This window comes from bacterium, assembly GCA_035505375.1.
Taxonomy (GTDB): domain Bacteria; phylum Hydrothermota; class Tepidihabitantia; order Tepidihabitantales; family Tepidihabitantaceae; genus UBA2258.
Genome location: DATJQV010000068.1, coordinates 1 through 53,153, shown reverse-complemented (window position 1 = coordinate 53,153; position 53,153 = coordinate 1). Strand labels below are relative to the sequence as shown.

The following is a 53,153-nucleotide window of genomic DNA, read 5'->3' as shown; positions in this document are numbered from 1 at the left end:
TCAATCGCGCTGATGTACGTCGAATCCCCGCTGTATCTCGCGCAGTAGATACGGTTCGAATCCGGGCTACAGGCCAGCGCGGTGGGGTAGCCCCCAACCTGCACGTCAGTGACCAGGCTGTCACGCTCACAATCTACCACGGCGATGGTCGAGTCGATCCAGGCGCGGGCCCAGTAGAGACGGTCCATCGCGGGGTTATAGACGATTGCGGCCGCGCCGTCCACGTTCATCGGCAGCGCCGCCTCAAAGCTGTCGCGCGCGCAATTCACGACCAGAAGCGCGCGCCCATCGGATAGCGAGGCGCTGCAGAAGAGCTTGTTCGAGCCCGACGTGTAGACCGGCTGCCCCAGCCCCCACGCCGGTGTGAATATCCTCCGTTCCAGGCTGTCCGTTGAACAGTTGATGACGGTGATCAGCCCGCTTTCCTCGTCGGAGCAATACAACTTGTCCATCGGCTCAGCGTAGCACCCCAGGGTGGGAGCAGGGTCCATCGGGACGGCCTCTACGGGCTCACAGCTTGCCGGGTCGACCACTGTAACATCTGCGGATGTCCGGCCGCGGATGTAGACGCGGTCATGCTGGGGGTCGAAGCAAGCCGGGTCCGGGTCGTCGGCATCACCGATCAGCGCAACCGAGCCGACTATGGTATCGCCGCTGCCGGACATGACCAGGATGGAGGTGTAGTAATCGGGAAAGCAGAATACCCGGTTGTCGACCGAGTCGAATAGAAATGACCTCGGTTCGCCGGAGGCCGGGCCGAGCGATGCAAGAACCGCATCCGTATGGGAGTCGATGATGTGGATGTAGCCGTCACAGTCGCCGATGTACACCTTGTTCGAAACCGGGTTGTAGCCCAAAGCGATCGGCCACGTGGTGAGGTTTATGAGCCCGAGCAGGGTATCCGGTCCGGCGTCGAAGATTGCGACTTTTGTACTCTCAAAGACCGCGCAGTAGAGCTTGTTGCTGATCGAACTGTAAGTTGGTGCGACGGGATAGTCGCCAACCGTCAGGGACTTGAGCAGACTGTCGCCGGGACCGTCTATCACAGCAATCGTACCAGTCTCGAATGACGAGACATAGACTTTGTTACCGGCCGGATTGCAGCAGATCGAAGAGAACGGGTACTCGTTCCACCCGACCCAGATACGGGCTCTCACTGAATTGGTGTTGCAGTCAACCACGGCCAGAGTGTCGAGATTGGAACCCGTCAGGCAGTACACCTTGTTCGCTGTGGGGTTGTAGCACACTTTGTAGGGATAGCTGCCGACCCGCACACGCGACATGACGTGGTTTGTGACCGGGTCGATGACCGTCAAGGAGTCGTCTCCGGAACCCATGTAAACCCTGTTGTCATGCGAGTCATAGGCCATGAATAACGGGGATTTCAGGTCCATCCGCGCCATGCGAACGTTGGTCGCAGCATCAATGACGATGATTCCGTCTTCACCGGCAGCGTACACGAAGTCGGTGTTTGGCACATAGTAGATGGCCGCCGGCCTTGTGCTGCCGAACGAGTCCGCGAATCCGATCGTCTTCTCCAACCACTGGCCGCTGACCACCGACAGGCAGCAGCACAAGGCCAACAATGTGGCCACGGGTCGCACGGCCCAAATGTGTAAGGAAATGGTTCGAGCCAAAGAACGTCGAACACGATCAAGTGACATTCTGCACCTCCGGCCGGAAGTAACCCATGCAGACTGGCGCCGATCGGGCTTCGCGGCGGTGTAACCTTGGCTCCGCCGCACTCGGCGTCGCTATCGGAATTATAGTCTGCACGGGGCGAAGTCAAGTAAAATCACACGCGGCCGGGCGCGGCTTCGCCAGAGGCTTGTGCGTGCGTGCCCCCTGGTAGATTGACTCCGCGTCCGGCGGGCACTAGACTTGACCATGGCAAAAAAGAACATCGAGGGCATCTGGGACGATGTCCGTCTGTGGATGACCGACGCTACCAAGACCGCACTCAAGGAAGCCGAGGACCTCACTCGCCGCGGCCGGCTGAAGATGGAATTGGTACGCCTGAGCCACGAGATCGAGAAGAAGATGGCCGACTTGGGCGTGAAAGTGTACTCCCGCTACTCGAAGACCCCGGACGCGCCCATCGCAGTCGATGATGAGTTACGAGGGCTGATGCGGGATATCGCGAAGATCGAGTCTGAAATAACCAAGAGCCAGCAGGAGTACGAGGCGGAAAAAAAGAACTAGGACAATTCAGAAAGCTGAATCCAGAAACCAGAATTCAGAATTCCCGGAGGCCGGAGTTTTGGCTCTTGGCTCTTGGCTCTTGGCTTTTAGCTTCTAGCTTTTGCTTTGTAGCCTGCGGGCCTTGTGGTCCGCTATTTCTTTCCGCTGCGCCCCGGCTCTTCGAGTGGGATGCCTTTCGCGCACAACGGACAGGCGGAAGGCTCGTACGTCGCCACCTGCTGGCAGAATGCCCCGAGCAGCGGCACGCCGAAGTCGACACTGGCGCTGCGGTCCACAAACACTCCGACACCCACGACCTTCGCTCCGCTCGGCTCAACGGCGGCCAGTGTCTCCTTGATTGACCCGCCAGTGGTCATCACGTCATCGACCACCAACACGCGGTCATCAGGACCGACGCGGAACCCGCGGCCGATCTTCCTGCCCACTTCTGCTTTCTCGGCGATGATGCACCGGCACCCAAGCTGCCGGGCGACTTCATAGGCGATAATCACGCCGCCGGTCGTGGGCCCGCACACGACGGTCACGCTGTCCTTGCGGAACCGGTCCGCGACCACCTTGGCAAACGCCTCGCAGACCGGAGGCTGTTCGAGAATCCTGAACTTCTCGAAGTACTTGTCCGAGTGCTTCCCGGACGTCAGTAGAAAGTGCCCCTCGCGCAGAACACCATACTTCTTGAGCATCTCTCCGAGGTCTTGCGCCACCTATCCTCCCGTCTGCTTTCTGATGTCGGCAATGACGAACCGGGTCACCCTCACCCTTCCCTCCCCCTCAAGGGGGAGGGAACAGAAGGGAGGGGGACAGACTGTTGCATTGCTCATGCGAAGGTCAATGATTGCCAACGGCTAATTGTTCTCTTATCTCGGCGATTGCCGCGACCGGGTCCGGTGCTTCATATATCGGCCTACCCACAACAATGTAGTCCGCACCGGCCTGCGCCGCCTCGGCAGGCGTCAGCGTCCGCGCCTGGTCATCCTTCGTCCCTCGTCCCCCGCCCCCCGCCCCCATCCGGATTCCCGGCGTCACGACGACGAAGTCCTTGCCACACGCCTCCTTGACGACTCCGATCTCCTGAGGCGAGGCGACCACGCCGCCGCAGCCTGACTCTTTAGCAAGCAGTGCCAGGCTGCGGACACGGTCGGTGACCGCCTGCTTCTTGCCGCTTATCTTCTCAAGCGCCACGTCATCGAGGCTCGTCAGCACGGTCACCCCAAGCACAAGCGGCTTCGTGCCTTTGGCCTTGTCGGCCGCGCTCGCAGCCGCGGACAGCATCTCCGGCCCGCCCATGGTGTGGACCGTGAGCATCGAAACCCCGAGTTCGGACGCCGCCTCGACCGCCTTGCCCACGACGGTCGGGATGTCCGAGTATTTCAGGTCGAGGAATACCCGGCACCCGTCGAGAACGAAGTCGCGCACGACAGCCGGCCCCGAAGTCGTGAACATGTCCATACCGATCTTGTACACGTCGACCTTGTCGCCGATGCGGTCGCGCAATGCGACAGCGCCGATGCGGTCAACATTCATCGCCAGCACAATCTTGGTCAACTCTGCCTCCTTGCTCGACCTACGACCTTGTCCCAGTTGCTCAGCCGGTTCTTCTGGGCGTACACCTTGAGGCCGGTCCAGACATCTAACGCCGCTTCAGGATTGACCAGGTTCGCAGTACCGACCTGTACCATCCGCGCGCCGGCGCTCAGGTAGTCGAGCGCATCGGTCGCATCCATGATACCGCCACAGCCGATAACCGGTATCTTCACTGCGGCCGACACTCTGTCGACGCAGAACAGCGCGAAGGGCTTAAGCGCGGGCCCGGAAACTCCGCCGGTTCTACCACCGAGGAAAGGCCTGCCGTTCCCGTCCAGGGCCAGTCCGAACAACGTGTTGATCAGGGTAACTCCGTCTGCACCGGATGCCTCGGCTGCCTTCGCGGTCTCTACCGGGTCCACGAAGTTGGCGGTCAGCTTGACGATAATAGTCTTTGCGGTCCGCTTACGCACGAGCGCAGTAATCGCCTCGACCACTCCCGGCCGCTGCCCGAAGATGGCACCGCCCTCTTTGACGTTCGGGCAGGAGACGTTCAACTCGAGAGCGTCCACTGGTTCTGAATCTAACCTCGCCGCCAGTTCGCCGTACTCGCCCACCGTGAATCCGGCGATATTGACGACAACCCGGCACCGCAGCTTCGCCGTCCGCGGCACCACGTCGGTGCAGAACTTCTCCACACCGGGATTCTCAAGCCCCACCGAGTTCAGAATGCCTCCCGGAAACTCGAAGATTCTCGGCGGCGGGTTTCCTATTCTGGGCTGGAGGGTTATTGCTTTCGTCACGACACCGCCGAGTCGGTTCGCAACTGCGGGGAACTTAAGGCCAAACTCGAACGTCCCGGACGCGGCCAGCACCGGGTTCGCGAACGTGGTCTTCCCGACGATAACCTGTGGGTTCACAGGACGACCTCATTCAGCCGGACGACCGGCCCCTCTTCGCAGAACCGTACATGCCCGCCGCCCTTCTTCGGCAGCGCGCAGCAATAGCAGATTCCCGTGCCGCAGCCCATCCGTTCCTCGACATAGCCCCAGACCGGAATCGGGTCAAGTCGCCTCACCAGGTCAGCGAGCATCGGCCTCGGACCACAGGCGAAGACCGTCAGCCGCTCACCGCTGGCCGCTAACCGCCTTCCGCCATCTTGACCTTTGCCCTTTGCATCTCGCACCTTGACCTGTTCCTGGGCCAGTTCCGTCACCGTGCCATGGAATCCCGCGCTGCCATCGTCGGTCGCAAGGCTGACCGGAAGCCCCAACGCGCGGAACTCCCTGACCAGCAGCAACTCGGCCTTGGCGCGCGCTCCGAGCACCACCTGCAGTCGGTTCGCCTTGCTCATCTTGCGTGCGAGGAAAAGCAGCGGCGCAGACCCGATTCCACCGCCGCAGAGTAGAACATCCTTGCTGTGCAATTCCGGCGCGGATCGGCCCAGCGGCCCGAGCACATCCAGCTCGTCGCCCACCCGCACGCGGGCAAGCATCGCCGTCCCGCGCCCGACCACTCGGAAAACAAGTCGGACTTGGTTCCGTTCGACATCGCAGACCGATATCGGCCTCATCAGCAACGGGTCGGGACCGGGCGAGACTCGAACGTTCAGGAATTGCCCTGCCCTGACTCGACGGGCGATTTCCGGAGCCTCCAGCCAGAGCGAGATGACGCCCGCGCACAACTCGCGAGCGTCGGTAATCCGGCTTTGCGTGGGTCTCAATGCAACTCGAATTCTGCTCTCCGGTCCAGCCCGTACTCTTCCGGCATGGTGGAAATCGGCCGTTTCTTTCCGTCGCTGCGAACGCTGATTCGGCCGGAATCGACCCCGGCCGCTACAAGGAAGTCCCGCACCGCCTGCGCCCGCTTCAAACCGAGCTTCTGGTTGTAGTCTTCGCTCGCCCTCGGGTCGCAGTTGCCCACAATCACTGCCTTAACATCGGGATGTGCTTTGAGCGAATCAGCATCGGCTTTGAGTCGCGCCGAGTCAGCGGCCTGTACACGCCACGAGTCAGTCTCGAAGTGCGCCATCTCAAGTTGCAGTCTGGCAGAGGGCTTCGGTTCATGAACCACCGGCGGGTTAGCCGGCTTGGTCGTGTCCGTCTTCGGTGCAGACGGCACCGTATCCCCGGGAACACGCGCCCCGATTCCGGGCGTCGGGCCGGACGGCGGCGGCTTCACGCGTGCCTGCATCGTGTCTCTCTTCTGCGACTCTGCGCCCGCCGGCTTCTCTCCGCCTGTCCCCTTCAACGCTTCCGGAGTACCGGGCTTCACGCCGGGCATCTCGCCCGGGCCTTGCGGGCCACTGCCGTGGCCGGGCCGCTCGGGAACATGTCCCGGTGCACGATTGCCGTGCGGCGCCTTTGCGAGCCCTTGTCTCGCTGCGAAGTCACCCGTGTCCGCGGGCAGCGACTCCGACGGCAACGGCGGTAAACCTGGCACCTTGGCGGTCTCTGCCGGCGGAAGCGGCGGCGCCATTGCTGTTGTTTCCGGCTTGACTTCGGGCTTCTTCTCACGCACGGGCACCGGTAAGCCGAGCCAGCGCCGCGACTCATCCGCGTACTCGGTCTCGGAATACTCGGATATCTCCTCTTTGGCCAGCGAATCGGCGCCGGCCGTGTCGCTCTTGACATTCCTCATTATCCACGCCTTGGCGAAGAGCGCCTTCGCTCCCCAGTCCGTGCCCGGAAACGAATCGTGGACCTTCTGGTACAGGTCTATCGCCTTGTCGTACTCGCCGAGGTTCAGATTGTTCACCTCGGCCACGAGGAACATCGCCTCAGCCGGCGTCAGTGAATCTCCACCGACCTTCTTGCCGGTGGTGCGTGCGGCCAGGGCGTCGAGCAACGCCAGTCGTTTGACCGCCAGCACACCGTAGTCTGAATCCACGCGCCGGGTCTTGGCCGTGTCGTAATACGCGCGCGCCGCGTCGAACTGCCCGGCTTCCTCGCGGCTCTTGCCGATGCGAAACGCGGCCTCGGCCCCGAGGTCAGTTGAGCCTTTTACCTTAAGCCACGTTGCCAGGGCGTCGGACTGCCTGCCGCTCTGATTCAGCGCCTTCCCGAGCAGCAGGTTCGCCTCGTCGTCCAGGTCCGAATACCGGCCGAGGACGTCGTTGACCTCGACAATCGCCTCATCGTACTTGCCCTGCTCGTACCGGCAGCCTGCTATCTTCAGCTTGGCCAGCGCCCGCTCCTTCGGGTCCACGCTCGTCCTGGCAAAGGCCGCATACCATTTCTCAGCGTCGGCGTACCGCTTCCGCGCGAACGAAACGTCGGCCAGCAGCTTCACCGCGGAAATGTGTAAATCGGACTTAGGGAATCGCTCGATGAACGCCGCGAGCGAGTCGGCTCCGCGTTCCAGCTCGCTTCGGTCGACGAACGACTTCGCCAGGTTGTACGCGGCTTGGTCGGCGAGTTTCGGGTACTTCTGCTTCACCGCGTCAAGCGCCAGACGGGCGGTTCCGAACTGCTTGTCGGCGAGCAACGACAGTCCCCGGTACAGCTCGCCCCGGGGCAGGAAAGCGGAATTCGGGAAAGCAAGGCTCAACTGGTCAAACTCCCGAATCGCCTTCTCATACTGGCCCTCTTCGTAGTAGCTCAAACCGACGAGGAGAAGCGCTTGGTCCACCCATTGCGACTTAGGCCAGCGCTTGATGACCAGGGCCGACTTCTCAATCGCCTTGTCGAACTTCGTCTTGGCCTGCGCGTCCTGATTCTGTCCCTTGAGCTTCATGCCCTCGCGGTAGGCGGCCTCGGCATTGTAGAAGGTGTTGTAGTACGCGCAGCCCGCACCTAGCAGCACAGCTACCACAAACAGGCAGGCGATAGGCCGGATGTGTTGGGAACGGATCAAGCTAGTCTCCATTTATCTTAATGCTCGGCAGTGCCTGCTGTCAAGATAGCAAGAGAAGCGATGACATGCAACTTCGCACCGCCGGGCACCACTACGGACTGCTGCCACACCACCCGTCGCTCGAACGCGAGTCACTTTCTCTCTTGCTTACGCCGCGGCCGGCTGGCATAATGTTAGGCTGGATTTCTGGACCCACGTCTTGGCAAGACTAAAAGGAGTCTCAAATTGAGTACTGGTTTTGACCGGCAGGCCGCGACCGTGAAAGCCGAGTTGAAGCGGATGCTAGACACCGGCTGCAGCTTCGCGGACGCGCGGCTCTATGACGAGGACCGCTCCGAGCGTCTCACACTCTACGACGGGAACCTCGAGACGAACTATGATGCGAACGAACGCGGCATCGGCATCCGCACGTTATACAAAGGCGCATGGGGCTTTGCCGCCACCGCCGACCTGGGGGCAATTCCGGCGTGCTTCGAAAAGGCCTTCGCCAACGCCAAGGCCGCGACGATGCTGCCCGGATTCCCTAAGGACATGGGGCAGGCCCAGCCTGCCAAAGGGAAGTACCGGCCGCCGGTCAAGCAAGACCCGTTCGATGTGCCGACTTCCGAGAAACTCGCCCTGCTCTCCGGCATCGATGCCACGCTGAACGACAAGACGGTGGCCCACCGCTACGTCACGGCCGGTTTTCAGCGCCGCAAGATCCTCTATTGGAACTCGGAAGGCACCGAGGTCGACCGCTGGCAGCTCAACACCTTCGGATCCATGATGGTTATGGCACCCGACCCGCAGGGCCGTACCCAGCGCCGCTCGATGGAGCTTTTCTGCAACGGCGAAGGCACCCGCGGCTGGGAGTGGATTGCCGACCCCGACATGTTCGGTGCCCACGCCGAGCGCATCCGCAGTGAGTTGTCCGAGATCGTCGCTGCCGACCCGCTGCCTCCGGCAAAGCGGGATGTCATCCTCCTGCCCGGCCAGGGGTATCTGCAGACACACGAAACCATCGGACACGCCCTGGAACTCGACCGCATTCTGGGCTACGAGCTGTCGTTTGCCGGCGGCTCACACGTCCGGCTGGAGCACATCGGGAAGCTCCGCTACGGTTCGGACAAACTGAACGCCCGGGCCGGCATGACGCCCAATTCGCCCGGCACATTCGGCTTCGACGACGAGGGCTCGCCCCAACGCGACTACTACCTCATAAAGAACGGCATCCTCGTGAACGTCCTCTCCTCCCGCACCGACCTGGCCGAGGCCAACGCCAAGGCCGGCCATACCGTCATCAATGAATCCGGCACCGCGGCCCGCGCCTGCGCATTCTACCGTCCGCCCATCGACCGCATGACCAACATCAACATCGACGCCGGTGACGACGGCACGCTCGAAGACATCATCGCCGCGACCGAGGACGGCGTGATACTGGACGTGCCGGTCTCGTGGTCCATCGGGTCGAACCGCGAGCACTTCCACTTCGGCACCGAGATCGCCTGGGAGGTGAAGAACGGCAAGAAGACGAAGGTCTACAAGAACCCGACCTACCACGGCCATACACTCGAGTTCTGGAACTCGCTCGACAAGGTCGGATCCAAGTCGACCTGGTGCCTTGAGCAGGTGCCGAACTGCGGCAAAGGCGAGCCCAACCAGATAATGGAGCTCGGCCACGGCATACCGGTGATGCGCTTCCACAACGTCGAAACCGGAGAGAAGGAGTAACCATGCTAGAGAAGAGAATCCGCGACCTCCTGCTCGACGCCCGCGCCAAGGCCCGCAAGCAGAAGCTCGACGCCGAGTTCAACTTCCACCGCGAGCGGTCGAGCCTGATAAGGCTCGGCAACTCATCGGTGGCGCTGTCCACCTTTGAGGAGCTCTCCCGCCTCGATGTTTCAGTTCAGCAGGGCCGCAAATCCGGGGCATACAGCATGACCTCGGACATCACGCACCCGGAGCAGCTCGACGAGGCGCTGGCAATCGCGGCCAACAACTGCAAGGCGGCGCTCGAAAAGGACTACGACCCCATCTTTGGTGCGGTCGAGGAAACGGTTGACGACTCGACCGGGTTTGACCCGGCGCTCGAGACGCTATCGCCCGTGGCCAAGACCGAGCTGTGCAAGAAGGTCGTTGATGCCGTCAAGCCCAGAGGTAACTACGACTTCTCCGGTTCGTGGTCATCGGGTTCGACCGAGATGTACATGGTCTCGACCGCCAATGACAAGGAAGCCTACCGACGCTTGACCGACGGCCGGTTCACCATGGTCCTGAAGGAGCAGACGAAGAAGTGGGAGCTTCAGGTCGAGCGGACCCAGAAGAGGGCCGGCGAGTTCTCGGCCGACGAGGTGATCGCCGACTTCAATTCGATGCTGCCGCTTTACGAGAAGAGCCCCGGATACAAAACCCACATCGACCGCCAGCGGGTGATGTTCGGGTACGAGGCCGTTGCCGAGCTCCTGGGCCTGAGCGTATGGGGCGCGTTCGTTGGTCGGATGTGGGAAGAGAAGCGCGCGTTTTCCTCGAACTTGAAGCCCGGCGACCGGCTATTCCCGGAGAGCATCACCATCTCTGACGACCCGACCAACCCCAACGTCTTCGGCATGCCCTTTGACTTCAAAGGCCACCGCCGGCACCCGCGCGTCATCTGCGACAAAGGCATTCTCAAGGGGCTCTTGTACGATTCGGGCACCGCGGCCAAGTACAAGCGCCAGCCCACGGCCAGCGACCTTGGCAACGACGACTTCTGTCTCGCACCGGGCACCGCTCCGGCCGGAATCGACGCCGGGTGCAAGCTCGCCAAAGATGCTCTCTACATCCCGCACATCCACTACACCCACATGCCGGACCCGACCAAGGGTATGTTCACGGGCTCCAGCCGGTTCAACGCACGGCTCATCAAAGACGGCGAGTTCGTGGCCCCGCTCCTCTCCTCCCGCATCACCGACACGCTGCCGCAGGTCTTCTCTGGCGTGGTAGCCATCTCCTCCCGCACAATTCCGTGGAACGTGTCCGCCACCTATGACCGCCGCTCCCCTACCGCCATGAGCATCCCCGAATACGTCATCTGTGACGGCGTCCGTATCTCGGACGTCGCCGACAATTTCTAGTCGAGTAGGCCAGTATCGGAAGCCGGACTTCGGTCCGGCTTCCCGCTTCTTGTGGAAACCACGGATGAACACCGATGAACACAGATGTAATGAGCAGCCGAGATCAGATGTCAGAAGCAGGAACGCAACGGTAGAAGTTGGTCCTCTACACTGGAAACTGGGAACTGAAAACTACCGCGCACCCGGTGGGGTGCGCGGGATATGCCGAGGAAGGGAGTTGAACTGCGGGAGCAGCCAACTCCCAACCGTGTTGTTATGCCGAGGAGGGGAGTTGAACCCCTATGGGTGTGAACCCACTAAGTCCTGAGCCTAGCGCGTCTGCCATTTCCGCCACCTCGGCTTGGTTTTCGCGCTTCTAGGATAGCCGGGAAGGGCGGATAGTCAAGGACGTGTCCGCACAACAGCAGGTGGGTGAAACCTCGAAATCTGAGGCCCGGCGACCCGTCTATCCGTGCTAGTCTGTGTTCATCCGTGGTTGCCGGGGTCTGCTTTCCTTGTGTCCGTGCCGCTCGGCTACTTGATCACTCAATCTCTCAAACTCTCTCTTCTCCTTGTTGACAAGCGGGCTCCGTCCGCTAATCTGCGTTGATGCTCATCAACGCGAGCGACATCAGCAAATCGTACGGCGCCGAGACTCTGCTGAAGAACGTCACGTTCACCATCAGCCCCGGCGAGAAGGTCGGACTGGTCGGCCCCAACGGCAGCGGCAAGACCACGCTGCTCAGAATCATCCTGCGCCAGCTTGAGCCGGACCAGGGCGACATCGTGATTGCCGACGCACCGGAGATCGGCTACGTGCGGCAGGATATCGTCGACGACGAGGGTTCGACCGTGGGAAAAGCCCTGCTCGGCGACATGGACGAGCTGGAGGCGCGCCTTGACAAGATCCGCAAGGAGATCACGGCAAGCCCGGATGACGAAGGTGAGCTGGCCAAGTACGAGGTACTCGAGGAGGAACTCGCCACGAGATTCGGAAGCGACTACCGCAGCCGCTGCGAGAAGACACTCGCTCAATTTGGCTTCAGCGCCGGCCGGTCCGGCGAGAAGGTCAACGAACTTTCGCCGGGCGAGCGCGCGCGCCTGGAGCTTGCCCGGGTGCTCGTCCGCAGACCCGACATCCTCGTCCTGGACGAGCCGACCAACTTCCTCGACATCGGCCAGCGCGAATGGCTGGAACGATTCCTCGAAGAATTCAGCGGGACGGTGCTTGTCGTGTCGCACGACCGCGTGTTCCTCAACCGGGTAGTCAACCGTGTGTTCGAGCTGCGCCGCGGCCGGCTCACGGTCTACGAAGGCGACTACGACGACTACGCGGACGCCCGCGCGCAGGAGCAGGCGAGGCTCGAACACGAGCACGATGTGCAGCAGAAGGGAATCCACAAGCTCGAGCGCATGGCCGAGGAACGCAAAGTCTGGTCCGCGCGCCGTGAGAAGACAAAGGCCTCGGCGGCCGACAGCGGGTTCGAGAGCGCTCGTGCGGCCAAGATGGCGAAACGGGCCAGGCACGCCGGGAAGCGCATCGAGCAGACGGTCGCGCAGCACGAGGCGAAAAAGCCCTTCATTGAGAAGAAACCAAAGCCCGTTCTGGTGACCGAAGACCTGCCCGACAAGCGCGCCCTGCTCGCCAGGGGTCTCAGCAAGTCGTTCAAGACTAAGACAGTAGTCAAAGGCGCGTCCTTCGAAATGCGGACCGGCGAGCGAGTGGCGCTCATCGGACCGAACGGCTCAGGCAAGACGGTACTCCTGCGGATGCTTGTGAGCGAGCTCAAACCCGACGAGGGCGAAGCGCAATTCGGCGCCGGCACCAAAGTCGGCTACTTCCCGCAGGACGTGACGTTCCTCGACCTCAAACGAACGGCGCTGGAAGAAGTGATGGAATCGGGCGCAAGCCAGGAGACGGCCCGCACCGTACTCGGGACTCTTCTACTGCCCAAGGGACTTGCGGAAAAGAAGCTCTCCGAACTCTCTGCCGGGGAGCGGTCAAAGGTGCTCCTTGCCCGGATTCTGGCCGGCGGTGCAAACCTGCTTATCCTCGACGAACCGACCAACCACCTTGACATAGATGCCCTGCTCGCCATGGAAAGCCTGCTCTCACAGGCTCCGTGCGCGCTCCTGTTCGCATCCCACGACCGCGCCATGCTCGGCAGACTAGCCGACCGCGTGCTTGAACTCAGAGACGGCGCGCTGTTCGACCACCACGAGCGCTACGAGGCCCTTCGGGCCAAGGGCTAGGGGGCAGGGACCAGGGGCTGGGGCCGGAACGGAACGAAATCAGACTGCCGCCGGTCACCAGCCTGGGGCTTGTGGCTTGGGGCTTGAAGTTTCTTGTGCGAGCTTGAGCTTGCGCTTGTCTACGCCCGGCCGAACATCCGTGCCAGCCTGAGCCGGAGGACGAGGAAGAACGCACGGCGCACGATTCTCTTGTTCATCTTCGACGTGCCCGCGCGCCGCTCGGCAAACACGATGGGTGTTTCCTTGATACGGAATCCCTTGCGCCATATCAGGAAGTCAATCTCAATCTGGAACCCGTACCCGTCTTCCTTTAGCTTATCGAGGTCGATGCCTGCCAGCGTCTCGCGCCGGTAGGCCTTGAACCCGGCGGTCAGGTCGCGGATTGGCACGCCGGTCACCGTCCTCGCGTACATGCACGCGAAGTAGGAAAGCAGGAGCCGCTTCATCGGCCAGTTCACGACCGACACGCCGTCGGAGTAACGCGAGCCGATTACGAGGTCGTAGTCCCGGAGCAGCTCAATCATCTCCGGCACCTTGTCCGGCGGGTGTGAAAAATCGGCGTCCATCTCGAAGCAGTAGTCGTAGCCGTGTTCGAGCGCGTACTTGAACCCGAGCACGTACGCGGTGCCGAGCCCCATCTTGCCCGGCCGCCTGATGAGGTGAATCTTCGGGTTGGCCTGCGCCATCCGCTCGACCATGTCCCCGGTCTTGTCCGGCGAGTTATCATCGATAACCAGCGCCTCAAGTTCGGGCGACTTCGATAGCACCTCGGGCAGGATGCGCTCGATATTCTCTGCTTCGTTGTAGGTCGGGAAGATTACCAGTCCGCGTGGCACGAGCAATACTAGGGAATCAGACCAAGGGAGTCAAATGAGGAACCGGACAATTCAGAATCCAGAATCCAGAAATCAGAATCCAGAATTCAAGCCTCGGAATTCTGAACTCTGGACTCTGGTCTCTGAATTCTGGACTATCCGACTCCTCAGATATGGCAACTCCCTCCGCCGTGCTTCTGGAAGTACTTCTGGTGATATTCTTCTGCACGCCAGAACGTCGCGGCCGGAACAATCTCGGTCACGATCGGCCTCGGGAACGCGTGCGCCTTGGTCAGCTTGTCCTTCGATGCGACAGCGGCAGACTCCTGGCCCGGCGAATGATAGAAAATCACTGAACGATATTGCGACCCGAAATCAGGTCCCTGCTGATTCGGCGTGGTCGGGTCGTGCGAGGACCAGAACTTGTCCAGCAATTGCTCGTACGTCACGACCGCCGGGTCGAATACAACCTCCACGGCTTCGGCGTGCCCGGTGGTGTCCGAACAGACGTCCTTGTAGGTCGGCTTCTCGGTATGTCCGCCGGTGTATCCGACGGTAGTCTGCACGACACCCTTAACCTTATCAAACTCGGCCTGAACTCCCCAGAAACAGCCCGCGGCGAACGTCGCGGTGTCGGTTTTCATCGGCAACTCCTTTGGGTCGCTAATCTTAACTTGTGTTGATTGTCTTGCGCCGCAGGCCAGGATGGCCGCGACTGCCAATATGACTTGAATGCTCCGCATACAGTATTAGACTGATGCAATGGGCCGCCAGACTCGCAAGAATCAGCAGCCGCTGTCATTTCGACTGAGTCCGACGCACTGTCCGACAGGGGCCGCCGCGGCCAAGGAGAAATCCCGCCCGGACGAGACCCCTCCATGGGCGTCGGGGTGACAGACAGCAAACCAGTGACTGAAAGGAAGACATGGCGAAGAAGAAAGATGACCTGAAGCTCGTGACTTACTGCGGGCTCCACTGCGACCTCTGCTCCTCGCGTGGCCGGATTCCCAAACAGGCGGCGGCGCTCGGGGACAGCATGCGAACGGAAGGCTGGGAAGACTGGGGCGGCCCAGTTCCTGGATTCAAGGAGTTCTGGAAGTTCCTCGACGGCATCTCCACTGCCGAGAAGTCCTGTCCCGGCTGCCGCCAGGGCGGTGGCCCGCCATTCTGCGGAATCCGGAAGTGCGCCCGCGCAAAGGGTCTCGACCTCTGCATCGAGTGCAAAGAGTGGCCCTGCCACCGCATTGAAGGATTGGCCGCGGGCTATGTCAACCTGATTCCCGACTCCCAGCGGCACAAGCGTATCGGGATCGCCAAGTGGCTGAAGGAACAAGAAGCCCGAGCCAGGACCGGCTTCTGCTACTGCGACATCCGCTGCCACCCGTACACCGTCCCGGACAAGTGAGGCGAAGGAGAAAACGAAGTCAGATGTCAGATGTCAGAAGCTGGAAGTCAGAAGTACGGATGCGGATGGGTCAACCGCAGATGACGCAGATTCGCTCGAACCCCAGAACCCCTGAACCCCAGACCCCGAGGTTGAGAACCGCCAAGGCGGCCAAGCCCGAACACTCTGTCCCTCCGGCTTCCACCACAAAGACACGAAGAGGATTCGCAGCCCGAACTAGGAATTAGGAATTGAGAATTAGGAATTCTTCCGCGTCCTTGAAGCTACGTCTCCTCGCTCCCTGCGGCATCTACTGCGGCCTCTGCTCCTCGCGCAACCGCATGCCGCAACAGGCGCAGGCACTGCGGCGGACAATGGCCAACGGTGGCTGGGATTCCCTCGGCGGCGAGGTCAAAGACTTCAAGGAGTTCTGGCAATTCCTCAACCGGATTGCCGACCCGGAAAAGTCCTGCCCGGGCTGCCGGACCGAAGGCGCGCCGCCCTTCTGCGGCGGCCCGGAATCCTGCGACATCAGGCAGTGCGCGCAGCACCGCAAGACGGACCTCTGCGTCGACTGCCGTGACTGGCCGTGCGCGCGCATCAACCGACTCGGCAAGAGCTACGTCACGCTGATCGCGGACGGCAAGCGACTGAAGAGAATTGGCCTGAACAAATGGCTCAAGGAACAGGAAGCCCGGGCCAGGACCGGCTTCTGCTACTGCGACATCCGCTGCCAGCCGTACACCGTCCCGGACAAGTGAGGCGAGGAAACGGGACCGGACCTTACCACAAAGACACTAAGACACGAACACATGGAACGGAGAGGAAAACCGCCAAGGTCGCCAAGAACGCCAAGGCTGAACACTCTATCCCTCCATCCCTCGCAGATCACACTCGACCCCCCGATCTGATGCGCATTCGCCACCAAGACACGAACAAGATAGCCTCGGCCCTACTCCCTCTCCTCACTGAGGAGAGGGTTGGGGTGAGGAGCCCACGAACTAATGCCACCCTCACCCCTGCCCTCTCCCGTGCAAGGGAGAGGGAACGAACCACGCGGGAGGACAGACACGGCCGGAACGGTAATGAGGAGTCAACATGAAGACCAAGACAATCAGACAGCAGGTAACCTTCAAAGGCGCGACGCCCCACGAACTATACGAATGGCTGATGGACTCCAAGAAGCACTCGCAGTTCACCGGCTCGAAGGCGGTCATCAGCCGCAAGGTCGGCGGCAAGTTCAACGCCGGCGACGGATGGATCGAAGGAATGAACCTGGAACTCGTGAAGGGCAAGCTCATACTTCAGGGATGGCGAGGCAACGACGATGACTGGCCCAAAGGCTACTACTCGTCGGTCAGGTTCACGTTCACCAAGACAAAGGGCGGGACCCGACTCGACTTCCTCCACTCCGGCGTACCCGCGGCCGCGTACGGCGAAATCAAGGACGGCTGGCGCGAGTACTACTGGGAGCCGCTCAAGCTGGCCCTGGCCAAATAGCCGACTCGAACCGGCAAAGCGTCATACACTCGGCGGGGCACTCAGACTTCGAGCAGCTCGCTCACGCGGACGCCGGCTTGAGTTCGCGTCCCTGATTTCAGCCTGACCTCATTCCGCCCTCTCGACACAGAATCGCACGCATGGCCGACTCGACATGTCGAATGAGCCATCAGCCGACCCCGCATATCCACGCTAGCTGACCTTCGCCTCGGCCAGTAAGCCAGCATCTACTAGACCAATCGATAGACCATCATTCGGACTATATACTAGACAGATCACCGGCAGGTCATGTGAAACGTCTACCAGAACGTGCAATGGAGGAACCCATATACTATCCATCGCACCAACATGCAGTCATACCACTGAACCAACCGCATGACGGACTGATAGACATACCATCGGATGCACCACTATACCGTTGATTACACCTACCCTCAGTCATACCTCTAGTCCATCTCATAGACCGTCTACCATACCGTCTACTAGACCGTCCGGGGGACGGTCTACCGAATGCCAATCTCAGGGCTAGTATCAGCAATGGTTCATGCTATAACTCTCGCATTTGCGGAATATAAGTCACCTTTGCTGGCTAGTTACCAAGCTGGAAGTTGAGTCGGAAAGCCAATCTGGCTATTGCTTGATGCAGAACGTAGTGTACAATAGCTGTGGCTGACTTCGGTCTCGGCCGGCGGCTGAGGCTCGCAACGGACCGGAATCAGCAGCCCGAGATGAAAGGAGAATACAGATGCCGGACAAGATGAAGCGATTCACGAGTTGGAACGTGAAGTACAACACCGAGCGCATCAAAGCCACACTCGATGAGATGCGGCCGGACATGCAGGCCAGATACCAGACGGCGATGACCGCCATGCTCGCCAATGATACCAAGGTCAAACAGGTCCTGAACGGCAAGTCGGTCAGCACCATCCTCTACGTCCCCTACCTCAGTTTCGGCCGGCAGCTTTGGAAGTACTCGCGCGAGCAGGACATCGACGGCCACAGCCTGCAGCTTGCGGCCGAGGTCCTGCGCAACAAGTGGAAGGCCCGCGGCCTCGACGAGGACGTGCTCCTTGCGATCCAGCGGGAAGTCTGCAGCGTCCAGCCCGAACCCTAGCGCCGCCGGCCCGTCCGCAGGGACATGACCCAATTCCGCCGGGGAATTGGGATCGTGTCCCGAGCCAACCGTCCTGCCTGTCCGCGTCGGCTTGACTTCGCTTCGCCGGACAATATCCTTGAGCCTCCATGGGAGCGTCTCCTCCCGCACTGGTGGCTGACCTCGTCGAGCGGTTCGAACGCGACCGCAAGGTCTTCCTGTCCCCAGACTACAAAGAAGAACAACTCCGCGTATCTTCCGGTCCGAGTCTGTCCATTCGTCATTCGTCCTTCGTCATTCGGACTTCGCCTCATGAGTCCCTCGGCTGGGACGTCGCCAACAAGGCCGGCCTGACCGAAGTCTTCAAGCCGGTGATCCACGAAGAGTCGATCAAGGTCGCGGATGCACGGCTAGCGCTAATGCGTCCCGATCGTCGGTGGTTGCCACTGACGTCAAACTGTTGACTTGCACTTCAGCGTTGCCATACTGAGCAATGATTGAACCTGTAGAAACGCGGGCTGCTGGATGACGCTTCAGAGCGTTCCTTGCCTGATGGGCGAGTCCCGTCCGTTCTCGCCGCCCGGACGGCGAATAGACCCGGAACGCTGATGCACCTTCAACAGACTAAACGGGAAAGCCTCAAGAGCGGCGGGCCTCAGTACTACTTCCATGACCTTTCGGAAGTGGTCAAGACATACCTGCGTAAGAAGGGTGCTGTCCCGGTCGCACTCGTCACTCCCTACGGGGCTACCAAGACGACATTCTCTGCAGTAGGAGCCTACCATAAGCTAGACAAGAAGAGACGGGTTGTTCCCGGCCGAGTCGGACATGACAGAATTCAGCAAGGCACGACCGGGGAGAGCATTGGCGAGTCAATCCGTAGTTGGTACTGCTTGTCCACCGACGATTTCGAGAGAATTGACGTTGATATCGAGATCATTGACGATGCGTTTTACCTAACCCCCGCGGCCTACCGCCAAGTCGGCGGCCGCCGCGCCAAGCCTCTTAAGGCCGCAGAGCGCCCGCTCACTCTTACGACCCACTACGTGAGTTCTTTCTGGCGTGAACAGCTTGAATACGTGCTGGCCAAAGAGGGTAGAGGTCTCGTTTCGTGGGCCCTCCGGCAGATAGCGTCCATCGCTAATGACCATGTCAAGAAGGTCCCCCATATTCAGGAACCGGACATCCTGCGTGCTTACGGCCCGCTTGCTCAGCTCGGTTGCTCATTGGGCCCATACGTGGGCAAAGGCTACGACTGCAGAAGCAAATTCCAGTTCGATGGTTACCCAGAATACGATGTCCCCGTTGAGGTCAAACGACATAGCAGTGGGTTTAAGTACCAGATGGAGAAGTACGGGAAAGATGAGCTATCCCGCGCCGTGATCCTCTGTGCTGTCCACGACCTAGCCAAGGTTCCGAAGAACATTGACGTGATTGAGCTCCAGGCTGTCGGGGCGCTTGCCAAGGGACTCTAAGCCGCTACATGCGGTACGATAGCATTTGCCCGATCACGAGGCGAATCCCAGCCGCGAGGCAAGAAGCCAAACGGCACTACGGCGTCCACCCCTACTTCACTAGAAGGCCATACAACGTCGTGAGAGACTACATCCTGCACTACTCCAAAGAGGGAGATGTCGTTCTCGATCCCTTTGGAGGTTCCGGAGTCACTGCGGTTGAGGCATATCTAGAGAATCGCACCGGCATCCATAATGACATAAACCCGCTTGCGAATTTCATCGTCGAGAGCCTGGTGCATCTCCCAGACGTATCAGCGGGCCAGGCCGCAGCCGCATTCACCCACGTTGAGGAGCAGTGCCGCGGCGTGCTGAAAGACATGCGCGCCACGACACGAACTCCGTCTCTACCTCCGGATATCCTCCTCCCGCCAAACGTGCCCCTGCCAAAGAACGCGGATGTCTCGACGTATCACGAGCTCTTCACATTGGGGCAGCTTCGTTCGCTCGCGGTTCTCAAACACGCGATCGACGCCATCGAAGGTCCGGCCAAATCCTTGCTCATGCTGGCGTGGTCTGGAACGCTCTCCCGACTGAATAGGACGTTCATATCGACAAACGGGCGGGCTGAGTCCCGAGGAGGGTCCAGCATCTTCAGCATCTACCGGTACAAGGTGGCGCGACGTCCAGTAGAACTAGACCCGTGGTCCGTGTTTCAGAACCGATTCCGCGGAGTCATGGCAGCTCGAAGGGAGCTAGTAGACGCGATCGAAATGAAGAGATCGACCAAGGGATGGCGAGGCCGATTCCTCTGCTTCAGCGAGGACGTTGTCGACCTCCAGCGAGAACTCAAGGGGAAAGTCGACTACATCTTTACCGACCCACCATATGGCGGCCATATCTCCTACTTGGACCTATCTTGCCTGTGGAATGTGTGGCTGGGTATGCTTCCCAGTGGAGATGCGCGCGACAAGGAGCTTATCGTTGGAGGTGAGAGGGACTTCTCCGAGGAACACTACACTGATCAACTGTACCAGAGCACAGTGGCCACGTTTGCCATGTTGAAGAACAGGCGTTGGATGTCGGTCGTATTCCAACACTGGAATGTCTCCTACTTCCGGTCCATCCTCGATGCAGCCCGCGACTCGGGTGCGTCGCTCCGTGCAGCGGTATCACAGGTCGGTGATCCAATCTGGTCGATGCACAAGAAGAAGAACCGGGAATCAGTCTTGGCCGGCGAGCTCATTCTCACGTTCTTCAAGGGGCGCACCCATGGCAAGACTGCCGCCATAATGACTAAGTCTGTCCACTTGGAGGGCATGGTTGACGAGGTGTTGTCGGAGCTAGACCACCCGGTTCTATACGGGGAGTACCTTTTCAATCGCATCGTCGTTGAAGCTTGGAGAAGGGGCATCATCGATGAGCTCAAGGTCAGCAAGCAGGAATTCGCTGCGCTGCTGGAGGAGCGCGGGTGGCACTACGACCAAGCGAGGCACCTCTGGTCAAGGGCGGGCCGTTCAAGTGACGGTCCAATCTGGGACGAACAGGAGTTCCGTGTCGCCGACCGTGGGAGGAGTTAGGACACACGGATTCCAACGTGTTGCAGCGTAACTGGGATGGACCAGGGTAGTCAGGCCCTTCAACGAGGCCGTCAAGGCGCGGCGTGACAGGATGGTCGGACTGGTCGAGACGATGCTGAAGCTGCACAAGGACTTGCCCAAAGCCAAGACGCCGCACGAGCACGAATCGCTCCAGCGCCAGATTGCCGCGACGGATCATAGGTTGTGCTGATGGATAGGACAGACTCAAGGAGGCAAACAGCATATGGTTGAGTTCCAGCGAACAGTAACGGAAAACGAGGTCAAAGGCGGGCATTTGAATCTGAGGGACAACGATGGCGCCACGCACGGCCGGAGCTTGCCCACGAAACCTAGGAAAATGACAGTCATTGACGGGGAGGGCCGTTCCTTCAACGCTCACAGGAGCAAGCCTTCGGCGATCGAACGCCTCCAGCGATTCTACAGGGAAAGTCACATTTCGGCAGGAGCGACCTTGCTCGTGAGGTTCGACAGTCAGGAACAGGTGAACCCCGGCGAGTGCATCGTACACATCGAGAGGCTGGGAGCGCGACCCAAGGAGGCCAATGCTGTCGCAGAGGAAAGCAGGGGCCAGAGGGAGTTCGTCGCGCGGATCGAGAACGAGCTTGAGGATGTCGTCGCGAGTGATGTCGAGGCGATTGAGAACGGCCTGAAGCTCTACAAGGATGCGTCCGGCCGCGCCGGAAGGCAGTACCCGACCGACGTCGGCGAGATAGACCTCCTTTGTGTCCGTCCTAACGGTGACTTCGTGGTAGTCGAATTGAAACTCGACAGGGCGTCAGACAGCGCAGTGGGGCAAGTGTCAAGATACATGGGCTGGATCAAACAGCATTTGGCCGGCACCAGTGACGTGCGAGGCGTGATCGTCGCGCGGCAGTTCGACAGGAAGCTCAAGTACGCGGTGGCAGCGAACCCCTCTATCAGCGTCGTCTACTACAGGCTACAGTTCCAGATTGTGACCGAGGAGGAGGCCCGACGCGCCAGCGACAGCTAACCGTACCAGGCCCGGCATGAAAAGGTGGTCAGCTTGGTCGAGCGGATGCTGGACATGCACTATCACCCGCCAAGTACAAAGACGCCGCATGAGCAGGAATCCCTCCAGCGGCAGACCGCCGTCACCGACAAGGCCATCGACGCGCTGGTGTATGAACTATACGGTCTGATGGATGAGGAAGTCAGGATTGTGGAGGGCACGGTGGCATGACCACAAGGAGAAGCCATGGCTTTCGATGAAGAGACGATAGAATGGGTCTATAGACGTACCGACGGGCACTGCCATCTGTGCCGTAAGAAGCTAAGCCTCAAGAACTACGGTGCTACTGGTGCGAGAATGTCGTGGCACATAGATCACTCGGTAGCGCAGGCCCGAGGCGGGACAGATCACCGGAACAACTTGTATCCGGCCTGCATTCACTGCAATACGAGTAAGCAAGATAAGGGGTCGCGAACGGTGCGCGCGGCCCACGGCCACACGAAGGCACCGCTATCCAAGGACAAGAAGAAGCAGATAAAGAGCCGCAACGCTGTGATAGGCGGCGTCATCGGCGGCGCAGTCGGTGCCATCTTGGGGCCACTGGGTGCCGCAGGTGGAGCCGCGATTGGTGCCGGCATAGGCCACAGCATTGACCCGGATGAGTAGCGATTCCATCTGTTGCGAGCTACTGGCAGCATGCCAGAAGGGAGGTCCATGATTACGGGAGAGCCAGAGAAGCAACCGATCCCACTTGTCTTCGCCAAGAAGGAACCGGTCAAGTCCGGCCCGGATGACGGTGCCACTGCACCAAGCCGCGATACTTTCACAATGACCGCAACAGAAGTGTGCAAGGAGAACGACGATGAAGACTGACGAGAGCAAAGAGCCTCTGTGCTTCACCAAGCGAGAGCCCTGTGAGCCCGAGCTAAGCAGCAAGGATCCCAAGAAACCGTATGGTACCTCAACCGTCACTCACGTAATACGCGAAGGCCGCGACACCGACTAGATGCTGCTTATTGTCACGGGCAGTGACGACGTCACTGCGGACCTCGTCGTGGCGGAACTGAACGTCCTGGGCGGCAGATTCATCCGTCTCAACACTGAGAGCTACCCATCATCGGCCGCGGTCGAACTCCGCTACTCAGGGGGAACAGCAACTGGTCTACTGCATACAGTCCACGGTGACGTTCCTCTGGACTCCATCGAGACCGTCTGGTTCCGCAAACCTAATCCACCATCTGTATCGCCGGCGGTCGTGGATGAGCAGGCCCGCTCCTTCGCACGGCAGGAGTGCGAGGCCATGTTGAGTGGGTTCTACCGCGTGTTGGCGCGCTCGTTTTGGGTCAGTAGTCCCGACGTGATCCGACGCGCGAATGACAAACTACTTCAGCTCGCCGCCGCCCAGGAGGTCGGATTCGCAGTTCCTGATACACTCGTTACGACCGACCCACAAGCAGCAAGGCGGTTCTGCGTGTCGGGCGGCAGCGAGAGAATCGTGAAACCACTGAAGTCGGGCGCGGTCGAGTGTCCGGATGGCAAGCTTGAGCTCATATACACCTCGGTCGTTACTCAGGCGGACGTCTCCAACATCGACCTGGTGGCGTTCTCGCCCTGCCTCTTTCAGGAGTACGTACCCAAGCTATATGAAGTTCGGGTCACCATAATTGGCGAACGAATCTTTGCCGTGGGCATTGACAGCCAAGCTAGCGCATCGTCCAAGGTAGATTGGCGCAGAAACAACTGCCAGGGGCTGCGATACTTCGAGCTTGAGTTGCCAGACGAGGTAGCGGCCAAATGCCGCCAGTTCGTGGAATGGTATGGGCTTCAGTTCTCTGCTATGGACTTTGTGGTCACTCCGAAACACGAGTACGTGTTCCTAGAGAACAATCCGAATGGACAATGGGCTTGGCTAGACCTTGAACTGAGAAACGGTATGACGAGGTACATGGCAGAGTTCTTGCTCTCAAGGAGCAGACAAGGGAGAGCCCGTGTGTAGGCGGCAAGGAAGGGCGCAGTCCCCAAAGCCGACATATCGGGACTTCGAGGAACGAATGCCTACCGATCCTGCGCTACTCCGCATTCTGGATGACGAGTTCCGGCTGCTGTACGACCACGAACTGACCCGCTCCGACGGTTGGACAAGTAAGGGCATTGCTTTGATGGGCGCGTGCGGTTTAGTGCTGTCCTTGGTCGCGCTAAGGTGGCCCGCTCTGGTACGTCCGGTGGGGATGGAATGCCCGTGGCAGACTGCGGTCTTCTGGTTGGTTCGCGGTCTGCCCTTTATTGCCTGCATCGGGACTTTTATTGTGGCGACCTTCCTTTCCCTGTCGTCGCTTGGCGCTACGGGACTTCAGCGCATGGACGAAGACGAACTCGTGAGACTAGTGTCGGAGGAAGGGATGGAATCGCCAAGAAAGCTAGCCGCAATCAGGCTAGCTGCCTACAAGAACAACTTCGACATCGTGAATCGCAAAGCCACGAAGGTGAACTGCGCGCTGGCATGGTTCGTGGCAGGCGTCATATCAGTCTGCGCGTTGGCCTTGTCGCTGATTCTGCTGCCATCGTGAGTTCGCCTACAAGGGGATTCGGGGGACAGCAAATGATTATTGACACGCCGAGGGCCGTTGGCTCCGGCAGGCCCTGTCTGACAGCGCATCGTTCTTGGCCTCAGCGGCCCGCCTGCTGCCGCGCGGGCAGGCCCCTGTCCGACGGTGCGTCCATCGTCCATCGTTGGAATCGGAGCGGCAGGCCGTGAGCCGTGGGCCATCAGCCGTCCCCGCCCGCACCGGCTGCGGCCCGCTCCGCCCTCAACCTCAACCTGAACCTCGACCTCTACATTGGCCTGTTCCTGCCCGCCGTCGAAGCCGCGAGCGGTGAACCGAGAGCCGCCAACGCACGCCTCGCGATGCGGTCCGAACCAGCCCGGCCTTGACGGAAGCCAGAAATATGGCGTCCCTCTTTTGTCCTGTCCCCGGAATTCCCGACCGGTGATGTGAGAGGGGCGGCTGCGAAGTCGCCCCCCTCTATTTCAGACCCGGGAGACGATGGGTGCTCTATATCAAACTCCTCCGTTTGCCCTGAGAACCTTCCGGATCAGAGGTGTCAAGGCTCCGTGGACTGACAGGGCCAGCGTGAGGACCACGAGGATGGTCGGGGCCGCAGGGGTATTCAAGCTGAACGCGGCCAGCAGCCCGACGATGGAACACAGGAACCCGAAGGCCCAGCCTACGGCAAGACGGACCCCGGTGCGCTCCGAGGCCAGGATCCCGGCCACGGCCGGTATGACCAGGAAGGCGAAGACCAGGAGCACCCCGGCAATCCGCACCGAGCTGGTTACGACGATCCCGAAGGTCCCGTAGAACAGGACGTCCCAGCCGAACAGGTTCCGTCCCTGTTCGCGCGCTTTCCCCGGGTTGTTGGTGATCTCGAACAGGGGCTTGCGGACCAGGAAGTGGAGCAGCCCGATTCCGGCGTAGATAGCCGCTGTCTTCAGGACCGCTGAAGGCTCGACCGTGAAGATGCTTCCGACCAGGGTCTCCTTGAGATGCTCGGTGCCCGAGGGAGCCTTCTCCAGGATGAGCAGCACCGCGGCCTGGGCCGTCGCGAAGACGATTCCGATGAAGGCCTCGAGCGGCACCCGGTGTTCGAGATGACGCAGCCATGCGAAGAGCACGGCCCCGATCAGCGTGGCGCCCACGGGCAGCAGGTAGTTCGCCAGGGGGTGCTCCTCCAGATGGAGCAGGATCGCGATGGCCAGGCCCATGGCGGCCATCTGGGCCAGGGACAGGTCCACGAAGATCACGCCGCGCTTCACGATATGGAACCCGAGGTAGGCGTGGATTCCAGCCAGGACCAGGGAGGCTGCCAGGGCCCACCACATGAAAGGATAGGAGAAAGCTGCGAAGACGCTCATCAATTTCCCTTCAGGGCGTCGAAGATCTGCTGGAAGTGGTCCAGGTAGGAATTGGGTGAGGCGTCCGCGCAGGACGGGGTGATCTTGAACAACTTGACGCCGGTCTCGCGGGCGAGAAAGTTGGCCGCGTCGTCCGAGTAATAAGGCTCTGAGATGACCGCGGTCACTTGCTGTTCCTTGATGATCTTCACCAGGTGGGCCAGGTGCCCGGCATTGGGCGGGATGCCCGGTATGGGCTCGATGTGAGCCGGGATCGTGAATCCGAACGCCTGGGCAAAATAGGGCCAGGAGGAATGGTAGGTCAAGATCGTTCGATTCGGGATGGCCGCAGCAGTAACCTTCCAGACAGCCATTTTCCGGGTGACCTCGGCCTTGAAACGGTCCAGGTTGGCGCTGTACGTTGCAGCCCCGGAGGGATCCGCAGCAGTCAGAGCATCGGCGATGGTCTGGGCGACCAGCATCCCGTTCTCGGGGTCCAGCCAGTAATGCGGATTGCCCTCGGGATGGACATCGCCCAACGAGGCGTCCACCTTGCCGGGCTTCTCGAGCACCGCGATCCCATTGGAGCAGTCCACGATTCTTATCCTGCCGTTCCGGGAGCCGTCGATGATCTGGTCGGCCCACTGGTCGAGGCTCATGCCTACCTTCAGGTAAACGTCCGCCCGGGACACCCGAACCATGTAGGACGGAAGCACTTCGACGGAATGGGGATCGGCGTTGGGGCGGGCGATGGAAAAGGCGCTCACCCGATCACCCCCAACATAGGCCGCGATCGAGGCCAGGTCCGGCAGCGAGGCCGCCACGGTCAGCTTGGCATAGGCCTCGGAACCGGCCAGGAAAAGCAGAGAGGTCAAGAGCCAAAGTATCTTCTTCATATTGTCCTCCTTAGAATTGATGGGCTTTGTGTGGGCCCATAGAAAACAGGATCTGAACGGTGTAGGTATTGTAGGACTTGGCCCCGCCGGGGAAGAACCGGTCCCAGGCAAAGCGGAACAGGGTGGTCTCCTCCATCAGGCCGAATCCCGCGAAGAGGCCTATCGACTGGTCCCACGGCTTGCCCGCGACCGGCCTTTGAAAACGCTCATACTTCACTCCGGCATCGTACTTCTTCTTCCAGGTGTAGTCCGCGAACGCGTAGCCTCCGAAAGGGAGAAGCGTCGTCCGGCTGACTGCTCCGGTTGCGGAATCGAGCGTGGCGAATCCCTTGTCCAGCAGGAGGCCCTCGGCCTGGAGCACGAGCACGTTAAGCGGCGTGAGCCAGAGCTTGGCCTTGGCGTCCGCCCCGAAGATCGAGGTCTTGGCATCGAGCGCGACGTCGTTCACGCCTTGGGTCGCGGACAGGCCCATCTCCATCGAGGACTCGTCCCCGAGCATGAAGAAGTTCTCCCACCGCCCCAGCCAGGCCGGGCGGGACAGACTAGCTTCCTGGGGATGGAACGTGCTTCCCTGAAGCAAGTCTCCGGACAGCGTAGATGAGAGGTCTCCGGGCATAGGCAGGCGGTAGGAAAGTTGGACTCCGGTCTCGTCGAAGGACTCCTCCCCGGGCAGGTAGGCCGCGAGCACCCGGAAGCGGTCAATGAAGGGATAGGTATGGGGATGGGCGGGATTCAGCTTGCCGAACCCTACCCGGTACTTGCCGGCCTTAAGCGCCAACCCTAAGGGAAGGCTGTGCGGGATCTGGAGGTAAGCTTCTTCCACATCGATCCCTCCGTCGAGGACGGAGAGGATTACGGTCCCATGGGCGAAGGGATTGAGGGCGGCATCGAACTCCGCCTCGGTCTCGTCCAGACTCATCTGTATCCGGTTGCGGTTGGAGTCCGCCGGGTCGTCGGTCATGAAAGTACGCATTTGTCCGATAACCGAGATGTCCGGATTAACCACCCCGGCCCGGGCTGTGAAAGTAAGCAACAGAAACAGAATCAGGAAAGGGAAAGCGGTTCTTCTCAATGTCATGGAATTCTCCTTTTTCGATGGCATACCCAGATTCAGCGAGGCAGTAGCGACCGGCGACGTCGCCGACCGCAGACAGAGACGAGTTATCGGCGTCCTGCCCGAGCGGCGTGCAGGCCGATTCTACCGCGGCCGGCTGAACTGCGGCCGCCAGCAAGAGAATTCGGAATGGTCGTAAGACGGACACCTCGTCCTCCTTGGGCATGCCATAACATGCCGGTTTCCCGGCAATTCTCAGACTTGGTTGCGGACGGTTGTCAGTAGGTCAGAAGGGCGGTGGAGCCCGTGGTGCGTCAGGGCTGAAGTCAAGAACCAGACATGGCGACTCGCAGACCAGGACCGGAGTCTCTTCCGCGCAGGTAATCTCGGGCTGTGTGAACGACGTGATTACGGCGGGGACAGACGGGGCCGCGACGAATTGGCATATCGGGCAGTCGCCGTGCTCCTTCCCATCGTCATGATGGTGAGTCACTACGACCAGCGCCGGGACTGCGACGACGAAGAACGCGAAGAAGCAAACCGCAAGCCGAACGACAGCATAGCGTAGGGCGCTGCGCCGGGCGACCAAGAGCATCTTTCGACTGTATACAGAGGAAGGCTGAAAGTCAACAGCTGCCGCACCGGCGGCGCGGTTACCAGCCGTGAGAGGCCCTTCGATTCGTCTGACTCACCCAGGGTGGCTCGGCAGAGAGAGAGCCCTTCTGGGAGGAACAGTCACCTATTACGGAGCAATGTCAAGGCACAGCGCGGCCGGCGGCCGCGAGTGACCAGTTTCCAAGTTCCAGTGACCAGGCTGTAGTAGAGCAATCTCAGCCGTCGCCCGACGGCGGTTGGTGAAGGGGAACCCATGTCGGCGCGGGCGCTGTCTAACCTTCCTAGATGGAATCGGTGAATAACAGTCAGAAGAGGAGGAGGGCATGACGCCTGGGAGAAGCGGAGATGGCGCGAAGAAGAGCCCATCGAAGAAAGCCGAGCCTGCATCCGAGATGATAGAAGCGAGAATCGAGGAGCTGGGTGACTGGAGGGGCGAGTTGCTGTCCCGGCTCCGCACCCTGATCAAGGAGGCGGTACCGGGAGTGGTCGAAGAGTGGAAGTGGAGAGGGACGCCAGTCTGGTCGCACGACGGGATGATATGCACCGGCGAGACGTACAAGGACCACGTGAAGATGACCTTCGCCAAGGGCGCTTCTTTGGACGACCCGGACCATTTGTTCACCCAGGAAGGAACGGTAAGGCGCGCTATCGACTTCCACGAGGGCGACAAGCTGAACGAGAAAGCGCTGAAGGCCCTCATCCGCGCCGCTGCGGCCCTGAACAAGTCGAAAGCTGGCCAGTAGTTCACACAGCCCACGGCTGACTCGCTCCAACGCACAGGAAAAGGAGCGGGCAGGCTAAAGCCTGCCCGCGATTGTCTTCCGGCCGTCGCTACTTGAGGTACAGGCCGATGCCGAAGTCGACGGTGCCCAGCCAGTTGTCGGTGTAGCCGTCGCCGCGGTATTGCGGCACGTTCTGCTGTCCGGATGCGCCGCCGCCGATGTAGCGGAGGTTGACGAAGGCGTCGACCGACTGGTTCAGGCTCAGGCCGTAGCGGAGCGAGGCGTCGAGAATCGCGCCGCGGAAGGCCGACTGAACGTTGGTGCTGCCGGTGACGACCTTGCCCTGTGCGTAGAATCCGTCGACTTCCGCGCCGGCCCACGACTTGCCGGCCAGCGGCAGGCGACCGCGGAACCGGAGAATCGGCACCGGCCCGACGTCGTCGTAGACTCGGACCCGGCTCCCGTCCTTTGTGGCGAACGATATCGCTGCGTCGCGTACCTGCAGCGACAACCCGACGGCCAGTTCCCGGTCCGGCTGAGGCCAGAAGTCGTACTGGTAGCTTATCCGGTAGAAGTCGAACCCGTAGCGCAGGTCCATTGGAGTGCCGGCCGGGAAGGTATCAGTGTCGACCACGAGCGGCTTGGTGAGGTAGGTCTCGGTCCTCAGGTCGATGGGCTGGTACAGGAGGATAATGGTGTGCCGCGGTTTGAGGTGCAGCTCGGCCGACATCCGGCGGAACGGGAACAGAATATCCTGTCCCCCATCGGCAACGTAGTTGAACTGCGTACCCTGTTTGCCGAACTGGATGGTGTTCTTGAGCGCGCCGATGAGACCGGCTTCGGCAGAGAATCGCACTTCGTAGGAATTGTCAGGGTTGTTCAGCCACGAGCCCGCCGCCGGCGACAGGACGGCAAGCAACGGAATCAGCAGAAGATGACGGTGTCGAAACATCAGACCTCCGGTTTTAGGTGCTTGTCGGACGGACATCCAACTATATTAGACTCAAAACCGCAGGTTGGTATTCAGCGTGACATGCCAACTCCGGGGATGCCGCGCCGGTCGAGCTTTCCTGCCGTCCGCGTAATCGCTTGACCCTCTTGCGACGGGTGTTATTCTGAAGTCAAGCAGAAGGATGGCCGATGTGAACGTACCCAAGCCTGATGCCCGCGTCCCTCGTCGGAGCCGCATGGAGAATCGTGGCCATGCCCGTTAGGCGTAACCCCAAGCCGAAACGAACCACACCGAAACCGCGCCGCCAGGACACCATCCTGCGGGCGCTTACTGAAAGCCCGACCGACACTCAAATCCTCACCCTCGACCGCAGCTATCGTTACACATCGTTCAACGCCTGCCACCGGCAGGAGATGAAGAAGCACCATGGCGTGGACATCAAGCGCGGCATGTGCCCGCTCAGTTTCATGAGTGTCCCCCAGGCCAGGGAGATGATGCAGTGGAGCATGAACCGGGCGCTCGCCGGGGAGAGCTTCACCACCGTCGAGTCTCGGCCCGGCGGTGTCAACTGGGGTGAATTCGATTGGAATCCGGTCCGCACTGCCAGCGGCAAAGTGACCGGCCTGACTATCCTCGTCAGGAATATCACCAGACGCAAACGGGTCGAAGCGGCGCTGGCCGAGAGCGAACTCAAGTACCGCAGTCTGTTCGAGTCCTCGAGCGACGCCATCATGCTGCTCACGGCCGACAAGTTCTTCGACTGCAATCCGGCTACGCTGAGAGTGTTCGGGTACTCGACCCGCGAGGAGTTCCTCGGCAAGCACCCGGCCGATGTCTCGCCGCCCTGTCAGGCCGACGGCCGGGATTCGCGCGCTGCCGCCGATGAGAAGATCGCGATTGCGCTCCGCGAGGGCCGCAACCACTTCGAGTGGCTCCACCAGCGGGCCGATGGCTCGGTCTTCCCGGCCGACGTGCTGCTCACGCCGATGGTCTTTCGCGGCCAGCGGATACTGCAGGCGACCGTGCGCGACATCTCCGACCGCAAGCGGACTGATGCGGCGCTGGCCGACAGCGAGGCACGGTACCGCCGGCTCGTCGAGGACATGGGCGAGGGAATCGGGATGACCGATATAGAGGAGCGCTTCTCCTTCGCGAACCGGGCCGCGGACGAGCTGTTCGGACTCCCCCGCGGCGGCCTCGTCGGCCGCAAGGTACTTGAGTTCCTCGACCTCAAGCAGGCAGACGTAGTCCGCCAGCAGACCGCGCGTCGACGGAACGGTGAGACCGACACATACAACCTCGATATCACACGCCCGGACGGAACGAAGCGGACCACCCTGGTCACCGCTTCGCCGCAGCAGGACGCCCGGGGCAGGTTCCTCGGGACGTTCGCCATCTTCCGCGACGTCACCGAGAGGCGGCAGCACCGACTGCAGGTGGAGGCCGAGCGAGACCGGCTGCGGCGCATCCTCGATGCGATGCCGGACGGCGTGTACCTTGTCGGCCAGGACTGCGTAATCCAGTACGTCAACCCGGCGCTGCTCTCCCGCGCCGGACCGGTCAATGGCCGCAAGTGCTATGAGTACCTCATGGGCAGGCCCGAACCGTGTCCGGACTGCCCCAACCCCAAGGTCCTTGCCGGCGAGACGACGCGGCGGGAGTACACCATACCGAGCGGCGAGATCACCTATGACATCCAGGATGTGCGGGTGACCGGCGATGACGGACGCCCGGCCCGGCTTGTTTTCCTGCGCGACATTACCGAACGCCTGCGGACCGAAACCGCCCTGCGCGAGAGCGAGAGCCGCTTCCGGCAACTGGCCAATTCGCTGCCACAACTTGTCTGGACGTGTGCGCCGGACGGGCCGTGCGACTTCCTCAACGAGCAGTGGGTGGAATACACCGGCATTCCGGCTGAGCCGCAGCTCGGGTTCGGCTGGTTGGAACAGCTCCATCCTGATGACCGCGGACCAACCGTCGCTGCCTGGAACGCCGCGGTGACTTCCGGCTCAACCTTCCACGTCGAGTTCAGAATCCGCCGCCGCGACGGCGAGTACCGATGGTTTGATACTCGTGCGGTACGGTTGAGCAATGCCGAGGGCCACACGGTGAAGTGGTTCGGTACCAACACCGACATTACCGAACACAAGCTGGCCGAGCTGCGCGAACGGCAGCACCTCGATGATACCGCACTGCTCCGCGACACCGCCGTCGGGTTTATCCAGCTCGGTCGCGACGCCGACATCTATCAGTACGTCGCTGACCGTCTGCACCGACTGATCGGCAAGGCCTATGTCATCGTCAACTCCTACGACGAAGCGGCTGACCGGTTTACGGTCCGCGCCGTCGCCGGCATCGGCGCCCGTCTGGAGACCGTTCTCAAAGTCCTGGGCCGAAACCCGATTGGCACGGAGTTTACGCTCGCCCAGGAACATCGGCCCGAGTATGCTTCTGAGAAGCTGCTGAGGTTCGAGGACGGCATCAGGGGTCTCGCCTACGGTCAGTTGCGCAAAGGCCTGGCACGGACCATCGAGAGGACATTCGACATCGGTGGCACATATGCGATAGGCATTCACTGGCGGGGTCGGATTCTGGGCACGCTGAACTTCCTGATGCGCCGAGGCGCGGAAGTCCACGACCCGGAAGCCGTCGAGGCATTTGTCAATCAAGCCGCTATCGCGATCCAGCACCGGCGCGACGCCGATGAACTGGCCCGGCACCGCGACCACCTCGAGGAACTGGTGCACGAGCGGACCGCCGAGCTCGAGGCGGCGAACCGCGAACTGGAGGCGTTCTCCTACTCGGCCTCACACGACCTGCGCGCGCCGCTGCGGGCGATTGACGGGTTCACGCAGGCGCTGGCTGAGGACGCGGGGCCCGAACTCAACGCGCGCGCGCGCGACGACCTCTTCCGGGTGACGGCAGCGGCCCGGCGGATGGAAGGATTGATTGACAACCTGCTCGGCCTCGCCCGCATCGCCCGTATGCCGATCGAACGGAAGCCCGTCGACATGAGTCAGCTTGCCCGCAACATCGCTGCCGAGTTGAGGCGTGCCGCCCCGGACCGGAAGGTGGAGTTCATGATCCCGGACGGCCTCACCGCGCTCGCCGACCGGACCCTGGTTTCGCTGGCGCTGCAGAACCTGTTGAGCAACGCCTGGAAGTTCACGTCCCAGCACGCGACGGCGCGCATCGAGTTCGGCCAGACGCTCGCCGACCGCGAACGGATCTGGTTCGTGCGCGACGACGGTGCGGGCTTCGACATGGCCTACGTCGACAAGGTCTTCGCCCCGTTCCAGCGCCTGCATACCGAGCGGGAGTTCCCCGGCTCCGGTATCGGGTTGACCATCGTGCAGCGCATCGTGGGGCGTCACGGCGGAAGGGTATGGATCGAAGGCGGTGTCGAGAAGGGTACAACCTGCTGGTTCACGCTCGAACCGGCAACAGCGGATCGAGGCTCGATGCCCGAAATCCGGGAATCGGCACTCGACACTCCGAAGGAGGGATAACAGATGGACAACGACAAGAACCGCGACAAGGTCATCCTGCTGGTCGAAGACAACCCGGACGACGAGGAACTGACGCTCCGGGCTCTCGCCAAGGGCGGGATCAGCAACCAGGTTGTCGTGTGCCGCGACGGAGCGGATGCGCTCAACTACGTCTTCGGCCGCGGCAGGTACGAAGGGCGGAATCCGGCCGACTTTCCTGCAATCACTCTGCTCGACCTGAAATTACCCAAGGTTGACGGCCTGACGGTCCTCGAGCGCATCCGGGCGGACAAACGCACGCGGCTGATGCCGGTAGCGATCCTTACGTCCTCGAACCTCGAAGAAGACCTGATTCGCGGTTACCAGCTCGGGGCCAACAGCTACGTGCGGAAGCCGGTCAAGTTCGAGCTGTTCGTCGAGGCACTCCGCCAGCTCGGCCTCTACTGGCTGGCCATCAACGAACCGCCGCCAACCCAGTAGCCCGACACCGGCCAGCGTGGATTGATGGCTCAAACGCTGCGCGGTACGGAAATCACCGGAATCCGCTGGGCGCGGCGTGACGGATACTCCGTCCCGGGCGGCGCCGGGACGGAGTTACCTGTCCTCGTATTCTAGAAGCCTATGTATGTTACCGAACTGCCGCGGTTGGCAACGTACAAACCCGAGCCGTCCGGAAGGCAGGCCGCATCGTTGGGGATGTTGCCGACCGCGACCGTCGAAACGACCTTGTTGTCCGAAGTCCGGATGATATCCACGCAGTTTGCGTCGCGGTTGGTCACGTATACGTAGCGTCCGCCGGGCAGCACCGCAATGCCGCACCTCCGCCCCTTGGCCAACGGTATGCTGTCCACGACGGTGTTATCGGATGTGCGCACTACCATTACCGGGGCCCCGGTCTCGAACCTGGTCACGTAAACGTACTCGCCGCTGGGCAGGGCCGCGAGCCGATTGACGCCGCTCCCGGCATCGATGGTCTTCGCGACCGTGTTGTCCGAGGTGCGGATAACGTAGACGAACCGGGAGTTGGTGCAGGCGACGTAAACGTACTGACCGCTGGGCAGGGCGGTGATGCCGCCGGGTTCACTGCCCACCGGAACATCGGTGACCACCGAGAAATCCGATGCGCGGACGACCGCCACCTTGTTGGTGGAGTCGCCGAGCGAAACGTAGATGTACTGACCGTTCGGGAGGCACGCGACGCCCTGCGGGTTGCCGAGCAAATCGACACTGTCAACAAAGGTATTGCTGGAGGTGCGAAGCGAATAGAGGCGGTGCGGATGGTCGCGGTAGACTTCATCCGAACTGCCGATGTAGACCCGATCGCCGTTGGGACTGCACGCTATCTGCGTGGGACCGCACCGTAGGCGGAGAGTCTGGGCCAGGACGTTATCCGAGGTCCGGATGACATAGATGGCGTCATCCCATTCGCCGGTTACATAGACATTATCGGTGTTAGGCGGACAAACCAGATTCTCGGACGTCGGAACCGTGGCACGGACTGTCGCCGGATAAGTGTCCGGGCTCTGTCCCTTTATCAGAATGAAGGCCGGCGTGCTCCAGTCGCTCTTGACCCCGCTGAGCAGATCCCTCGCCTCTGCACGTACCGAGTAGTTGCCCGGCGAGCGCCACGCGTGGCTTCTTGAGACCGATATCCTGGGCGGCACGAACTCCGACCACTCGGATGTGTCTCCGTCGCCCCAGTAGAACCGGTAGGCCACCATTTCGGGCGATTGGCTGCCTGTGACTGTTGAGAACTCGTAGATCTGGTCGATCATCCCGCTCGACGGCCCTTTGGGCGCCTCGGGCGTGAGCGGCTGGTTGCGGCAGCCCGCCACCAACGTGATCGCGGCTGCCAGCGGCACTAACGCGGTCAGACGGTTCACCTTACCTCCGATCGGCTCAACAAGACTTGCATGGTCGTAACTGCTGCTTCTGCCCTTGAAGCAAGGTTAGTGTAGTTTTGCGCGCGCTCCTTGTCAAGCTAGTCAGGTCGCCGTCCATCCGGCCCGTTTGGCCATCGATCGGTTTGACACGCCGGCCCGCGAACTCTACAATCCGGACATGACCGAGTCAGGCTCAGACCGGTATCACGAGGAGTCGGGCGTAAGCTCGGGGCGGCCATGACGGTACGCGGTGACAGGACCTCGTGAGCAAGAGCCTTCGCGCCGGGGCCTGCGTGCTGCTGGCAGCGATGACTCTGTTGCCGGCTGCAGGAAGAGACTTCCGGCTCCAGAACGCGGGACAAGGAAGTTCGGCGGAACCGAAGACGACGAAGGGCAGGCTGTCGCGCAGTCTCCTGACCGCGGCCACGTCATTGCCGGCCGCATAGAATTCCCCGGAGCGCCTGCGGGACGTATTCCTGCGGCGCTGGGAAAGAAGACGCCTGGCTTGTCAAGACCGATTCACATGGCAGCACGAGGCCCTGAGTCATTGGAAGCAGTCAAATCGCACGGCGCGTGCGGCGTCGAGACCGTGAGGGACGATGGACCTGGAGACGGGAGGATGACAAGATGACACGTGACGTGTTCGTCATTGTAAGCGTGCTGCTCCTACTGTTTGCCCCGGCGCGGGGGCAGGAGTCGAACGGGCTGCGTCCGGTTGACTATCTGGGTGAGGCAGGCGGATCGGTCGGCTGCGGCGTTGCGGTTGGCGCGGGGACAGCAATTGCCCTCGGACTAGTCGGGGCAGGGCTTGCCCCCTCGGGCTATCGTTGGGATGGATTCTCCATAGGCGCGGTGCTCGGGGTGGGGCTGGGATATCCTGCCGGCTGCGGGTGGGGTGCCACGCTGGTCGGCTATGCTCTGTTTGTGGACGGCCACACCGCAGGCGCCTACGTGGGCGCCTTTGCAGGCATGGGTCTTGGGCTACTTGCGTTCAGCGTGGACCCTCGTGTCGGTCTCGTGGCCATGGGCGTACTCGCGCCTGCCGGCTCGGTCATCGGTTACATTTTGGGCGCTACGAGGGGTGACCAGGGACCTGACTTCGGTGGCAGGGTCTTGCCACCAGCACTTGCATTCAGTATGCGGCCGAGTTCGGACCGTCAGACGCACGCGGTCGTCAAGTGCCGCCTGGTGACGGTCAGGTTCTGATTCATGTCAACAAGTACTGGACGTCCCTGCTCCCTTGATATCCCTGCCAGGCCCGTCTATAATCCGACCATGGCATGCGGGCTGGGCCGTATCCTCTCTGTGAAAGGCATGATGCTGACCGTGCTGGCCGCGTCCGTGACTACGGCGCAGATGTGGCAGCCGGTTCGGCCGCGTGCCATTGACTATCTCGGTGAGTCAGGCGGGGCGCTCGTCGGTGGCCCTATTGTCAGTATCGGAGCAGGGATCGTGCTCGCATTTGCTGGCGGTATGTTCTTCCCGGGGAATGAGGACGACATGGGGATACCTGCAGCATCCTACTGTGGCTTGTTCACCGGCGTGGTGCTGGGCTATCCGACCGGCTGCGGGTTGGGGACCACGCTCGTCGGCGAAGCTCTGCATGTGGATGGCAATACCGCCGCTGCCTACGGCGGTGCGTTCGCCGGCCTGCTGACAAGTGGTGCGCTCGAAATCATCGGACATCAGCTCAACAACCCCGGAGAATACGTCGTGTACGGTCTTGTCGCCACGATTGTGCTCGCGCCTCCTGCCGGCGCGGTAATCGGTTACAGCGTGGGCGCTACTAGGGGAGAACCGGGGCCTGACTTCGGTGGCAGGGTCTTACCACCAGCAGTTGCATTCAGCACGCGTTCAACGTCGGACCGGCAGACACATACCTTCGTTGATTGCCGCCTCGTGACGGTGCGGTTCTAGCGCGTCAGCGCAGCAGGTAGCCGATGCCGAGACGGGCGCTGACGTTTGGGTCGAGGCTGGCGTTTCCTGCGACCCAGCCGCTGGTCTTGGCTTCAATCTCAGCGAATGCGTGCAAGCCGCGGGTCGCCGGCCAGTCAACCCGTAGCGAAGCCAGCCCGCCCGGTGCGGGTCTTGAAGTCTCGAAGCCCTGCCCGCTCGGCTGAGTCCACAGCGAGAGGCGCGGGCCGAGGCCGAGCCGCACGCGACCCAAGCAAACAGGCCAGTTCACAATCCTCATGTCCAGTCCGGGAAAGTGGGCCACCCGATTCTGCTGATTGAGCAAGGCGATGGCGAGACCGCTCTCTCCGCGCTTGAGCATCAACGTGACGTTGATTGAATGGCCGAATGACGTCAGGTAGTGCTGGACATAGGCATTGGCAGAGTCGCCGCCGATGGCGATACCCGGAAAGCCGACGAGCAGCGGGTCTGCCAGCGACGTGAGCGAGAGATAGAACTCCCTTGCCAGGAAACTCCGCTCGGCCGGGGTCAGCTCCGAGCGACGGATGTAGCGGTCGATGCCGACGCCGGATGGGTGGATGCCGCGCTGCGCGTACGGTTCGTCGGGCCGGAACAGGTCGTAGACCCAGGCCGTGAAATCGAAGCCGATGAAGTCACGCCGCGCGACATTCGTCCCGTCGGCCCGGTTCGTCTGTGCCGTGAGCGTGTCTACGATGCTTGTGTTGCACAGCCCGACGTAGAGAATGTTGGACAGGTCGCTATACCACGAGAGCAGCGTACTGAGGTTCTCAGCCTGAGGCCGACCACGATAGAAGTCGTCCTCGTGGAATGCCGCCACCAGTTGCTGCTGACCTTCGTACCCGGCCTCTCCGGCCCGGACCATGTCGTGCGGAAAGTCACGCTTCAGCCGGACAAGATCGCTGTCGCTGACATGGTCAACCGAGGCGAGGTCGGAGAAGAAGGGAAACGAGTACACGCTGTTGCGGCTGCTCACTCCGCGGTTCCACAGCACTGCCCGGTGGAACTCCTCATGTGCCCACGTGACGCCCGGCGGTGCGTAGCTCGAGTAAATCATGAAGGCCGCGGCCGTCGTGCCCCAGACCGCGATGCTCGCGCCGCGATGCCCCGTACCCGCCAGCCTGTCCGCCAGCCAATCGATGCCGTGGAACCCCGCCTCATGGAACGACTTGGTCAGTCCAATCGATTGGGCCATGCTCGGCGCGTAGTATCCGGACTGGAAGTTGAATGGGAGCTCGACCAGTGGCACATCCACGGTCAGGACGTCGGAACGATTGCGCGAAAATGGGGACTGTACCTCCTGGGGGCGGTCCCCGTTTTCGATACACGTGCCCGACGCGACGCCGGCCAAGAGCACAAGCACCGATATCACGCCGCGAAGCGCCCGATGCGACAGAGCGGCTTGAAATATCATCAGACCAAAGTTAGCGCCCCGGCGCGGTCTGTCAACAGGCCCAGTGGGACCACGGCAGGTAACCGCCTGCGCACTGTCTGAGTTCCAGGTGCGTCTAAGAGACATCTCACGGGCGAAAGACAACCGGTCCGGAGGAAAGTTCTCAACGACGAATGGAGGCAAAGTGAGAGCATTTTTCGCAGCACTGGTCGGCGCCGCGCTGGTCGTGGCCGGCACCGGCTGCAGCACGAGCAAGTCGGCAAGCCAGGCTTGGGCGCGTTGGGGCATCACCAAGCCGACGACCGCGCCCGGCGCCGAGGCTAAGCTCGCAGACGCGTACCGCCTGCTCTACGCGCTGAAGCTCGACTCGGCACGGGCAGAGTATCAGGACCTGGTCAAGCGCTTCCCGCAGAGCGCGGAGGCCCATCTCGGCCTGAGCATGGCCTACCGCTACTCGGGAGTCAGGGACACGGCCCTGGCTGAGGCAAAAGCCGCGATGAAGCTCGACCCGGACGCGACCGGCGTGCTTCTCGACTACGCGGACCTGATTCTGCCCATGCGCACCGGAGACCTTGCGAGCAAGAGCGACTCGGAGCGCTTCGCCGAGGCTGAACGGTGCAACCTCAAAGCCACGGCCTCGACTCACCCCTTTAGCGCTCACGCCTACACCACGCTCTGGGCGAGCTGCATGGCACAGGGCCGCCTGTCCGATGCGCGACACGCGGCATTGGAACTAGGCAACAGACATTACTACCCGCAGCCGCTGATTGACTTCGGGTACAACCTTCTGGTCGGGCTCGAACCCAATGCCATCCTCTTCACCAACGGCGACAATGACACGTACCCGCCCTCGGTATTGCAGCAGGCAGGCAACCCGTTCCGACCGGACGTGACCATCGCGAACTTGAGTCTGCTCAACGTCCCCGCGGTCGTGAAGATGATGCGCGACTCGCTCGGACTGCCCATCTCCCTCAGGGACAAGGAGATTGCGGACCTTGCCCCGAAGACCGGCACGGACGGCAAGACCGTCATTCTTCCGTCGCAGCAGGTGGTCGCCAACATCATCGCCAACGCGGCCAAGGCCCACCGGCCGGTCTACTTCGCCGTGACCGTCAGCCCGGACATGAGCGCGCCCTATGCCGATCGGCTGGTCCTCGAAGGACTGGTCAACCGCGTGGCCGAGATTAGGCCCGCCGCTGCCGTGGACTTCGACCGCATCACCGAGAACCTGACGAAGCAATACAAGCTCGATTGGCCGGACACGCTGGCCTCGTGGCCTCAGAACATGTCGCCGCTGACCCGAGTAGTCGCGCCCCTGGCACTCAACTACGCGTCGCTGTACGCGCAGCTCGTGTCGCGCTACGAGTCCGCCGGCCGCAAGGCCGATGCCGACGATGCCGCAACTCAGGAGGTCACATGGCTGGCACGCGGCGGCAGCGCCGACAGGGCCCGAGCCCTCCTTGACTCCTGGCTCAAGAGCACCCCTGACGACACTAAGGCCAGGGAACTGAAGGCCAGACTGCACAAGGCCGGTACGCTCTAGGAAACGCGGACCAACCGTCGAAAACGTGGGCTGGCCCGAGGCGGGTTTGCCCTGCCCTTTCCCGAAGCAGTCCCCGATTTTCCCGCAGTTGTGAACCACCGCGCGTCATGCGACTGTTGTTGAACACCGCGATTCCGCACGCGGATTTGACACCTCGGCCGCAATGCCTAGAATCCCCTCGTGACCGACGATCGAGAACCTGAGATAGGTGAACTGACAAGACCGACGCGAATCGCGGCTCGCGACAGAGAAATGACAACATGAGAAACACCAAGCTGTTTGGCGGCCTCGTTCTCGGAATCCTGCTTCTGGTCGGCATTTCCGGAGCGGTGAGTCGCGCATACGAGTCCGATGCCCTTGTAAAGAAGGGCAACGACCTGCTGGCCCAAGGTTACGTCGAGGATGCGCTCGGAACGTACAGCCAGGCGATAAAAGTGGACACAAGCAACAGCGTGGCCTACTACGACCGCGCTAATGTCTACTGCGACAGCGGTGAGTATGACCTGGCAATGCTCGACCTCAATCAGGCACTTAAGCACGACCCGCACTATGTGAACGCGTACATCTGCCGCGGGAACGTCCTGAGATACAGGGGCGATTATGATCTGGCCATTGTGGACTACAACCAGGTGCTGAAGCTGGATTCGAACTGCGCCCGCGCCTACATCGGTCGCGGGAACACCTACCTGAACAAGAGCAGAGACTTCCTGGCCCTGCTGGACTTTGGCCGGGCGATCGGGCTGGACCCGAATAACGCCGAGGCCTACAAGGGCCGCGGGGACGTCCATGCATACCGCGGCGAGTACGACCTGGCCGTCGCGGACTATGCTCGGGCGCTGAGTCTGAATCCGAAGTACGTCTCCGCGTACAGCAGCCGCGGGGTCGCGTACAGCCACAAACGCGAGGACGACCTGGCAATCCAGGACTTCGACCAGGCGCTGAAGTTGAATCCGAATGACACGGCCACTTACTACAGCCGCGGAAATGCCTACGACAGCAATGGCGAATACGACCTCGCTATCAGGGATTACTCGCAGGTGCTCAGACTGAACCCGAACTACGCCGACGCCTACAGCGCTCGCGGCAGCGCCCGCACGGAAAAGGGAGATTACGAGGCGGCCATCCAGGACTACAAACAGGCGTTCAAGCTCGACTCAAGCCTCGTCACAACCTTCTATGGTCAGGCGCGGGCGTACGAACTCGCGGGGCGTACTGCTGATGCCGTTGCCTGCTACGAGCATTTCTTGATCATCGCGTCCCCGGCCGACAGTCAGCTTGTTGTCAGGGCCAAGAGCCGGATTCAGACCCTGAAACAGGTGCGCTAGCCGAGACGAGGCTGTCGTATCGAGAAGACGAAAGGCCATCTCCGGGGCCGACGTCAGGCGCAGCAGACGCAGACCGAGTCCACGTCCTTCAGACTGCGCCAGTCCCGCTGATCCCCTTGCCCGGACGCGGTTTACAGGCGGCCGCGCTTCGGTAGAATAACCTCTTGCCAGATAATAACCCGCGTGAAGAGGACAGTGCCGAGGCGCTCGGGGCGCGGGAGTCCGAAGTCAGAAGTTCGGGAAACCGGCACACGTCCATTGGAGAAAATGGGGACAGTCGCTTCGAAGAAGGGGATACGTCCACGGAGCGACGCGAGGAAAGCGTCGCGGATGTGTCCCCAGCGCCGCAGCACAAACCCGGACTCGAGGTGGTCGAGGAAGAGGTGGTGCGGGCAACGGGCATCGCCCTTCCCGCGACGTTCGCCGCGTTCGAGCACCGGAACTACCGGCTCTACTGGTTCGGCAACCTCGCTTCCCTCATCGGCACGTGGATGCAGAACATCGCCACCGGCTGGCTGGTTCTCACGCTGACCAATTCTCCGTTCTTCGTCGGGCTGAACTCGACCCTCGCCTGGCTGCCAGCATGGTTCGTATCGCTGCCGGCCGGGGCCATGGCCGACCGGTTCGACAAGCGCCGGATGATGATTCTCACCCAGTCGGTGCTAGCCCTGTTTGCGCTTGTCCTGGCGGTGCTGTACTGGACTCACGTGCTGACGATCTATTACGTGCTGGCGATATCCTGTCTGACCGGCTTCGCGGCAACGATGAACGGCCCGATTGCCCAGACGCTCGTGCCGGACCTGGTCGGACGGAAGAACGTTCTCAACGCTATCGCCCTGAACAACGCCATGTTCAATTCCGCCCGCATCATCGGCCCGGCCATCGCCGGGGTCCTGCTCGGCACCATCGGCGCGGGCGGCTGCTTCGGCATCAACAGCGCGAGCTTCCTCGCCATCATCGGCGCGCTCTGGTTCATACAGCTCCCGCCGCGCGAACCGCACCGGGCCGAGGAATCGGTCTGGCACCAGATTCTCGCCGGCCTCCGGTTCGTCGCGGGTCACCCGGACATTCGCATCCTGGTAGTGCTGACCGCGGTGTTCAGTTCGTTCGGGATGATTTACCTGCCGCTGATGCCGGTATTCGCTCGGGACGTGTTCCACCAGGGCGCGCGCGAGTACGGAGTGATGATGACCTGCGTCGGCATCGGCGCGGTGGCAGGCGGGCTGACCCTGGCCACGATATCGAAGACTCGCCGCAAGGGAGTAATCCTGACGCTCGGAACCGCCGGTATCGGCCTGTCGTCCATCGCGCTCTCGCTGGTCCGGGATATCCGGCTGGCCCTGCCGCTGATCGCGATCATCGGCTTCTGCCAGACCTCGATTACCTCGCTCATGAACACGCTGATTCAGACCATCGCCCCGGAGCACATTCGCGGACGGGCCTTGAGCGTTTACATGCTGGCGTTCAACGGGATGTTCCCCCTCGGCTGTCTGCTGGGCGGAGCGATTGCTCAGAGGTTCGGCGCACCCGCGGCGACTCTAGTCGGCGGATGCGCCGTGCTCGTCAGTCTTGGCGCGGTGTCAGTGCTGGCGCCGTCGCTGCGGAGGCTGTAGCGATCCACTGATCAAGTGACCTAGTGTTCCAGTGGCGGACGCAGGCATTTGCTCACTCAACCAGTGGGCCACTTCCGGCCTACTCCAATCCTTCGAGTTCGTATCCGTACCACGTGCCGTCCGCGCCATCGGTACCGCCGTCCGCGTCCCTGGCGACCCAGAGCATGTCATTGGCCCACGACAGCGAATAGCCGTAGCCCGAGCGCGGGAGCGTGAACTTGGTGACATACTTACCCTCGAGGTCGAAGACAAGGATGTCTTTGTCGCTGTTCGGCGCCCAGACGAAAAGGAACTTGTCCGAGGCAGCGATGGCATACGCGTAGCCGCCGTCGTCGTCTGAGCTGTAGCTGGACAGGTCGAATGAGTCGTTCACATCGCCGCTGCTCGCGTCGTACACGTGGACCTTGCCGTCGCTCAATTCGTACAGGCTCGACCCGTCCGGCGACATCGCGACGTGGCTCTGCTCACCTTGGAAGATCCCCGAGTGCTCGACGTTTGCCTCTTCCAGATCCAAGTCTACGGAGGACAGGTCGGTACCGTTCTCCTTAAGGTACAACTGCTCTTCGTCCGAGTTGTAGAGAATGGCGCGTCCGTCAACGCTGAGGTCGTAGTTCTCCTCGAACTTGCCGGACTCGTCGTACTTGTTGATATCCGAGCTGCCGGAGTTGCCACCATTGATCGTATAGTAGTAATCACCGTCCCAGGCTATCCCCATGTTGTGGTAGCGAACGTGGTCGGTGAACCTAAGCTTCTGCACCGGAGTCACGTTCGTCGGGCCGACATGGCCCGAGACGTTCGCTCGCGCCGCCTTCCCGCACCCGACGGCTCCAAACAGCACCATCGCCACCATCACCAGAACCAGTTTCATCTCCCTGCTCATGAAGCTCATCCTTTCTTGCCCGGATTGTCCGAGCTATTTCAATAGTATCGTATTCCTGCTCAACGCGCCGGCTGCAGTCTGCAGCCTGTACACGTACACACCGTTAGACGCCACTCGGCCCTGTTCGTCGCGGCCATCCCAGGTCAGCGTGTGCACGCCACGGCTGAAATCGGTGTTGGCGAGGACCCTCACGACCCGGCCCTCGACATCCAGCACCTGCACAAGCACGCGGCCTGCCTGCGGCAGGGCAAACCGCAACTGCGCGCGGTCGTGGAAGGGGCTGGGCGCCGCCCTCAGCGCAAGCTGCCTGGTGTCGGTATTGCCAACGCCTGCCGGCTCTGTCACCGCGACCGAGCGGTCGAACCAGGACTGGGCCGAATCGGCATGGTCGAGCATCTCCTGCAGGGTATTGCCGCCGACGAACGCAAAGGCGGCAAAGGCGGAACCGTTGACCGGAAGATTGAAGGGCCCGGCCGACACCACGCAGGACCAGTTGCGGGAGCCGTTGGAATTGTGCATCGATATCGCTCCGCGCAAGAAGCTGTCCTTGACCGCCTCGGTCATCATCGCGGACGGGCTAACGTAGACGCTGTTGTCGAGCGCCGACAGGTTGGCGGCAGCAGTCGGCGACAGCAACTTGATCCCGGCGGCGCACGTGTAGTCTCCGGCCTGAGTCATGTACGTCAGGCGGCGCAGCGTGTCGGAATAGACGTCGTTGGCCGTAGTGTTGTAGATATCGAAGTCGGAGAAGATGCCGGCGTAGAGCCCGTTCAGCGGTGCCGAACCCTGATTCTTGATGTCGTAGGTCAGCACCACGAAGTCGCGGTAACCGGAGTCGGCCACCGATGCCGACCACTGGTAGACGGTCAGCCCCTTGGGCGTGGAATGGGCGCTGTCGTCGATCACGGTTTCGTACTCCTGTCCGTCGGTAAGCGGCGGGATGACCGCATGCAGAGTGTCCTTGATACGCCAGTCGGACTGATAGGTCGAGCTCGGATGCCCGTACCAGCGGTCAACCACGTAGTTCGGGCTGTTGCCACAGGCGAAACTGGTGAAGTAGAGGTCGCCGTTCGAGGCGTTGCGCGGGTACTTCAGGCCTGACCCCTCGTTGTATGGGCCGAGCGTGCCGATTGAACCGAGTGAGGTGACCGAGAGTATCATGTCGTTGTTGTCGTGGTCGGCCCACAGCTTCCTGGCCGGGGGTAGGTCGCCGATGCGCGTCTCGAAGAAAGGCTGCCACGACCCCTGGTCGGCGATGCAGGCCGCGATCATCTCGGCCATCGTCCCGCCCGGAGTTGAATCCGCAGCCGTGACACGGAACTGGTCGCCCTCAACCGTGACTCCGGCCGGAATCGTGCCGTAGTTCGACGTCGAATCGACCAGAGTCAGGTAGGGACAGAAGGTACGCAGCACCGCGTGAGTGTTGGTGGCGGCAACCGCGCCCGCATTCTTGACGGAAACGAACAGGTTCGCACCTTCGCCCGGGTCCAGCCTGCCGTTGCCGCCGTCATCGACGATGCGGAGTCCGGCGAAGACCAGCGCTGGCTTGTTCGAACTTCCGCGCACCGGGATAAGCCCATCGTAGGGGTAGAAATCCTGGGCGCTGACCGACAGGTCGAGGTTGCCGGTAGTGGTCGGTGCAACCAGCAGGTCAATCCAGCCCTGGGAATTGGTCCAGCCGCGCGCGTAGGTTTCGGTGCCCTTACTCAAGCAGACCAGCGCGCCCGCGACCGGCGCGGAGCCGCTCTTGGCCGTGATGCGGACTACCTGGACGCCGGTCGGCACCGAATCCGGCTTCGTGACGGTGAAGGTCTTTGGCTTCTCGGACCAGACGAACAGGCTCGGGTCGCCGAACAGGTTCAGCTCGTAGACGCACCAGCGCCAGACCGACTGGTCCATCGCCAGGCTGTGGAAGTAGTCCTTCGACAGCATGCCGAGAGTGCCGAACTGGGTCGCGTAGCCCTGGACGAAATAGCGGTAGAACTGGAGGTCGAGCAACTCCGACGGTCCGAGCGCGGGCGGATAGCCGAAGCCATAGCGGGAATTCAGCATGCAGGCGACGCAGCCGCCGTTAGGGGCGTTGACCAGAGCCTCGGCCAGGCAATCGGTGCCGTCGAACCAGCCCGACTCGCAGGCTATCGAGTTGACGAAGTTGAGCCTTGTGAACCCGTTGGTAAGACCCGGGACCTCGCTGCTGTCCATCACCGAGAAGGTGAAGGGATTGCCGTGCGCAGCCACGTGGGCGAGCTGAAACCCTTTGCTCATCGAGTCCGCGTAGACGCCGCCGCTCGGGTCCTCGAGGTGGACGTGCGTCCAGCCCGACGGGAAAGTATTGGCGATGATGTGGTTTATGACCTTCCCGTGATACGGATCGAAGAGCATGGTCGAACCGTACAACACCCGCTTCTGGCGAGTCGTATCCTGGTGCTTCTCGAACATCGTATCCTTGGCGAAGAAGGTCGCGATGTCGGCTGCGCCGTCAGCCGGGACCCGGCCGACATAGACGTCGTAGAACAGGTCAACCGAGTCCTCCATCTCCCCGAAGATGCCGTTGTTGTTCGAGTCCCATGTATACTGGAGGTCGGCGTAGTACATGTCCGACGCGATGTCCTCGGTGGTGCCCTCGACCGTCAACTGGCAGGTCCTGACCGGAACTGTGCCGTCGTCGCCGCCGAGGAGCAGCCACTTCAGACCGTGGTTCTGCCAATAGTCCTTGACGCAGTTGCGGATCTTCTCCTGCTGGTCGCGGCCGGAATAGGTGGAGTAGATGGACTCGGTCTTCACGACGGTGGTCTTGATGCCCCGCCGGGTCTTCCAGTTCACGAAGGGCTGGAAGCTGGGCGCGAACGCGGTCGACGTGATAACCATCATGTCGCAGGTAGAGTCTGCCGTGAGGGTTATTCTCGCCGGCGGAGACCAGGTCGAAACCTGTTCCGGGTTTCTGACCAGGGCCCGGACGCTCTGCCCCATCAGGTCCACCTGCGACTCATCCAAACGCACGACGTCGTGTCGATTCCGCTCATAGTGGACCGCGACCGTAGCGCGCGTGACCAGTTCGAGTCGCTTCTGTGCCGGGAAGTAACGAAGCGGGAAAAACTGGATGGCGGCGATGCGATAGCCCCCCATGAGTCCTGACCGAGTCGAGCGAACCATCTCAGCCGGGTACGCCTGGGCCGACGCATAGACAGTTGGGTCAGGCGGGACAAACGCGCGAACGCCATTCGCCATTCGCCCATCGCCATTCGCCAATGCTTGGGGCGGCTGGCTCGGATAGATGTTCATCTGACCGGAAAGCGCCGCGGTCGAGGCGCTCACAACGTCCACGCCCGTCACTTCCGCGTCCGGCGGAATCGCGACGTAGTACACTGCCAGCGGCAGGTTCGGAAAGCCCGGCTCGCTCGTCGAACACCCGGCGGGCATGATCGAACCTAAGGAGGATTCGTATCGTGTCCCGGGACCGACAAGCGTCACCACATCATAACCGTTCACCTTGCCGAACATGAAATCACTCTGCTCGAACTGAAACGTCTGGGTCACGGTACCGGTCGCCGCTACCATGACGCCGGGCAGCAAGAACGCAAGAACACGAACAATACGCAACATCAACTTCCTCCGTGGAACTGTTATAATGCCATCGAGTCGCCGGGCTCCTGCCTTCTCAAGGCCGGAGCCCCAAAGTAACGCAGCGTAACATTGTAACTTAGGCGCGGAACCGGTCAATCAGAAAGGACGGGAGACGGAAGACGGGCTTGATCCGATCCCCGGTCTCCGGTCGGGGCTAGCTTGACTGTGCGTAGCGCTGCGTTATCGTTCTAGCGGAGGTGCACGCTGTATAGACGCGTACTGCTAACCATCGTCCTTGTTGTTTCGGCCGCGTTCGCAACGCGACCGTGGACCGCACAGGAGTTCGAATCGTACTATCGCTCGTACCGACCGGAGTGGCTGCCCCGGCCGGAGAGCCTCCGTTACGGACCACGGCGCTACAACTACCTGCGCCAGATCAAGAAGACCTGCGACTTCGTAGCCAGTCACCAGGTTTCGGATTCCTTATCCCCAAGCTATGGCGGCGTCATCGAAGCCGAGCACATGCCGACCACCATAGAAACCGACAACACGCAGGAAGCCATCTGGATCTGGTCGCGCTGGTACGAACTGACCGGCCGCGATGACTTTCACCAAAACGTCGCTCGCGCCTGGACATACGTGAAGAACAACCCCGCTTATCGGGAGCACGGCGGCGTGCCGAGCCAGATCTGGTACGCGATCTGGAACTGCGGCCTGGGCTTCATGGCCGAGTCCGAGTATCGGCATGCCTACGGAGACTCAAGTCATCTTGCCTACACGGACACCGTCCGGACCTTCTACCTCGACACTTTTCTCCTGAACGCGTCCGCGCAGGACTACTTCATCACGAGCCAGTCATCGGGCATGGCGATGGAGTACGCCCGGGCCAGGGGCGACGCCGTCCTACACGACACCGCGCTCGCGCGCGGCAATAGAGTCAAGACATGGATTCAGGGCGGCGCTCCGACCCGACTCGGCAACCAGGCCTGGGCCATGAGCGGCGGCACCGCGTTCTGGGGCGTGGTCCACACCGTGTGCAAAGACGACACCGTCACCGGCAAACAGTGGGTTGCCACCTATCAGGATTCGCTGCCCGGCTTCTACCCAACCGGGAACTGGAACTGCTCACATAACCTCTGGCTCGCGAACGCCTACCGCTCCGCGGCCGAACTAGGCCACGACACGCTCAACTGGGTGATGCACCACTATCTCGTTGACACGCTGCTGACGCGCGACCGAGACGACGACGGCGGCATCCCGGCTACGTGGACCGACCCGGATACGATGGACCAGACCTGGGTCTCCAGCTACCTCGACTTCATGGGCATGGACGTGTTTGTGACGCCGCTCCACAACAGCGACGTCGCCACGCTTGAGTTCGTCGCGCCCACCCCGCACTCAGTTTACGTTGTTGGGGAGAGCGTCCCGGCCTTGGTGCCGGTGGCCAATGTCGGCAAGAACACCGCGCACAATGTCAACCTGACCGTCAAGGCCGGCGGCACGAACTTCGGCGTGCACCTCGACTCGCTCCCGTTCCTCGCCACCGACACGGTCTCGGCCGGGCCCATCCCGCTCGACACGCCCGGCCTCTACACGCTCACAGCTTTCACGGGCGGCGATGACAACCTGCACAACGATACCGTCGCAACCAGATTCAGGGTATTCGACACCTGCCGCGTGACCGGCACTCTGACCGACTCGACAGCGGGCAACGGAATCCAGACCTGGATCAAGGCCTATCTCGTCAGCGATACGCTGGTCTGGGATTCGACCCAGACCGACACCAGCGGCCACTTCAGCCTCAAGCTGATTGACAGCACCTTCACGCTAGCGGTCACGCCGGGCGTGCCTTACTATGCGCGGTCGTGGACCGTGGCCTTTCACCGCGACACCACTATCGGACTCAAGATCCAGCCCGCTCACGTGCTGATAGTCAACAACGACACGCTGGAGAACTACGCGAGCTACTACACGAGCACTCTCGACACGCTCGGCGTGACATGGTGCGAGTGGAACCGGCCATCGGGCGGGCTTCTCCCCTATGCCAAACTCAACCGTCTGCGGTCCAAGTCGCTGATCTGGTACTCAGGTAACACCAACACCGGCACGGTTCCGACTGCCGACCGCGACAGCCTGACCCGCTACGCACAAGCCGGCATCAACCTGTTCATCACCGGCCAGAACATCGCCCAGGAACTGCACGGCACCACTTTTCTTGACAGCATCTGCGGCTGTCAGTTCGACTCCTCGGGATGGTCGGGTTTCTTCGCGTTCGGCAACCGCCAGGACTCGCTGGGCGCGCCGGTCACCGGAACCGCGACGGCTGGCGGCAACGGCGCCGGCAACCAGACCTCCCGAGACGTCATCTCCCCGCTGGGCAACTCCGCCGCGTTCCTGGTCTATGATACGGTTGCTCTTGAGTGTGCGGCAACACGGCGCCAGTTGCCGTCGGGCGGCAAGATCGTGTTCATGGGCTTCGGATTCGAGGCAGTGAACCGACCCGGGTCCAAGCCGACCTACTTCACCCGCGTGCAACTGATGAGGCGGATACTCACCTGGTTCGGAGTGCCGACAGGCGTCGATGAACGCCAAGTGTCGACCGCCAAACGCCAAATGCTGACCGCTTCCGTCGTGCGCGGTTGTCTGGTGCTCCCCAGTTCGGCGTTCGGCGCTCGACGTTCGGAGTTGCTTGACGCCACCGGCCGCGCCGTCATGTCGGTTCGCCCCGGCGCAAACGACCTTAGCCGCCTGCCCGCCGGCGTGTACTTCCTCGAAAATGGGGACTGTACCGCGCGTCCTCGCGCTGGGGACACATCCGCGACGCGTTCCTCGCGTCGCTCTGAGGACGTGTCCCCTCCTCGGGACTGTCCCCATTTTCGCTACCGCGTGGTGCTAGTGAGGTGAACCATGCCTGAATACGACGCCTACTCTGTCTACTACGACTTGGTCTGGGCAGACAAACAGGACGATGTGCCGTTCCTCCTTGCCACGGCCAAAGAAACCGGTGGGCCGGTGCTCGAACTGGCCTGCGGTACGGGACGCGTCCTGCTGCCCCTTGCCCGGGCCGGTTTCGAGGTAACCGGCATCGACCTGAGTCAGGCGATGCTCGACAAGCTGCAGGCCAAGCTGGACAAGGAACCTCGCGAAGTGCAGGCTCGGGTCGCGCTCAAGTGCGCGGACATGCGCGACTACCGGTTCTCACAGAAGTTCAAGCTGGTCTTCTGCACTTTCAACTCTTTCCTGCACATGATGACGACCGAAGACCAGCTTGCCTGCCTGAACTCAGTCCGTGAGTACCTGGCTGACGATGGTCGACTCGTAATCCACGTCTTTGCGCCCGACCACAGACGGCTGACCAGCCGCGATGAGACGGAGATAGCCGTTGAGCCTGATCCCGAAACCGGTCGAGACATGGTCGTCACCGACATCTCGAAGAGAAACCTGGCAAGTCAGACGATTTCGGTCTGGGAATGCGTTGACCGCATCGGGGACGACGGCACGGTCAAGCGCTACCCGGCGAGATTCACTCTCTGCTGGATTCATCACCGCGAGATGCACCTGCTGCTGCGCCTTGCGGGCTACGAAGTCGAGAACGTTTATGGTGGCTACGACAAGCGCCCCTACGACTACGTCTCCGGCATCCAGCTCTTCGTGGCAAAGAAGGCGTAGACCCCGCGCTTGAGCGACACCCTGCCCGTGCTCGAGACCGAGCGGCTCGTGCTCAGGCCGTACACACTGGCTGACGCGCCCCGCGTTCAGCAGATGTGCGAGGACTGGGCGGTTGCCTCGACCACGCTCAACCTGCCTCACCCCTATCCGGACGGCGCTGCCGAACAGTGGATATCCACCCACGCCGACAACTTCCGCCAGGGCACCGAAGTCACACTTGCCATCACGCTGAAGCCGGACCGGCCGGTCATCGGTTCCGTGGCTCTCATGGTCACCAAGAATCACCTGCGCGGAGAACTCGGCTACATGGTCGCGAAAGAACACTGGAACCGGGGCTTCTGCACCGAGGCGAACCGGGCGCTCGTGGACTATGGCTTCCGCGTCCTCGGGCTGAACCGCATCCAGGCCATGCACTTCCCGCGCAACCCGGCCTCCGGACGAGTGATGCAGAAACTGGGCATGACCAAGGAAGGTCTGCTCCGTCAGTACGTATGCAATCGCGGGACCTGTGAAGACCTCGTGCTGTACGCGATAGTCCGCAACGAGTTCGAAGCCGCCGGAAAGGTCGTGTAGACCCCCATGGCAAATCGCGCAGTACCCGCCATCGTCCAGCTCGTGATATTCTACTTCTTCATCTCGTGGTTCGTGCGGATTCTCCGTCGTCGCAGGAACAAGACTCCGACCCGGACGCCGGGCCAGGGAACCCCACCAACCGGGTCATCTCCAACCCGGCGGGAGCCGAAGTCGCAGGAGATGCCGGCCCCGGCCGGCGCGGTCCGGCGCGAAGAGATGATGTTCAACGGCGTGCGCTGGCAGGTGACATCCCGGCCTCGCCACGAACTTGAATCCGGCACGAAGTCGCAGCGCCGCGACGTCTACGTCGAGGAACCGCCCCGCTGCCCGAAGTGCGGACTGGGAGTGGTCGAAACGAAGTCGTGGCTCGGCTACACCTGGTCATGCCCTGAGTGCGGCCTCAAGAAACACAGCGACAGGGACACGCACGCTGTTGCCGAGTCACTGGCGCGCGCGTTCCGCTAGCACGCCACCAACAAGGAAGGAGCGGGCCGAAGCCCGCCGCAAGCTCACCGAGCGTGCGCTCTACCTCTACAACCAGCGTCTGACCGACGCTCGACTGCTCGTCGAAGTTATGTCCCCCCACGGTCCTCAAAGTTGGCAAGCGCGGCTTCCTCCGTTTGATCCCATAGCCGCCTTCGTCGCGGATTCCGTCCGTCCAAGACTTCTGCCTTCTGGTATCTGCATTCTGACTTCTGAATTCGGCTACAAGACGTTGCGTCCCGTAGTCCTCGCTCCAGCCCAAGCGCAAGCAAGGCGAATCGCCATGAGATTCGCCGTTGAAATCCTCCCGCAAGTCCTCGTCTGAGTCCCTGTGCGAATCCCGCCGAGAGTCAAACTGAGGGTCGCGCTGGGTACCGCGCTGCAGGTCGAACCGAGATTCACCTTGCGTATCCCTCCACGTGTGCTCTTCCCAATCCCCCCGCTAGTCGCGGCGGACGTCCCGCCGGAAACCACCGCGGGCGTCCTTCTGTGAGTCCCCTTCCGAACCACCCCCCGAACCGTTCCGGGAACGGTTCCCAGGGCGATTCCGGAAGCATGGTCTACTGTCGGCGTCGCCACCTAACTCCCTCTATCCAGGCAACTTAGGCGCGGAGAGACGGAGAATTGGCAGCGTCCCCGTCTAGACCATACATAGATACGCTTGAGAGAACCGGAATATGCAAGTGACTTTCGCAGAATCGCTGATTGACCACCCCAGGGCCGGTCTGGGGGATGCTCTACCCATGCCTCTGGCAATGCCTTTCCCAAGGCCTCTGCCATAGTCTTGGGTGATGCCTTTGGCACAGCCTCTGGTAATGCCTCTGGCAGAGTCTTTGGTCGAGCCTTCCCCGATGGCTTTGGCAGTGCCTCTGGTAATGGCTTTCCCCCGGTCTCTGGTATTGCCTCTGGCAATGCCTATGGTAATTCCTTTGGCAGAACCTCTAGCAAAGTCTCTCC

47 protein-coding genes and 1 tRNA gene are annotated in these 53,153 nt (G+C 61.5%); 30 read left to right on the top strand and 18 right to left on the bottom strand.

What is annotated here, in order from left to right; genetic code table 11:
* Positions 1 to 1,595: hypothetical protein (locus tag VMH22_10670; GenBank protein ID HTW92158.1), on the bottom strand; the 1,595-nt coding region annotated here is incomplete at its 3' end.
* A gap of 292 nt (positions 1,596 to 1,887) precedes the next feature.
* On the opposite strand from VMH22_10670, the gene VMH22_10665 reads away from it, so the two are divergent.
* On the top strand, positions 1,888 to 2,202 hold the full coding sequence (locus VMH22_10665; protein HTW92157.1) for a hypothetical protein: 315 nt from the start codon (positions 1,888 to 1,890) through the stop codon (positions 2,200 to 2,202).
* Positions 2,203 to 2,333: 131 nt separating this feature from the next.
* Here the strand turns inward: VMH22_10665 and pyrE are convergent, their stop codons facing one another.
* From pyrE to VMH22_10640, 5 genes are all read right to left on the bottom strand, one after another.
* The gene (gene pyrE / locus VMH22_10660; GenBank protein HTW92156.1) at positions 2,334 to 2,903 is read right to left on the bottom strand and encodes an orotate phosphoribosyltransferase; all 570 of its coding nucleotides are present in this window, start codon (positions 2,901 to 2,903) and stop codon (positions 2,334 to 2,336) included.
* 124 nt (positions 2,904 to 3,027) lie between these two features.
* Positions 3,028 to 3,744, bottom strand: coding sequence for an orotidine-5'-phosphate decarboxylase (pyrF, locus tag VMH22_10655; protein HTW92155.1), 717 nt, complete (start codon positions 3,742 to 3,744; stop codon positions 3,028 to 3,030).
* Positions 3,741 to 4,643, bottom strand: a complete 903-nt coding sequence (locus VMH22_10650; protein ID HTW92154.1) for a dihydroorotate dehydrogenase — start codon at positions 4,641 to 4,643, stop codon at positions 3,741 to 3,743. Before VMH22_10650 ends, pyrF begins: the two co-directional genes overlap by 4 nt.
* Positions 4,640 to 5,446 carry a dihydroorotate dehydrogenase electron transfer subunit gene (locus VMH22_10645; GenBank protein HTW92153.1) on the bottom strand — a complete coding sequence of 269 codons (807 nt, stop codon included), beginning with the start codon at positions 5,444 to 5,446 and terminating at the stop codon, positions 4,640 to 4,642. The genes VMH22_10650 and VMH22_10645 overlap by 4 nt, the downstream gene beginning before the upstream one ends.
* A complete protein-coding gene (locus VMH22_10640) occupies positions 5,443 to 7,590 on the bottom strand; it encodes a tetratricopeptide repeat protein (protein HTW92152.1) in 2,148 nt (715 codons plus the stop codon). Before VMH22_10640 ends, VMH22_10645 begins: the two co-directional genes overlap by 4 nt.
* 213 nt (positions 7,591 to 7,803) lie before the next feature.
* On the opposite strand from VMH22_10640, the gene VMH22_10635 reads away from it, so the two are divergent.
* Together VMH22_10635 and VMH22_10630 are read left to right on the top strand one after the other, a co-directional pair.
* Positions 7,804 to 9,288 carry a TldD/PmbA family protein gene (locus VMH22_10635; protein ID HTW92151.1) on the top strand — a complete coding sequence of 495 codons (1,485 nt, stop codon included), beginning with the start codon at positions 7,804 to 7,806 and terminating at the stop codon, positions 9,286 to 9,288.
* A 2-nt stretch (positions 9,289 to 9,290) separates the two neighbouring features.
* Positions 9,291 to 10,670, top strand: a complete 1,380-nt coding sequence (locus tag VMH22_10630) for a metallopeptidase TldD-related protein (GenBank protein ID HTW92150.1) — start codon at positions 9,291 to 9,293, stop codon at positions 10,668 to 10,670.
* A 256-nt stretch (positions 10,671 to 10,926) separates the two neighbouring features.
* Here VMH22_10630 and VMH22_10625 read toward each other — a convergent pair.
* Positions 10,927 to 11,010, bottom strand: a tRNA-Leu gene (locus VMH22_10625).
* A gap of 248 nt (positions 11,011 to 11,258) precedes the next feature.
* On the opposite strand from VMH22_10625, the gene VMH22_10620 reads away from it, so the two are divergent.
* Complete coding sequence (locus tag VMH22_10620) at positions 11,259 to 12,902, top strand: ABC-F family ATP-binding cassette domain-containing protein (GenBank protein HTW92149.1); 1,644 nt, start codon at positions 11,259 to 11,261, stop codon at positions 12,900 to 12,902.
* 119 nt (positions 12,903 to 13,021) lie between these two features.
* On the opposite strand, the gene VMH22_10615 is transcribed toward VMH22_10620, so the two are convergent.
* Positions 13,022 to 13,738, bottom strand: coding sequence for a polyprenol monophosphomannose synthase (locus VMH22_10615; protein ID HTW92148.1), 717 nt, complete (start codon positions 13,736 to 13,738; stop codon positions 13,022 to 13,024).
* A 146-nt stretch (positions 13,739 to 13,884) separates the two neighbouring features.
* Positions 13,885 to 14,361 (bottom strand): peptide-methionine (S)-S-oxide reductase MsrA, encoded by a 477-nt coding sequence (msrA, locus tag VMH22_10610; protein HTW92147.1) that lies wholly within the window; start codon positions 14,359 to 14,361, stop codon positions 13,885 to 13,887.
* Positions 14,362 to 14,642: 281 nt separating this feature from the next.
* Between msrA and VMH22_10605 the strand changes: the two genes are divergently transcribed.
* The 13 genes from VMH22_10605 (at position 14,643) to VMH22_10545 (ending at position 24,286) form a co-directional block, all read left to right on the top strand.
* Entirely contained in the window at positions 14,643 to 15,122 is a 480-nt protein-coding gene (locus VMH22_10605; GenBank protein HTW92146.1) for a DUF3795 domain-containing protein, read from the top strand.
* A gap of 257 nt (positions 15,123 to 15,379) precedes the next feature.
* Positions 15,380 to 15,862: a DUF3795 domain-containing protein gene (locus tag VMH22_10600; protein HTW92145.1), complete on the top strand. Its 483-nt coding sequence runs from the start codon at positions 15,380 to 15,382 to the stop codon at positions 15,860 to 15,862.
* Between the two features lie 337 nt (positions 15,863 to 16,199).
* Complete coding sequence (locus VMH22_10595; GenBank protein HTW92144.1) at positions 16,200 to 16,601, top strand: SRPBCC domain-containing protein; 402 nt, start codon at positions 16,200 to 16,202, stop codon at positions 16,599 to 16,601.
* 745 nt (positions 16,602 to 17,346) lie between these two features.
* Positions 17,347 to 17,715, top strand: coding sequence for a hypothetical protein (locus VMH22_10590; GenBank protein ID HTW92143.1), 369 nt, complete (start codon positions 17,347 to 17,349; stop codon positions 17,713 to 17,715).
* A gap of 128 nt (positions 17,716 to 17,843) precedes the next feature.
* Entirely contained in the window at positions 17,844 to 18,158 is a 315-nt protein-coding gene (locus VMH22_10585; protein HTW92142.1) for a hypothetical protein, read from the top strand.
* 144 nt (positions 18,159 to 18,302) lie between these two features.
* The gene (locus VMH22_10580; protein ID HTW92141.1) at positions 18,303 to 19,169 is read left to right on the top strand and encodes a hypothetical protein; all 867 of its coding nucleotides are present in this window, start codon (positions 18,303 to 18,305) and stop codon (positions 19,167 to 19,169) included.
* An 8-nt stretch (positions 19,170 to 19,177) separates the two neighbouring features.
* Positions 19,178 to 20,728, top strand: coding sequence for a DNA methyltransferase (locus VMH22_10575; GenBank protein ID HTW92140.1), 1,551 nt, complete (start codon positions 19,178 to 19,180; stop codon positions 20,726 to 20,728).
* Positions 20,729 to 21,206: 478 nt separating this feature from the next.
* The gene (locus VMH22_10570) at positions 21,207 to 21,740 is read left to right on the top strand and encodes an endonuclease NucS domain-containing protein (GenBank protein HTW92139.1); all 534 of its coding nucleotides are present in this window, start codon (positions 21,207 to 21,209) and stop codon (positions 21,738 to 21,740) included.
* A 24-nt stretch (positions 21,741 to 21,764) separates the two neighbouring features.
* Positions 21,765 to 21,950 (top strand): hypothetical protein, encoded by a 186-nt coding sequence (locus VMH22_10565; protein HTW92138.1) that lies wholly within the window; start codon positions 21,765 to 21,767, stop codon positions 21,948 to 21,950.
* Between the two features lie 15 nt (positions 21,951 to 21,965).
* A complete protein-coding gene (locus tag VMH22_10560) occupies positions 21,966 to 22,385 on the top strand; it encodes an HNH endonuclease (GenBank protein ID HTW92137.1) in 420 nt (139 codons plus the stop codon).
* A gap of 196 nt (positions 22,386 to 22,581) precedes the next feature.
* Complete coding sequence (locus VMH22_10555; GenBank protein HTW92136.1) at positions 22,582 to 22,725, top strand: hypothetical protein; 144 nt, start codon at positions 22,582 to 22,584, stop codon at positions 22,723 to 22,725.
* Positions 22,726 to 23,715 (top strand): ATP-grasp ribosomal peptide maturase, encoded by a 990-nt coding sequence (locus VMH22_10550; protein ID HTW92135.1) that lies wholly within the window; start codon positions 22,726 to 22,728, stop codon positions 23,713 to 23,715.
* A 55-nt stretch (positions 23,716 to 23,770) separates the two neighbouring features.
* Entirely contained in the window at positions 23,771 to 24,286 is a 516-nt protein-coding gene (locus VMH22_10545) for a hypothetical protein (GenBank protein HTW92134.1), read from the top strand.
* A 491-nt stretch (positions 24,287 to 24,777) separates the two neighbouring features.
* Here the strand turns inward: VMH22_10545 and VMH22_10540 are convergent, their stop codons facing one another.
* The 4 genes from VMH22_10540 to VMH22_10525 all read right to left on the bottom strand — a co-directional run bounded on the left by VMH22_10540 (position 24,778) and on the right by VMH22_10525 (position 28,156).
* Positions 24,778 to 25,632 carry a metal ABC transporter permease gene (locus VMH22_10540; GenBank protein ID HTW92133.1) on the bottom strand — a complete coding sequence of 285 codons (855 nt, stop codon included), beginning with the start codon at positions 25,630 to 25,632 and terminating at the stop codon, positions 24,778 to 24,780.
* Entirely contained in the window at positions 25,632 to 26,507 is an 876-nt protein-coding gene (locus VMH22_10535; protein HTW92132.1) for a metal ABC transporter substrate-binding protein, read from the bottom strand. Before VMH22_10535 ends, VMH22_10540 begins: the two co-directional genes overlap by 1 nt.
* A 10-nt stretch (positions 26,508 to 26,517) precedes the next feature.
* On the bottom strand, positions 26,518 to 27,585 hold the full coding sequence (locus VMH22_10530; protein ID HTW92131.1) for a hypothetical protein: 1,068 nt from the start codon (positions 27,583 to 27,585) through the stop codon (positions 26,518 to 26,520).
* 262 nt (positions 27,586 to 27,847) lie between these two features.
* Entirely contained in the window at positions 27,848 to 28,156 is a 309-nt protein-coding gene (locus VMH22_10525; GenBank protein HTW92130.1) for a hypothetical protein, read from the bottom strand.
* Positions 28,157 to 28,568: 412 nt separating this feature from the next.
* Between VMH22_10525 and VMH22_10520 the strand changes: the two genes are divergently transcribed.
* Positions 28,569 to 28,919: a DUF1801 domain-containing protein gene (locus tag VMH22_10520; protein ID HTW92129.1), complete on the top strand. Its 351-nt coding sequence runs from the start codon at positions 28,569 to 28,571 to the stop codon at positions 28,917 to 28,919.
* Between the two features lie 88 nt (positions 28,920 to 29,007).
* Here the strand turns inward: VMH22_10520 and VMH22_10515 are convergent, their stop codons facing one another.
* Positions 29,008 to 29,850: a hypothetical protein gene (locus tag VMH22_10515; protein ID HTW92128.1), complete on the bottom strand. Its 843-nt coding sequence runs from the start codon at positions 29,848 to 29,850 to the stop codon at positions 29,008 to 29,010.
* A 251-nt stretch (positions 29,851 to 30,101) separates the two neighbouring features.
* On the opposite strand from VMH22_10515, the gene VMH22_10510 reads away from it, so the two are divergent.
* Together VMH22_10510 and VMH22_10505 are read left to right on the top strand one after the other, a co-directional pair.
* On the top strand, positions 30,102 to 33,359 hold the full coding sequence (locus tag VMH22_10510) for a PAS domain S-box protein (GenBank protein HTW92127.1): 3,258 nt from the start codon (positions 30,102 to 30,104) through the stop codon (positions 33,357 to 33,359).
* Positions 33,360 to 33,362: 3 nt separating this feature from the next.
* A complete protein-coding gene (locus VMH22_10505; GenBank protein HTW92126.1) occupies positions 33,363 to 33,818 on the top strand; it encodes a response regulator in 456 nt (151 codons plus the stop codon).
* Positions 33,819 to 33,949: 131 nt separating this feature from the next.
* Here the strand turns inward: VMH22_10505 and VMH22_10500 are convergent, their stop codons facing one another.
* On the bottom strand, positions 33,950 to 35,221 hold the full coding sequence (locus VMH22_10500) for a YncE family protein (GenBank protein HTW92125.1): 1,272 nt from the start codon (positions 35,219 to 35,221) through the stop codon (positions 33,950 to 33,952).
* A 627-nt stretch (positions 35,222 to 35,848) separates the two neighbouring features.
* Here VMH22_10500 and VMH22_10495 point away from each other — a divergent pair.
* Entirely contained in the window at positions 35,849 to 36,427 is a 579-nt protein-coding gene (locus tag VMH22_10495; protein ID HTW92124.1) for a hypothetical protein, read from the top strand.
* Between the two features lie 69 nt (positions 36,428 to 36,496).
* Positions 36,497 to 37,138 carry a hypothetical protein gene (locus VMH22_10490; GenBank protein HTW92123.1) on the top strand — a complete coding sequence of 214 codons (642 nt, stop codon included), beginning with the start codon at positions 36,497 to 36,499 and terminating at the stop codon, positions 37,136 to 37,138.
* Between the two features lie 4 nt (positions 37,139 to 37,142).
* Here the strand turns inward: VMH22_10490 and VMH22_10485 are convergent, their stop codons facing one another.
* Positions 37,143 to 38,567: a hypothetical protein gene (locus VMH22_10485; GenBank protein HTW92122.1), complete on the bottom strand. Its 1,425-nt coding sequence runs from the start codon at positions 38,565 to 38,567 to the stop codon at positions 37,143 to 37,145.
* Between the two features lie 163 nt (positions 38,568 to 38,730).
* On the opposite strand from VMH22_10485, the gene VMH22_10480 reads away from it, so the two are divergent.
* From VMH22_10480 to VMH22_10470, 3 genes are all read left to right on the top strand, one after another.
* The gene (locus VMH22_10480) at positions 38,731 to 40,089 is read left to right on the top strand and encodes a hypothetical protein (protein HTW92121.1); all 1,359 of its coding nucleotides are present in this window, start codon (positions 38,731 to 38,733) and stop codon (positions 40,087 to 40,089) included.
* Positions 40,090 to 40,349: 260 nt separating this feature from the next.
* On the top strand, positions 40,350 to 41,414 hold the full coding sequence (locus VMH22_10475; protein ID HTW92120.1) for a tetratricopeptide repeat protein: 1,065 nt from the start codon (positions 40,350 to 40,352) through the stop codon (positions 41,412 to 41,414).
* 164 nt (positions 41,415 to 41,578) lie between these two features.
* Positions 41,579 to 43,027 (top strand): MFS transporter, encoded by a 1,449-nt coding sequence (locus tag VMH22_10470; protein ID HTW92119.1) that lies wholly within the window; start codon positions 41,579 to 41,581, stop codon positions 43,025 to 43,027.
* 79 nt (positions 43,028 to 43,106) lie between these two features.
* On the opposite strand, the gene VMH22_10465 is transcribed toward VMH22_10470, so the two are convergent.
* Both VMH22_10465 and VMH22_10460 read right to left on the bottom strand, forming a co-directional pair.
* Positions 43,107 to 43,916 (bottom strand): hypothetical protein, encoded by an 810-nt coding sequence (locus tag VMH22_10465; protein ID HTW92118.1) that lies wholly within the window; start codon positions 43,914 to 43,916, stop codon positions 43,107 to 43,109.
* Between the two features lie 24 nt (positions 43,917 to 43,940).
* On the bottom strand, positions 43,941 to 47,510 hold the full coding sequence (locus VMH22_10460) for a C25 family cysteine peptidase (protein ID HTW92117.1): 3,570 nt from the start codon (positions 47,508 to 47,510) through the stop codon (positions 43,941 to 43,943).
* A 483-nt stretch (positions 47,511 to 47,993) separates the two neighbouring features.
* Here VMH22_10460 and VMH22_10455 point away from each other — a divergent pair, with 483 nt between their 5' ends.
* From VMH22_10455 to VMH22_10435, 5 genes are all read left to right on the top strand, one after another.
* A complete protein-coding gene (locus VMH22_10455) occupies positions 47,994 to 50,375 on the top strand; it encodes a hypothetical protein (GenBank protein ID HTW92116.1) in 2,382 nt (793 codons plus the stop codon).
* Between the two features lie 3 nt (positions 50,376 to 50,378).
* A complete protein-coding gene (locus tag VMH22_10450; protein HTW92115.1) occupies positions 50,379 to 51,140 on the top strand; it encodes a class I SAM-dependent methyltransferase in 762 nt (253 codons plus the stop codon).
* Between the two features lie 9 nt (positions 51,141 to 51,149).
* Positions 51,150 to 51,713, top strand: coding sequence for a GNAT family N-acetyltransferase (locus VMH22_10445; GenBank protein HTW92114.1), 564 nt, complete (start codon positions 51,150 to 51,152; stop codon positions 51,711 to 51,713).
* Positions 51,714 to 51,719: 6 nt separating this feature from the next.
* Positions 51,720 to 52,178 (top strand): hypothetical protein, encoded by a 459-nt coding sequence (locus VMH22_10440; GenBank protein ID HTW92113.1) that lies wholly within the window; start codon positions 51,720 to 51,722, stop codon positions 52,176 to 52,178.
* A 349-nt stretch (positions 52,179 to 52,527) separates the two neighbouring features.
* Positions 52,528 to 52,689: a hypothetical protein gene (locus tag VMH22_10435; protein HTW92112.1), complete on the top strand. Its 162-nt coding sequence runs from the start codon at positions 52,528 to 52,530 to the stop codon at positions 52,687 to 52,689.
* The last annotated feature ends 464 nt before the right edge of the window (positions 52,690 to 53,153 follow it).

Excerpts from the sequence above, each read along its gene's own strand:
- VMH22_10665 (HTW92157.1), top strand. The coding sequence starts at position 1,888 with ATGGCAAAAAAGAACATCGAGGGCATCTGGGACGATGTCCGTCTGTGG.
- VMH22_10640 (HTW92152.1), bottom strand. The coding sequence starts at position 7,590 with ATGGAGACTAGCTTGATCCGTTCCCAACACATCCGGCCTATCGCCTGC.
- VMH22_10630 (HTW92150.1), top strand. The coding sequence starts at position 9,291 with ATGCTAGAGAAGAGAATCCGCGACCTCCTGCTCGACGCCCGCGCCAAG.
- VMH22_10620 (HTW92149.1), top strand. The coding sequence starts at position 11,259 with ATGCTCATCAACGCGAGCGACATCAGCAAATCGTACGGCGCCGAGACT.
- msrA (HTW92147.1), bottom strand. The coding sequence starts at position 14,361 with ATGAAAACCGACACCGCGACGTTCGCCGCGGGCTGTTTCTGGGGAGTT.
- VMH22_10605 (HTW92146.1), top strand. The coding sequence starts at position 14,643 with ATGGCGAAGAAGAAAGATGACCTGAAGCTCGTGACTTACTGCGGGCTC.
- VMH22_10595 (HTW92144.1), top strand. The coding sequence starts at position 16,200 with ATGAAGACCAAGACAATCAGACAGCAGGTAACCTTCAAAGGCGCGACG.
- VMH22_10590 (HTW92143.1), top strand. The coding sequence starts at position 17,347 with ATGCCGGACAAGATGAAGCGATTCACGAGTTGGAACGTGAAGTACAAC.
- VMH22_10585 (HTW92142.1), top strand. The coding sequence starts at position 17,844 with ATGGGAGCGTCTCCTCCCGCACTGGTGGCTGACCTCGTCGAGCGGTTC.
- VMH22_10580 (HTW92141.1), top strand. The coding sequence starts at position 18,303 with ATGCACCTTCAACAGACTAAACGGGAAAGCCTCAAGAGCGGCGGGCCT.
- VMH22_10575 (HTW92140.1), top strand. The coding sequence starts at position 19,178 with ATGCGGTACGATAGCATTTGCCCGATCACGAGGCGAATCCCAGCCGCG.
- VMH22_10560 (HTW92137.1), top strand. The coding sequence starts at position 21,966 with ATGGCTTTCGATGAAGAGACGATAGAATGGGTCTATAGACGTACCGAC.
- VMH22_10555 (HTW92136.1), top strand. The coding sequence starts at position 22,582 with ATGAAGACTGACGAGAGCAAAGAGCCTCTGTGCTTCACCAAGCGAGAG.
- VMH22_10550 (HTW92135.1), top strand. The coding sequence starts at position 22,726 with ATGCTGCTTATTGTCACGGGCAGTGACGACGTCACTGCGGACCTCGTC.
- VMH22_10545 (HTW92134.1), top strand. The coding sequence starts at position 23,771 with ATGCCTACCGATCCTGCGCTACTCCGCATTCTGGATGACGAGTTCCGG.
- VMH22_10540 (HTW92133.1), bottom strand. The coding sequence starts at position 25,632 with ATGAGCGTCTTCGCAGCTTTCTCCTATCCTTTCATGTGGTGGGCCCTG.
- VMH22_10535 (HTW92132.1), bottom strand. The coding sequence starts at position 26,507 with ATGAAGAAGATACTTTGGCTCTTGACCTCTCTGCTTTTCCTGGCCGGT.
- VMH22_10530 (HTW92131.1), bottom strand. The coding sequence starts at position 27,585 with ATGACATTGAGAAGAACCGCTTTCCCTTTCCTGATTCTGTTTCTGTTG.
- VMH22_10525 (HTW92130.1), bottom strand. The coding sequence starts at position 28,156 with ATGCTCTTGGTCGCCCGGCGCAGCGCCCTACGCTATGCTGTCGTTCGG.
- VMH22_10520 (HTW92129.1), top strand. The coding sequence starts at position 28,569 with ATGATAGAAGCGAGAATCGAGGAGCTGGGTGACTGGAGGGGCGAGTTG.
- VMH22_10515 (HTW92128.1), bottom strand. The coding sequence starts at position 29,850 with ATGTTTCGACACCGTCATCTTCTGCTGATTCCGTTGCTTGCCGTCCTG.
- VMH22_10510 (HTW92127.1), top strand. The coding sequence starts at position 30,102 with ATGCCCGTTAGGCGTAACCCCAAGCCGAAACGAACCACACCGAAACCG.
- VMH22_10505 (HTW92126.1), top strand. The coding sequence starts at position 33,363 with ATGGACAACGACAAGAACCGCGACAAGGTCATCCTGCTGGTCGAAGAC.
- VMH22_10495 (HTW92124.1), top strand. The coding sequence starts at position 35,849 with ATGACACGTGACGTGTTCGTCATTGTAAGCGTGCTGCTCCTACTGTTT.
- VMH22_10490 (HTW92123.1), top strand. The coding sequence starts at position 36,497 with ATGGCATGCGGGCTGGGCCGTATCCTCTCTGTGAAAGGCATGATGCTG.
- VMH22_10485 (HTW92122.1), bottom strand. The coding sequence starts at position 38,567 with ATGATATTTCAAGCCGCTCTGTCGCATCGGGCGCTTCGCGGCGTGATA.
- VMH22_10475 (HTW92120.1), top strand. The coding sequence starts at position 40,350 with ATGAGAAACACCAAGCTGTTTGGCGGCCTCGTTCTCGGAATCCTGCTT.
- VMH22_10465 (HTW92118.1), bottom strand. The coding sequence starts at position 43,916 with ATGAGCTTCATGAGCAGGGAGATGAAACTGGTTCTGGTGATGGTGGCG.
- VMH22_10460 (HTW92117.1), bottom strand. The coding sequence starts at position 47,510 with ATGTTGCGTATTGTTCGTGTTCTTGCGTTCTTGCTGCCCGGCGTCATG.
- VMH22_10455 (HTW92116.1), top strand. The coding sequence starts at position 47,994 with ATGCCGACCACCATAGAAACCGACAACACGCAGGAAGCCATCTGGATC.
- VMH22_10450 (HTW92115.1), top strand. The coding sequence starts at position 50,379 with ATGCCTGAATACGACGCCTACTCTGTCTACTACGACTTGGTCTGGGCA.
- VMH22_10440 (HTW92113.1), top strand. The coding sequence starts at position 51,720 with ATGGCAAATCGCGCAGTACCCGCCATCGTCCAGCTCGTGATATTCTAC.